At 60.7% G+C, this 46,450-nt stretch carries 50 protein-coding genes and 1 tRNA gene (1 of these 51 cut by a window edge); 23 read left to right on the top strand and 28 right to left on the bottom strand.

The features are described from left to right. The 3 genes from ACKVY0_RS07330 to secD form a co-directional block, all read left to right on the top strand. On the top strand, positions 1-617 hold a 617-nt coding region (locus ACKVY0_RS07330; protein ID WP_409214146.1), incomplete at its 5' end, for a tRNA-guanine transglycosylase. A gap of 3 nt (positions 618-620) precedes the next feature. Further along, positions 621-974: a preprotein translocase subunit YajC gene (gene yajC / locus ACKVY0_RS07325; RefSeq protein WP_409214145.1), complete on the top strand. Its 354-nt coding sequence runs from the start codon at positions 621-623 to the stop codon at positions 972-974. A gap of 42 nt (positions 975-1,016) precedes the next feature. Next, positions 1,017-3,437 (top strand): protein translocase subunit SecD, encoded by a 2,421-nt coding sequence (gene secD / locus ACKVY0_RS07320; RefSeq protein WP_409214144.1) that lies wholly within the window; start codon positions 1,017-1,019, stop codon positions 3,435-3,437. Positions 3,438-3,868: 431 nt separating this feature from the next. On the opposite strand, the gene ACKVY0_RS07315 is transcribed toward secD, so the two are convergent. After that, positions 3,869-4,726 (bottom strand): L,D-transpeptidase, encoded by an 858-nt coding sequence (locus ACKVY0_RS07315; protein WP_409214143.1) that lies wholly within the window; start codon positions 4,724-4,726, stop codon positions 3,869-3,871. An 80-nt stretch (positions 4,727-4,806) separates the two neighbouring features. Continuing rightward, positions 4,807-5,466, bottom strand: a complete 660-nt coding sequence (locus ACKVY0_RS07310; protein WP_409214142.1) for an HAD family hydrolase — start codon at positions 5,464-5,466, stop codon at positions 4,807-4,809. Positions 5,467-5,560: 94 nt separating this feature from the next. Between ACKVY0_RS07310 and ACKVY0_RS07305 the strand changes: the two genes are divergently transcribed. After that, positions 5,561-6,298 (top strand): Uma2 family endonuclease, encoded by a 738-nt coding sequence (locus ACKVY0_RS07305; protein ID WP_409214141.1) that lies wholly within the window; start codon positions 5,561-5,563, stop codon positions 6,296-6,298. Positions 6,299-6,549: 251 nt separating this feature from the next. On the opposite strand, the gene ACKVY0_RS07300 is transcribed toward ACKVY0_RS07305, so the two are convergent. The 3 genes from ACKVY0_RS07300 to ACKVY0_RS07290 are packed head-to-tail and all read right to left on the bottom strand — an operon-like array spanning position 6,550 to position 7,807. After that, positions 6,550-7,098, bottom strand: a complete 549-nt coding sequence (locus tag ACKVY0_RS07300) for a hypothetical protein (protein WP_409214140.1) — start codon at positions 7,096-7,098, stop codon at positions 6,550-6,552. Between the two features lie 33 nt (positions 7,099-7,131). Next, the gene (locus ACKVY0_RS07295) at positions 7,132-7,563 is read right to left on the bottom strand and encodes a hypothetical protein (protein WP_409214139.1); all 432 of its coding nucleotides are present in this window, start codon (positions 7,561-7,563) and stop codon (positions 7,132-7,134) included. Positions 7,564-7,567: 4 nt separating this feature from the next. Continuing rightward, positions 7,568-7,807, bottom strand: coding sequence for a hypothetical protein (locus ACKVY0_RS07290; RefSeq protein WP_409214138.1), 240 nt, complete (start codon positions 7,805-7,807; stop codon positions 7,568-7,570). A gap of 147 nt (positions 7,808-7,954) precedes the next feature. On the opposite strand from ACKVY0_RS07290, the gene ACKVY0_RS07285 reads away from it, so the two are divergent. The 5 genes from ACKVY0_RS07285 to folP are packed head-to-tail and all read left to right on the top strand — an operon-like array spanning position 7,955 to position 10,814. Further along, a complete protein-coding gene (locus ACKVY0_RS07285; RefSeq protein WP_409214137.1) occupies positions 7,955-8,680 on the top strand; it encodes a Uma2 family endonuclease in 726 nt (241 codons plus the stop codon). A 6-nt stretch (positions 8,681-8,686) separates the two neighbouring features. Continuing rightward, positions 8,687-9,529 carry a histidinol-phosphatase HisJ family protein gene (locus tag ACKVY0_RS07280; RefSeq protein ID WP_409214136.1) on the top strand — a complete coding sequence of 281 codons (843 nt, stop codon included), beginning with the start codon at positions 8,687-8,689 and terminating at the stop codon, positions 9,527-9,529. Positions 9,530-9,532: 3 nt separating this feature from the next. Next, positions 9,533-9,757: a four helix bundle protein gene (locus ACKVY0_RS07275; RefSeq protein WP_409214135.1), complete on the top strand. Its 225-nt coding sequence runs from the start codon at positions 9,533-9,535 to the stop codon at positions 9,755-9,757. Continuing rightward, on the top strand, positions 9,693-9,893 hold the full coding sequence (locus tag ACKVY0_RS07270; protein ID WP_409214134.1) for a four helix bundle protein: 201 nt from the start codon (positions 9,693-9,695) through the stop codon (positions 9,891-9,893). The genes ACKVY0_RS07275 and ACKVY0_RS07270 overlap by 65 nt, the downstream gene beginning before the upstream one ends. Before the next feature lie 36 nt (positions 9,894-9,929). Continuing rightward, positions 9,930-10,814, top strand: coding sequence for a dihydropteroate synthase (folP, locus tag ACKVY0_RS07265; protein ID WP_409214133.1), 885 nt, complete (start codon positions 9,930-9,932; stop codon positions 10,812-10,814). Here folP and ACKVY0_RS07260 read toward each other — a convergent pair. The 4 genes from ACKVY0_RS07260 to ACKVY0_RS07245 form a co-directional block, all read right to left on the bottom strand. Further along, a complete protein-coding gene (locus tag ACKVY0_RS07260; RefSeq protein WP_409214132.1) occupies positions 10,757-11,650 on the bottom strand; it encodes a PQQ-binding-like beta-propeller repeat protein in 894 nt (297 codons plus the stop codon). The genes folP and ACKVY0_RS07260 overlap by 58 nt on opposite strands. Before the next feature lie 66 nt (positions 11,651-11,716). Next, positions 11,717-11,932 (bottom strand): hypothetical protein, encoded by a 216-nt coding sequence (locus ACKVY0_RS07255; protein WP_409214131.1) that lies wholly within the window; start codon positions 11,930-11,932, stop codon positions 11,717-11,719. Next, positions 11,919-12,371 (bottom strand): DUF6932 family protein, encoded by a 453-nt coding sequence (locus ACKVY0_RS07250; RefSeq protein WP_409214130.1) that lies wholly within the window; start codon positions 12,369-12,371, stop codon positions 11,919-11,921. Before ACKVY0_RS07250 ends, ACKVY0_RS07255 begins: the two co-directional genes overlap by 14 nt. Positions 12,372-12,389: 18 nt before the next feature. Beyond that, positions 12,390-14,084, bottom strand: coding sequence for a hypothetical protein (locus ACKVY0_RS07245; protein ID WP_409214129.1), 1,695 nt, complete (start codon positions 14,082-14,084; stop codon positions 12,390-12,392). Positions 14,085-14,187: 103 nt separating this feature from the next. On the opposite strand from ACKVY0_RS07245, the gene ACKVY0_RS07240 reads away from it, so the two are divergent. From ACKVY0_RS07240 to ACKVY0_RS07230, 3 genes are all read left to right on the top strand, one after another. Then, a complete protein-coding gene (locus ACKVY0_RS07240) occupies positions 14,188-15,084 on the top strand; it encodes a phosphatidylserine decarboxylase (RefSeq protein ID WP_409214128.1) in 897 nt (298 codons plus the stop codon). 257 nt (positions 15,085-15,341) lie between these two features. Next, positions 15,342-15,512, top strand: coding sequence for a hypothetical protein (locus ACKVY0_RS07235; RefSeq protein WP_409214127.1), 171 nt, complete (start codon positions 15,342-15,344; stop codon positions 15,510-15,512). 29 nt (positions 15,513-15,541) lie between these two features. After that, positions 15,542-16,114, top strand: coding sequence for a hypothetical protein (locus tag ACKVY0_RS07230; protein ID WP_409214126.1), 573 nt, complete (start codon positions 15,542-15,544; stop codon positions 16,112-16,114). Between the two features lie 15 nt (positions 16,115-16,129). Here ACKVY0_RS07230 and ACKVY0_RS07225 read toward each other — a convergent pair whose 3' ends face one another. Next, positions 16,130-17,056 (bottom strand): site-specific tyrosine recombinase XerD, encoded by a 927-nt coding sequence (locus ACKVY0_RS07225; RefSeq protein ID WP_409214125.1) that lies wholly within the window; start codon positions 17,054-17,056, stop codon positions 16,130-16,132. 45 nt (positions 17,057-17,101) lie between these two features. On the opposite strand from ACKVY0_RS07225, the gene ACKVY0_RS07220 reads away from it, so the two are divergent. Next, the gene (locus ACKVY0_RS07220; RefSeq protein ID WP_409214124.1) at positions 17,102-17,650 is read left to right on the top strand and encodes a single-stranded DNA-binding protein; all 549 of its coding nucleotides are present in this window, start codon (positions 17,102-17,104) and stop codon (positions 17,648-17,650) included. 71 nt (positions 17,651-17,721) lie between these two features. Next, entirely contained in the window at positions 17,722-19,932 is a 2,211-nt protein-coding gene (locus tag ACKVY0_RS07215) for a DUF1549 and DUF1553 domain-containing protein (RefSeq protein ID WP_409214123.1), read from the top strand. An 86-nt stretch (positions 19,933-20,018) separates the two neighbouring features. Here ACKVY0_RS07215 and ACKVY0_RS07210 read toward each other — a convergent pair whose 3' ends face one another. Further along, entirely contained in the window at positions 20,019-20,426 is a 408-nt protein-coding gene (locus tag ACKVY0_RS07210) for a GxxExxY protein (RefSeq protein ID WP_409214122.1), read from the bottom strand. Between the two features lie 117 nt (positions 20,427-20,543). Between ACKVY0_RS07210 and ACKVY0_RS07205 the strand changes: the two genes are divergently transcribed. Continuing rightward, positions 20,544-21,659 carry an SGNH/GDSL hydrolase family protein gene (locus ACKVY0_RS07205; protein ID WP_409214121.1) on the top strand — a complete coding sequence of 372 codons (1,116 nt, stop codon included), beginning with the start codon at positions 20,544-20,546 and terminating at the stop codon, positions 21,657-21,659. A 129-nt stretch (positions 21,660-21,788) separates the two neighbouring features. Here ACKVY0_RS07205 and ACKVY0_RS07200 read toward each other — a convergent pair whose 3' ends face one another. Next, on the bottom strand, positions 21,789-23,087 hold the full coding sequence (locus ACKVY0_RS07200; protein ID WP_409214120.1) for a PQQ-binding-like beta-propeller repeat protein: 1,299 nt from the start codon (positions 23,085-23,087) through the stop codon (positions 21,789-21,791). Positions 23,088-23,140: 53 nt separating this feature from the next. Between ACKVY0_RS07200 and ACKVY0_RS07195 the strand changes: the two genes are divergently transcribed. Further along, entirely contained in the window at positions 23,141-24,007 is an 867-nt protein-coding gene (locus ACKVY0_RS07195) for a hypothetical protein (RefSeq protein WP_409214119.1), read from the top strand. Here the strand turns inward: ACKVY0_RS07195 and ACKVY0_RS07190 are convergent. From ACKVY0_RS07190 to ACKVY0_RS07155, 8 genes are all read right to left on the bottom strand, one after another. Further along, positions 23,960-25,468 (bottom strand): urea transporter, encoded by a 1,509-nt coding sequence (locus ACKVY0_RS07190; protein WP_409214118.1) that lies wholly within the window; start codon positions 25,466-25,468, stop codon positions 23,960-23,962. The two genes, ACKVY0_RS07195 and ACKVY0_RS07190, sit on opposite strands and share 48 nt — an antisense overlap. Next, positions 25,465-26,883 carry a phenylacetate--CoA ligase family protein gene (locus ACKVY0_RS07185; protein ID WP_409214117.1) on the bottom strand — a complete coding sequence of 473 codons (1,419 nt, stop codon included), beginning with the start codon at positions 26,881-26,883 and terminating at the stop codon, positions 25,465-25,467. Before ACKVY0_RS07185 ends, ACKVY0_RS07190 begins: the two co-directional genes overlap by 4 nt. Before the next feature lie 14 nt (positions 26,884-26,897). Further along, entirely contained in the window at positions 26,898-27,548 is a 651-nt protein-coding gene (locus ACKVY0_RS07180) for a tetratricopeptide repeat protein (protein ID WP_409214116.1), read from the bottom strand. A gap of 20 nt (positions 27,549-27,568) precedes the next feature. Further along, positions 27,569-29,827 carry an urea transporter gene (locus tag ACKVY0_RS07175; RefSeq protein WP_409214115.1) on the bottom strand — a complete coding sequence of 753 codons (2,259 nt, stop codon included), beginning with the start codon at positions 29,825-29,827 and terminating at the stop codon, positions 27,569-27,571. A gap of 149 nt (positions 29,828-29,976) precedes the next feature. Continuing rightward, a complete protein-coding gene (locus ACKVY0_RS07170) occupies positions 29,977-31,416 on the bottom strand; it encodes an alanine racemase (protein ID WP_409214114.1) in 1,440 nt (479 codons plus the stop codon). Positions 31,417-31,452: 36 nt separating this feature from the next. Then, positions 31,453-32,586: an ATP-grasp domain-containing protein gene (locus ACKVY0_RS07165; protein ID WP_409214113.1), complete on the bottom strand. Its 1,134-nt coding sequence runs from the start codon at positions 32,584-32,586 to the stop codon at positions 31,453-31,455. A 31-nt stretch (positions 32,587-32,617) separates the two neighbouring features. After that, positions 32,618-32,956: a PqqD family protein gene (locus tag ACKVY0_RS07160; RefSeq protein ID WP_409214112.1), complete on the bottom strand. Its 339-nt coding sequence runs from the start codon at positions 32,954-32,956 to the stop codon at positions 32,618-32,620. A gap of 108 nt (positions 32,957-33,064) precedes the next feature. Then, positions 33,065-33,397, bottom strand: a complete 333-nt coding sequence (locus tag ACKVY0_RS07155; RefSeq protein ID WP_409214111.1) for a hypothetical protein — start codon at positions 33,395-33,397, stop codon at positions 33,065-33,067. A 121-nt stretch (positions 33,398-33,518) separates the two neighbouring features. On the opposite strand from ACKVY0_RS07155, the gene ACKVY0_RS07150 reads away from it, so the two are divergent. Beyond that, positions 33,519-34,832: an APC family permease gene (locus tag ACKVY0_RS07150; RefSeq protein ID WP_409214110.1), complete on the top strand. Its 1,314-nt coding sequence runs from the start codon at positions 33,519-33,521 to the stop codon at positions 34,830-34,832. Continuing rightward, entirely contained in the window at positions 34,829-35,944 is a 1,116-nt protein-coding gene (locus tag ACKVY0_RS07145) for a hypothetical protein (RefSeq protein ID WP_409214109.1), read from the top strand. Before ACKVY0_RS07150 ends, ACKVY0_RS07145 begins: the two co-directional genes overlap by 4 nt. Positions 35,945-35,983: 39 nt before the next feature. Here the strand turns inward: ACKVY0_RS07145 and ACKVY0_RS07140 are convergent, their stop codons facing one another. Together ACKVY0_RS07140 and ACKVY0_RS07135 are read right to left on the bottom strand one after the other, a co-directional pair. After that, positions 35,984-36,574, bottom strand: a complete 591-nt coding sequence (locus ACKVY0_RS07140; RefSeq protein WP_409214108.1) for a hypothetical protein — start codon at positions 36,572-36,574, stop codon at positions 35,984-35,986. 45 nt (positions 36,575-36,619) lie between these two features. Further along, positions 36,620-37,618: a serine hydrolase domain-containing protein gene (locus ACKVY0_RS07135; protein ID WP_409214107.1), complete on the bottom strand. Its 999-nt coding sequence runs from the start codon at positions 37,616-37,618 to the stop codon at positions 36,620-36,622. Between the two features lie 318 nt (positions 37,619-37,936). Here ACKVY0_RS07135 and ACKVY0_RS07130 point away from each other — a divergent pair, with 318 nt between their 5' ends. The 4 genes from ACKVY0_RS07130 (at position 37,937) to ACKVY0_RS07115 (ending at position 42,854) form a co-directional block, all read left to right on the top strand. Beyond that, entirely contained in the window at positions 37,937-38,608 is a 672-nt protein-coding gene (locus tag ACKVY0_RS07130; protein ID WP_409214106.1) for a response regulator transcription factor, read from the top strand. 167 nt (positions 38,609-38,775) lie between these two features. Beyond that, entirely contained in the window at positions 38,776-40,635 is a 1,860-nt protein-coding gene (locus ACKVY0_RS07125) for a hypothetical protein (RefSeq protein ID WP_409214105.1), read from the top strand. Between the two features lie 156 nt (positions 40,636-40,791). Next, positions 40,792-41,049 carry a hypothetical protein gene (locus ACKVY0_RS07120; RefSeq protein WP_409214104.1) on the top strand — a complete coding sequence of 86 codons (258 nt, stop codon included), beginning with the start codon at positions 40,792-40,794 and terminating at the stop codon, positions 41,047-41,049. Continuing rightward, entirely contained in the window at positions 41,046-42,854 is a 1,809-nt protein-coding gene (locus ACKVY0_RS07115; protein ID WP_409214103.1) for a hypothetical protein, read from the top strand. Before ACKVY0_RS07120 ends, ACKVY0_RS07115 begins: the two co-directional genes overlap by 4 nt. Before the next feature lie 27 nt (positions 42,855-42,881). Here ACKVY0_RS07115 and ACKVY0_RS07110 read toward each other — a convergent pair whose 3' ends face one another. From ACKVY0_RS07110 to ACKVY0_RS07095, 4 genes are all read right to left on the bottom strand, one after another. After that, on the bottom strand, positions 42,882-43,919 hold the full coding sequence (locus ACKVY0_RS07110) for an exo-alpha-sialidase (RefSeq protein ID WP_409214102.1): 1,038 nt from the start codon (positions 43,917-43,919) through the stop codon (positions 42,882-42,884). 110 nt (positions 43,920-44,029) lie between these two features. Continuing rightward, the gene (locus tag ACKVY0_RS07105) at positions 44,030-44,227 is read right to left on the bottom strand and encodes a hypothetical protein (RefSeq protein WP_409214101.1); all 198 of its coding nucleotides are present in this window, start codon (positions 44,225-44,227) and stop codon (positions 44,030-44,032) included. 40 nt (positions 44,228-44,267) lie between these two features. Next, positions 44,268-44,738 (bottom strand): hypothetical protein, encoded by a 471-nt coding sequence (locus ACKVY0_RS07100; RefSeq protein ID WP_409214100.1) that lies wholly within the window; start codon positions 44,736-44,738, stop codon positions 44,268-44,270. Between the two features lie 119 nt (positions 44,739-44,857). Next, positions 44,858-44,947 (bottom strand) — tRNA-Ser (locus ACKVY0_RS07095). 116 nt (positions 44,948-45,063) lie between these two features. On the opposite strand from ACKVY0_RS07095, the gene ACKVY0_RS07090 reads away from it, so the two are divergent. Continuing rightward, positions 45,064-45,282 (top strand): hypothetical protein, encoded by a 219-nt coding sequence (locus tag ACKVY0_RS07090; protein WP_409214099.1) that lies wholly within the window; start codon positions 45,064-45,066, stop codon positions 45,280-45,282. Between the two features lie 248 nt (positions 45,283-45,530). Here the strand turns inward: ACKVY0_RS07090 and ACKVY0_RS07085 are convergent, their stop codons facing one another. Both ACKVY0_RS07085 and ACKVY0_RS07080 read right to left on the bottom strand, forming a co-directional pair. Next, complete coding sequence (locus ACKVY0_RS07085) at positions 45,531-46,289, bottom strand: Nif3-like dinuclear metal center hexameric protein (protein WP_409214098.1); 759 nt, start codon at positions 46,287-46,289, stop codon at positions 45,531-45,533. Continuing rightward, on the bottom strand, positions 46,286-46,450 hold the 3' portion of the coding sequence (locus tag ACKVY0_RS07080) for a hypothetical protein (protein ID WP_409214097.1). It continues 102 nt past the right edge of the window; the window shows 165 of its 267 coding nt (coding positions 103-267); its start codon lies beyond the right edge, outside the window; it ends in the stop codon at positions 46,286-46,288. Before ACKVY0_RS07080 ends, ACKVY0_RS07085 begins: the two co-directional genes overlap by 4 nt.

Raw genomic sequence — 46,450 nt, 5'->3', positions numbered from 1 at the left:
GGATTGATGAACACCGGCCGCAGACGGGCGGTGGAGCGCAGTTACACTTCGGGATCGTGCAGGGCAGTGTCTATAAAGAGCTGCGTGAAAAATCAGCGCGGGAGCTGGTGGCGATCGGCTTTGATGGCTACGCGATCGGCGGGTTGAGCGTGGGAGAGCCGGAGAAGGACATGATGCACATCGCGGAATGGACCTGCCCACTGCTGCCGGCGAATCAGGCACGCTACGCCATGGGTCTGGGCACGCCGCCGCAGATGATTGAGCTGATCGCACGCGGGATCGACATGTTTGACTGCGTTTTGCCCACGCGACTGGCCCGCAACGGCACCGCGTTCACCCATGAAGGCACGCTGAACCTGCGCAATGCCTGCCACGCGAAGGATTTCCGCGACATCGCTGAGGATACGCACCCGCTGTGCCGGGGCTTTTCCAGGGCCTACATCCGGCATTTGGTGCAGGCCCAGGAGATTCTGGGTTTGCGGTTGATTTCTCTCCATAACCTGCATTTCTACGCGTCCCTCGCGTCCAGGGCACGTCAAGCGATCGAACAAGGTTGTTTCGCCGAGTTCCGGGCAGAGGTCGTCGCCAAATACACGTCCCCACCCTGCCGCCCCTGAATCATGATCTCTCCATTCCTCGATAACACCCTTCTTCTGGCCCAAGCTGCTTCTGGTGGAGGCCAGGGCGGCTTCTTTGGCAATATGCCCGTCATGATGCTCCTCATGATGGTAGTGATGTATATGCTGATGATACGCCCGCAGCAGCTCAAGATGAAGGAGCATCAAAAGCTCATCGCCAGCGTCACCGTAAGCGACCATGTCATTATGGAAAGCGGTGTGCATGGCATCATCACCAGCGTGAAGGACCGTACGGTCATGGTCAAGATCGCCGACAACGTCAAAGTCGAGTACGAGCGCAGCAAGATCGCCGCTGTGACGAAAAAGTCCGATGTCGTCGATGCGACCGAGGCCTGAGTTGAATCCGCCTGATTTCCCCAACCCCCTGCCAACCTGTTCATGAATCCCTTCGCCACCTTCCTCGTCGGTGCCTCCATCCTGTTGATGCTGCTCGTCTATATTGGCACCGCCGTGCATAAGACCAAGCGCTGGATCGGCACGCTGCTCGTCGCGCTCACCGCCTTCTCGGCCATTTACACCGCGAACACGATGGGCCTCAAGCTCGGCATCGACCTGCAGGGCGGCAGCGAATTCATCGTGCAGCTCGCCCCCAGCAAGAATGACGACGGCACGCCCAAACTGGTCACCAGCAGCGATGTGCAGCAGGCCATCGCGATTCTCGAAAAGCGTCTGAATCCAGACGGCCAGAAGGATCTCAGCATGCAGCCGGAAGGCACGGACCGCATCGTGATCCAGATGCCCGGCATCACTGATGAGGAGATCAAGGGCGTGCGTGACACCATCCAGACGGTGGCGCACCTTGAGTTTCGTCGCGTGCATCCCGACAGCGCTTCGAAGCTGGAACAGATCAAGGCCCGTGGCGGCATCAAGGAGCCCGGCTGGATCGAAATGGAGTACAGCAATCCCATCACCGCCAAAGACGGCACCGTCCTCACCAAGTCTGAACTCGTCCGTGACGCGGCGGAAATCGAGGGCAAATACGTTTCCAAAGCCTTCCGCACCGTCGATGCCGAAGGCAACAAGGTGGCGCTCCAATTCGACAGCGAGGGTGCCAAGCTCTTCGACGATCTGGCTGCTGTTCATTACATGCACAGCATGGCCATCATTGTGGACAACCACATTCACTCCGCGCCGGTGTTGAAAACGAAAAATTTTGGCGGCACAGCGGAAATCTCCGGCGGTGGTGGCAAGGGTTTCAGCCAGCAGGAGGCCGACACGCTGGCCACGCTGCTGAGCAATCCCTTGCAGAACCCGATGAAAATCCTCGCGGAAAGCTCAGTGTCCTCCGCCTACGGCCAGTCCTCGATTGATCAGGGCAAGTGGATCGGCATCACCGCGCTCATCATCACCACCTGCTTCATGTTGTTCATCTACCGCCTCGCCGGCATCGTGGCGATCGTCGGTCTGGTCATCAACATCGCCATTCTGTTCGGCTCCATGGCCTTGTTTGGCTTCACGCTGACCATGCCGGGCATTGCCGGTGTCGTGCTGACCATCGGCATGGCCGTGGATGCAAACGTGCTCATCTACGAACGCTTGCGAGAAGAAATGGAGGCCGGGAAGACGCTCGGTGCCGCGTTGGAAGCCGCGTTTGAGAAAGCCTTCTCCGCCATCGCCGACTCGAACATCACCACGCTCATCTCCGCCGTCATCTTGTTCGTCATCTCCGGCGGCCTGGTCAAAGGCTTCGCCGTCACGCTCATGATCGGCCTGCTGTCCTCCATGGTCGGCGCCCTCATTGTCACCCGCGTGATCTTCATGTGGGTCGTGGACAAGAACCTCCTGCACAAAATCCACACCACGCGCATCATCCCCGACAAGGTCTTCGACATCCTGTCATCCGCGCCAAAGTTCATCATCGCCTCGCTCGTCGTCACCGCGATCTCCTTTGGCACCATCGCCTACAAGGGCGCTGCCAGTTTCGGCATCGACTTCCGTGGCGGCAGCCGCGTCGATGTGACCCTCAAACCGGGCAAAGACATCCCCGATGCTGAGTTCGACAAGTTGCTCAAGCCGCTCAAGCAGGCGGACGGCGGCGATCTCAAGACCTACTACATCCAGCGCAAAAGCGCCGGCGGTGCCGTCAACATCAGCATTCGCTGTGAAGAAAAGAGCGGCGTGGTGATCCAGAGCGCCATCAACAGCCATTGGAACAACGACACCGTTCTCGGCACCAGCATCGCCACCGTCGGCTCCGTCATCGGTGATGAACTGGCCAAACAATCGGTCTGGGCCATGTTCGCCGCCCTGATCGCGATCTTCCTCTATCTGATGATGCGCTACGAGTTCGCCTTCGCCCTCGGTGCCATCATCGCCCTGTTCCATGACGTGCTCATGGTTCCCGGCCTGTGCGTTTTGTTTGGCCAAGAACTCAGCATCATCCACGTCGGTGCGCTGCTCACCATCGCCGGTTATTCGATCAACGACACCATCGTCGTCTTCGACCGTATCCGCGAAACGATCCAGAAGGGCACCGGCGGCAGCATGCGTGAGATGATGAACGAGGCCATCTGCAAAACGCTCTCCCGCACGCTCCTCACCGGCCCCACGGCTCTTGCACCAATGATCGTGCTGCTGTTCCTCGGCAACCCGGCCATGCTCGAGTTCGCCATGCCGATCACCATCGGCGTGCTGCTCGGCACCTACTCCTCCATCTTCATCGCCTCTCCGCTTGTGCTGTGGTACGCGAAGAAGACCGGCACCAGCCTCAAGCGCCAGGTGCTCGACGCCCAGATCGAGCAGATGAAGGCACAGCAGGCCGTCGCTGCGGCGGCCGTCGCCAGTGGCAGCAAGGTGTAAACCGAAAGCTTCGAATCACGACGGCAAGCGATCTACCGGTCGCTTGCCGTTTTTGCTTCAAGCTCTTCACCTGTGGTCTGACCGGGTGATTATCACACACTCCAGCCAACGATGAGGCGAACTTCATCTTGAGGATTGCGTGGAAACGGATCGCTGACCGCCAGCGCGAATGACTCCGATGTCGCTCGACGACACCGCCGTGAACGCCGCAGAGCACCTGAACTCAAGGCGGCTTGATGGTGGGACGGAGAGTAACTTTCAAACGGCAGGCATATCGGCAAAAAGATGGGCGGTAAAAAATGAAATCTGGCTTCGCATTTTTTACCGCCCATCTTTTTGCCGATCAAAACCGCATCGAAACTCGCCAAGTTATTCGCGAGACGCAGGCATAAAAAAGGCGGGCATTACTGCCCGCCTTCGTGGTTGATGAATCAATTGTTCGCCGGAGGTGCATTTGCCGGTGCCGCTGGCTTCACTTCTTCCGGCGGTGCGGCTGGCGTTCCCGGAGGCGCACCGAGCGGTGGCGTCGTGGGCGCCGGGGCGGTGCCCGCAGGCGGCACTACGCCACCTTTTGGGCCGTTCGGATCATCAGGAGCGAGAGTCGTTGCCGCAGCGGCCTGCGCCGCGGCTTCCTCTGCTTTTTTCTTGGAGGCGGCCAGCTTCGCCGCGTTTGCTTTCGCCTTCTCAGCGGATTGCTTGAGGTAGGTCGCATACTCCGGGCCGCTGCCAGTGATCGTCACCGGCGTGCCGAGGGAAGTGTGCTCAAACAGGATCGGTGCCATCTTGGAAGGCAGGCGGATGCAGCCATGCGAGGCACGGCGGCCAGGCTTCGGGATCGGACCAATGTGCATACCCACACCATCGCCGGTCAGGCGCATGAAGTAGGTCATCTTCGCGGCTTCAAAACGTCCGCCCTCAGGCAGCAGATCGCGGCCCTGCTTGAAGTCCGAGTTCACCAGCTTGCCTTTGGCATCGTAGCCCTTGCCGTAGAGGTTGGAGACCTTGTCCTTGATCTTCTCCAGGATTTTGAAGCTGCCGGTTGGCGTTGGGAAACTCGGAATGCCGCTGGCCACGTAGGTCCAGCCGACGACATCATTGCCGTGGTACAGCATGGCACGTTGCGCATCCACATTGATCACCATGCTCGTGATGGGCTTGCTGCCGCCCGTCCATTCACCGGGGTATTTCCATTCGGCCTTCACCGGCTCCGGCGGCGGCGCTGGGGGTTTTTTTCGGAACAACTGGCAGGAGGCCAGTAACACCGTGCCGAGAACGAGAACGGCACGCATCAAGGTTTGGGGGGATTTGGATTTCACAGCGGGCCGATACTAATGGCCGTGCTTCCCTCGCTCAAGTCATCGGTGGAACATTATTTTCCCGCAAGATCGAACAATTCCACAGGGTGCGAGATGAGCACGTCCGCGCCGCACTCCAGCAGCTCCGCCTCGCTGCGAAATCCCCAGCGCACGCCGACCGGCTTCATGCCGCTGCTCTTGGCAAACTGCATGTCGATGCCCGAATCGCCCACATAGGCCATTTCATCCGTCTGCAGGCCCAGCAACGCCGCCATCTCATGCGCGCCATCGGGCGCTGGCTTCCGTGGCACCTCCACACGCTGGCCGAGGATGTGATCAAACACCGCCGTGCCAAAAAAATGCTCCGTCATCGGCACTGTGAAGCGATGCGCCTTGTTCGAGATCACGCCCAGCTTCAATCCTTGCGTCTTCAGCGACGCCAGCATCTCCACAATGCCGTCATACGGTCGCGTCTGCGCATTCCACAGCGTGTCGTAATGCGCCCGATACTCCTCCACGCAAATCTTGATCAGCTCATCACTCCTAGCGTGTTCTGGCAGCGCCCTCTCGACGAGCTTCTCCATCCCATCACCCACCATCTGCTTGAACACCTCCTGTTCGCAGCGCGGATACCCCCGCGCATCCAGCATCCGGTTGATCGACTCCGCGATGTCCGCGAGCGAGTCGATCAAGGTGCCGTCGAGGTCGAAGATGAAGGCTTTGAGAATGGGCATGCGGCCCTTTGGCGTCAAACCGGCGTGGAAGCAACTGCGCGTGAGCCTGGACTCCAGTCTTGCCGTGCGCCGCGCCGCCGTTTATGCTCCGCCCATGATCGCAGGCACCACTGACACAGCGAACACTGTTGATTGGGACGAGGACGCCATCCCCCGCCCAGACGTTTCCAACCTTATCACTGAGGACGACACCCCCGTGGACAATCAATTCTCCGAGAAGCAAATGCGCCTGCTCACCGAGTCCATCCACGCCTCCTGGCGGCCCGGGTTCCCCTTTGTCGCCATGGCCAATGTCGGCGTGTATGTCGCACTGAACCGCCCCGCCATCGTGCCAGACGTGCTGGTCACGACGCATGTCGAGCCCCTGCAAGACTTGATGAACAAGGAGCACAAAGCCTACTTCAGTTGGATATTCGACGGCAAGGTGCCCGACGTCGTCATCGAGATCGTCTCCAACACCAAGGGTGGAGAGCTCGACCACAAGCTGCGCAACTACCAGCAGATGGGCGTCACCTGGTATGCCGTGTTTGACCCCATGCATTATCTCTCCGAGCAGACGCTCACCTGCTTCACGCTGGCCGGTGGGAAATATCGACCTCATACCGAACCGGCCTTCGGTGAGCTGGGACTCGGACTGCTGGTGTGGGAGGGTGAGTATGAGGGAGTGTCCAGCGGCTGGCTGCGCTGGAGCGACCGCGATGGCAGCATGCTCAAGACCGGTCAAGAACGCGCCACCGCAGAGGCCGGCCGCGCCGCCGCAGAGGCAAAACGCGCCGCCGCCCTTGCCGCCAAACTGCGTGAACTCGGCGTTGACCCCGACAGTATCGCCTGATGCCCCGGTGACTCCCGCCAGTCCGCGAGCGAGTCGATCAAGGTGCCGTCGAGATCGAAGATGAAGGCTTTCAGGGTGGGCATTCGCTCCTCTGGCGTCAGACCGATGCCGAATCAACCTCGCAGGCTGCATCGTGCTGGAGCCCGAGGACATGCAGGACGGCATCGTGATCGAAGGAACGCTCACGATTCGGAATCCATTCAAAGTGTGAGTGCTCCCTGACCGCACGGCGGAGTGTGCGGACCACACTTTCAGGGAACGGCACGCGGATACAGTGGCCGTAGCGTCGTCTCCTGCACCGGGCCGGTGATGCCGGGCGGCGCGGGTGATAAGGGCGGCGGCAGATGCCATAGCATGCCGAGGGCGGTGAACTCGGCGGCGAGGGTGCTCAGATCCCAGATTTCCAGCACGCCGGCATCACGCAGCAGCATGAGCTTCAAGGTGCAAAAAGGCACGCCATCCGACTCGCCAAACTGAAACACCGGCAGGATCGCCGGATGCTCCAGCCCCGCCATAGCCGCCGCCTCATTGCGGAAGCGCTCCAGCGCATCTGGCGAGTCCAGCGAGGCCCCGCGCAGTGTCTTCAGCGCCACCTCGCGCCCCGGTTTGAGCCGTCGCGCGCGATACACCACGCCCATGCCACCGCGCGCCAGTTCCTCGATCAACTCATGCCCGCCGAAGCTCTCGCCCGCTGTTTTTTCCAGCGCATCGCCGAACAGACAGATCGCGCACACGCCCTCGCTGCGCGTAGTATCCATGGCGGCGCCGCAGGTTTGGCAGGCGGTGTGGGATTCAGTCATTCCAGAGTTCTTCCAAAAATTCGCTCTCAGGTTTCATGCGGCTTCAGACAGCAGCGCGCGCAGATTGGCCAGCTCCTCATCCACTTCATCCACCTCATACGGCGCGCTCACCGTGCGCGCCACCGCCAGGCGCAGCAGTTTTCGGAAGCGCTGCCGCATGCGGTGCACCCTCGTCTTCAAAGCAGCGGCTGGCTGCCCCAGTCGCGCGGATAGCTCCTCATACGACGGTGCCACCTCCACGCCTGGCAAAAAGCAGCGCAGCACCGCAAACTCCGCCTCCAGCGCATGTAGCGTGTTTTTTATCAGGCCAAAGGCCCAGTCGTTATCGAACCGCCGCCCGATCTCCACCGGTACCGCGCACGGCTCAAAACCCTCCTCCGCCAGCGCGTCGAGACTGTCATGCTCGATCTCGCTGCCACGCTTTACCGCGTCCGCCTTTTCCCGCGCATGAGCGGTCACATGCATCAGCTCACCGAGCAAAAAAGTGCGGAAGCGCCCGCGCTCCCGGTCCGCCCGCTTCCAGCAGCTTCAAAAAAAACTCCTGTACCAGATCCTCGCTGTCACGCGCATCATGACCGCGTGCGCTGAGAAAGCTCACCAGCGGCTCACGGTAGTCCGCGCACATCTGCGCCAGCGCAACGCGACTTCGCGTGTCGCCATTCAGCGTGGCCATCGCGACCTGCATCCAGTTCGTCTGCGGAAAAGACATGGCCGCCTATCACCCAGCGCACGGGAGAGCGTCAAGTTTCGTGCTCGTTTCATTTTAGCTGACATTCTACTACACCACTGAGCCGAGCTGCCATCCAACTCCGACTCCTTTCTTGCAGCCTTGGCGGCGAACGCTTATGATCCGCCCATGATCGCAGGGACTGAAATCACAACCGAGGGCACAGAGTGGGAGTTCGCCCCGCCGCCGGATGTCTCCAACCTTATCACCGAGGACGAAACGCCTGTGGACAATCAATTCTCCGAGAAGCAGATGCGCCTACTTACCGAGTCGCTGCACGCCTCCTGGAACCCCGGCTTCCCCTTTGTGGCGATGGCGAACGTCGGTGTCTATGTGGCGCTGAACCGCGCCGCGATCGTGCCCGACGTGCTGGTGACGACGCATGTGGAGCCGCTCCAGGAAATCATGAGCAAGGACCACCGCGCCTACTTTAGCTGGCAATACGACGGGAAGGTTCCGGAGGTGGTCATCGAGATCGTCTCCAACAAAAAGGGCGGTGAGCTCGACACCAAAAAGCGCCATTACGAGCACATGGGCGTCGCTTGGTATGCGGTATTCGATCCAGCACACTATCTCACAGCGGAATCGCTGACTCTCTTTGCCCTAGATATACGCAATGGTCAGCGCGAGTACCGCCAGCAAGCATCCAGTGGCACCTTGGACGGCATCGGCCTCGGTTTGACGATCTGGGAGGGTGAATTTGAAGGCATCACCTGCCCCTGGCTGCGCTGGTGTGATCCAGACGGCAAACTGATCTCTACGGGTAAAGAAGGCCGCATCGCCGAAACCGCGCGCGCCGACAAACTCGCCGCGAAGCTGCGTGAACTCGGCGTGGACCCAGACAGCATCGGCTAACGCCTCATGCTCACCGACTACCACACGCACACGCCGCTTTGCCTGCATGCCGAGGGCAATCCGGTCGATTACGCACGACATGCGCAGAGCATCGGCCTCGCGGAGATCGGGCTGTCAGATCACAACCCGATGCCGCAGCATTTTGACGACTGGCGTATGCCGCTCTCTGACCTGCCGCGCTACTTTGAGCTGGTGAACGAGGCCCGCGAGGCGCTGCCAGACTTTCCGATTCGTCTCGCGCTGGAGTGTGATCACCTCGAAGGCCGTGAGAAGTGGATCGACGAGACAGCGGGCATGGCGGAGTGGGATTACCTGATCGGCAGCGTGCATTACATCCATGACGGCGTCGCGGTGGATGATCCGAAGCATGTGTCGCGCTGGAAGACGGCCACGGACATCGAGCACATGTGGGGCATGTATTGGAAGCTCTACGAGCAGATGATCCGCACGCGGCAGTTTGATTTCCATGCGCACCCCGATCTCGCTAAGCGCTTCGGTCTGCGCCCTGCTGGCGATCTGCGGCACTACTACGCTCCCGTGATCCAGGCGCTGGTCGATACCAACGGCATCCTCGAAGTCAGCACCGCCGGCCTGCGCAAAGATGTGCGCGAGATCTATCCCGCTCGCGAGATGCTGGAGATGGCCTTCAGCGCCCATGTGCCCATCGTGATCAACTCCGACGCCCATGTGCCCACCGATGTCGGCGTGGACTTTGACAAGGCGCTCGAACTGGTGCGCAGCGTTGGTTACACGACGACGGTGCGGTTTGAGAAGCGCCAGCGTAAAATCGTGCCGCTGCCGGAGAGTTGGGGAGGCAAAAGGCAGGAGGCAGGAGGCAACAGGGACTAACGCATGGACTCTTTTCGCGATCTCATCGTGTGGCAGAAGGGCATGCTTATCGTCGAGGCAGCCTACCGCTGGACACGCACCTTTCCACGAGAAGAGCTTTACGGCCTGTCGGATCAGATGCGCCGTGCGGCTATTTCTGTCCCTTCCAACATAGCGGAGGGTTATGGCCGGCAGTCCACTCCAGATTACATTCGCTTCCTTCTCATCGCCCGTGGTTCTCTTTTATGAACTGCGAACTCAAGCCGAGATTGCCCGGCGACTCGCTTTCGTCAGCCAGGAGGCTTTTCAAGCTGGGGAATCGCTGATCATCGAGATCGAACGCATGCTAACTTCTCTGATCACCAAACTCCGCTCCCATGTCTGACCTTTTGCCTCCTGCCTCCTGCCTCCTGCCTTCATCATGATCTGGCACGCCCGACAGCACCGCATCGAGTTCCCACGCCGCCCGCTGGTCATGGGCATTGTGAACATCAACGACGACTCGTTCTGTGGCGACGGCACACTTGATCCGACGCAGGCGCTGGCTCAGGCGAAACAACAGCTCCTGGATGGAGCCGACATCATCGACATCGGTGCTGAAAGTGCGCGCACGAATCGCGGGGCAATCAGCGTGGAGGAGGAAATTGCCCGGCTGCTGCCCTTCATCGCACAATGGCCGGTGCTGCATGCGAATTTCAATGCGCCGCTGCTTTCCATCAACACCTGGCGCAGCGAAGTCATCGCCGCCGTCTTGCCGCATGGCGGGGACATCATCAACGACCTCAGCGCGCTGCCCGATGCGACGAATGCGCGACTGTGCGCCGAGTTTGGGGCGAGTTTGCTCATCATGCACAGCGTCGGCCAGCCGAAGGTGCCGCACACGCATGTGCAGTATCCGAACATCATCGAAACGCTGGTCGATTTCTTCACGCAGAAGCTCGAACTCGCCGAAAGCGCCGGGTTGCCGTACAAAAACATCCTGATCGACCCCGGTATCGACTTCGCGAAGCAGCGTGACGACAATCTGGCGATCTATCGGCATCTGCGTGCGTTGCATCGCTTCGACCGGCCAATTTTACTGCCCGTCTCACGCAAAACGGTCATCGGCGATGTGCTGGGCATTCCCGCACTCGAACGCGATCCCGGCACCGTTGCCTGCATCGCCGCTGGCATGACACGCGGCGCGCACCTTTTTCGCGTCCACCACGTCAAAGCGGCCGTGCAGACGGTGAAGATGCTGTGGGCCGTTCAGCGCAGCACTTCGCCCTTGGTCACGTCGCCTTTGTCATCCAGCGCCATGACTTGATTGATCGTCTTGAAGCGGCCTTTGTCCTCAAAGGCCCAGACGACCTTCTTGTCAGGTGTGAGTTCAAAAAACTGCGCTTGTTCACCCATGTGGCCGTGGCCGAGGTAGTTGGCGAAGATCGTGTTGCCATTCGGCAGGCGATGACAACCGGCCATAAGCCGCAGCGTGTTGCCAGGAAGGTCGTTTTCATTGAGTTCCCACACGGTTTTGCCCGCAGGATCGACCTCGACGACCTTATGGCCGTCGCCGCAGGTGATGAGGAGGTTTTTGTTCGCCAGTTGCACCACTTCATGCGGATCACCGGGGACGGGCACTTCGCGCAGCACTTTGCCTTCGCCGTCGAGTTCCACGATTTTGCTCTCGCCCTTGAAGCAGACGAGAAAGTGACCGTCAGCGGTCTTGCGCGTGCCACGGAACTGGTTGTGGAGCTTCACCTCGGGCTTCGTGACGAGTTTGATCTCCTTGGCGATCTTGCCCGCGCGATCGACCTCGATGATCCGGCTGGTGCCGCATTCGACGACGAGCACGTTGCCGTCCGGCAGCGGCTGGCAGGCGTGGCACTCGACTTTTTCAGGAGCCTGGTATTCCCAGACGACTTTCTGATCTCGCGTCACTTCTTTGGCACCAGCCACATAAGCGAAGAGGATGTTTCCATTCGGCAACTGCCAGCAGTCCTGCGGATTTTTAGCCTCCACCTGCCATTCGATCTCGCCCGTGGCAGAGAGAATGGTGACACGACCGCTGTAGTCACAGCAGAGGATGGGACGCGCAGCAAACAGGCTGGTGGCGGACCAAGCGCTAAAAATGACGGCGAAAACGATGAATGGAAGTTTCATGAGGATATAAGTGCAGCATAACGGCCCAAGCCGTCGCATCTTCCGCCGCGTTCCCCGAGGCAGCCATCAAGCCGTGGCAAGCTGACGTGCGGTGGCAGCGGGCGGTGCCCACAGATACTCACGCACATCGAGCATCATGCGGTCGATCTCCGCGAGAAAACCACCCGCAGCGGCGCGAAAGCCGGCTTCTGAAACAGATGAATCGCGCAAGGCGACCACCTGCCGCTGAAAGCGTCCGATGCGCTCCATGGTGGATTCGAGTTCGGTGTTATTCTTGATCATACTGGGTAACCTCCACGATGCCACGGTGAGTTTTGTCCCGCTTGATCGTCCAGTAAAGCACAGATTCTTCCTCGCCGTCGAGGCAGGCGGCGAGCGGAATCCAGAAGATGGAAGCGCCCAGCAAGTTGTGCGCCGCCATGTGATCAAACACATGTTTTGCCTCGCCCACGACGGCTTCGATGTCGAAATGGTTCTCCATGACCAGGAACACATCGGCATCATTCGGAGCCACCTTGTCGGTGACAAAAGAGCCGAAAATGATGAATCGACGCACCGCATTCGTCTGCATGGCGAGATGATAGATGCGCCGCAGCCGTTCGGCGACCAGCCGCCGCTGGGCGCTGCCATCGTCAAAATGAGCCATGACCTGCTGTAGCGACGCCTGGTGCAATCCGTGAGGCAGATCGCCGTTGGCATCAAATGGCGGCCACTGCTTCATGCTCAGAATAATACCAGCTCAGTCTTCGCCTTCTTCATCAGCCGTGGCGACGACTGGCGTTTCCTCGGCAACATCCGCGACCGGTTCTTCTTCAACGATTTCTTCCACAGACTCCTCAACGACAGGTGCTTCTTCAGCAGCAGCTTCAACAGGTTCCGCCCCTGCTTCGGCGGCAGGTGCGGCGGCTTCAGCGGAAGGCTTGCCCGCAGGAGCTTCTTTCTTCACTGCGGCTTCACCTTGCACGCCGAGGAAGACCATGCCGTCGCTGTATTCGATGACGTAGCCTTCATTCGCGAGCCAGCGGATGTCCTTGATGACGGCGATCTGCTCGTCGGTCGGATGCTTCGGCGCATCGGGCGCGGCGGTTTCATCCTTGGGAGGAGAAGGGACGATGGCTTCCACGAGCTTTTGCAGCGGCAGGCCGTGGTTGGCTTTGAGCAGCTCCACCACACGGGTGAGGCGGTCGGAGAAGATGAGACCTGCATCAATCGCCTTCGGCTTCACGCGGCAGACGAACTGCTTGCCGGCACGACGCTTGAACAGCTTCATGCCACGGCGCTCCAGGCCTGCGCCGAGCTTCTGCGAGATCTCAAACAGATGTTTCCGCGCCGCATCCACCGACTGGCGCAGCATGAGGAACAGCACATGCGCAAGCTTCTGCTTGTCGATGTTGCCATGAATCACGGCCTCGCGCACCTCGACGACGGCGTCGTTGCCGAAGGTGCGGCGGAAGTGCGCCTCCATGTCGGCACGGGAGTTGAGCGCGAGCGGTTCGCCACCTTCCGGCACTTCGCCCTTCAGGCACACCCAGCGGCGGCCTTTGCTCATGGTTTCCTTCCACTTCGCGACGAGTTCGGGATTCGCTTCGACGCGGATGCGGCGTTTGAAGTCCTCCATCGCCATGTTCGAGAAACGCTCGCGATGCAGCCGGATGACGCCGGTTTGATAGCTGTGATGGCTCGGCGGGGCGATGAGCTCACCGCTCATGCCGCACACGGCCACGGAGGTGAACTCACCCTTTGGTGCTTCGAGTTCGATCTCTTCGACGCGATAAAACTCATCCTGCGCCGCACTGTGCAGCACATGCGAGAGGGCTTCATCGCGGGTGAGGAACAAACTGCCGTCCGCCGGCACGTTGAACAGGCCTGTGGCACGTTCATCGGCGCAGCGGAAGCGCACCATGAAGCGGTCGCCACCTGCGAGCACGAGACGGGCGGCATCGAACATACTGAAGGCATGGCCGGTCTGGCGCACATGCGCGGCGAGGGCATCGACGGCCTTGTCCTCGGGGAAAATCGTGATCTGCACGTCCCGTGGCATCTCCACCCACTCGCGTTGCGGTGGGCCGTTGTTGTCTCGATCACCAAAACGACGCGGCGGGCCACGGCGATCATCGCCATCACGGCGCGGGCCGCCTTCACGCGGACGGAAGCCTCCAGGGCCATCGCGACGCGGTGGTGCGCCACCGCCAGGACCATCACGACGCGGTGGCGGGCCGCCACTGCGACCACGATCACCAAAACCGACACCGCCACGGCGATCATCACGACCTCCGCGTTGTGGGCGGTCTTCAGCATCGGCATAGCGCTGCTTGATCTTTTCTTCCTTGCCGAATTCGCCCACCCAGGCTGGCATCAGTTTCAGATCGGAAAGGTCCACCAGTCCGCTGTGTGTCTGCGGCTGGTTGTCGGTGCTGGCTTCAGGTTCGGTCATACGGTCGGTCGGGAAAGGGGCCGCGACTATGCCTCGAAACGCCGTTGTCGCCAGCTTTGTTCGTGTGGCGTTTTCTTGGCACGACGCTATGTGAATAACTGCCATGCCTGCCGCCCCCATCACCTTTTTCAACCGCCTCACCCAGCGCATCGAGACCGAAGCGGTGTACGGCGAGGGCTTTTTGTGCTTCACCTATGAGAGCAACCTCGGTGCGCTGCCGCTGCATGCGCTGGTCAAAAAAACCGCCTTCTCACGCTGGTATGGCCGCCGCATGGACGCTCCGGCCAGTCGGGCCAAGATCGCTCCGTTCCTCGAAACGTATGGCGTGGACGTCAGTGAATTCGCTGACACGCCCGACTCCTTCCGCACCTTCAACGAGTTCTTCTACCGCAAACTCAAGCCGCAGGCACGACCGATTGCCGCCGGCGAAAACGAAATCGCCTTTCCCGCGGACGGCCGGCATCTCGTGCTGCCCGACATCGCCGCGTGCGACGATTTTTTCATCAAAGGCACCTGTTTTGACCTCGCCGCACTGCTGCGTGATGCCGCGCTCGCCGAACGCTTCGCTCACGGCAGCATGCTCATCTCCCGCCTCTGCCCCGTGGATTACCATCGCTTTCATTTTCCCTGCACCGGCACTCCGGGGCCTGCCCGACAGATCAACGGCCCGCTTTACTCCGTGAGTCCCATCGCTCTGCGCCGTCGTGCTAGCATTCACTGGGAAAACAAGCGCGAGATCACCCTGCTGCGCACCGCGAAGCTCGGCAACGTGCTCCTGCTCGAAGTCGGTGCCACCTGCGTCGGCTCCATCGTGCAAACTTACACGCCTGATGCTGCGATCGCGAAAGGCGACGAGAAAGGCTACTTCCGCTTCGGCGGTTCCTGCTTCATCACCATCTTCGAGCCGGACAAAATCCGCTTCGCCGATGATTTGATCGAGCACAGCCGCGCAGGTCGCGAAGTCTATGCCCGCATGGGCGACGTCGCAGCACGTTCGTAGTTCGGGCTTTAGTCCGTGCATGGAAGCTTGCAGAACGGGCACAAGCCCGAGTATCAGATGCTTCTTTGTAGCTCGGTATTCCGATACCGAGTCGGTGCCGTCGCGGAATCGGAATTCCGCGCTACAACGCCGCCTCGTCGCCAACGAAGTGTGAGAATTGCGGAGAAGCTTGATCTCAGTTTCGTGCCGACAAACTTCGCCGCAGAGCTTGAGAAATTGCGGCTTGGAAAAACGCCGCCGGTGGTTAACATCGCCGCATGACAACGACCTACCCACGCAGCAAAAAGGAGATCGACGACGAGATCAGGGCGATGCGCAAACGCCACAAGGAGATCATCAAATCGAAGGAGAGCGCCCTGGCGTTTCTCGTGCGTGCCGGGCTGGTGACCAAGAGCGGCAAGCCCACGAAGCCCTATCGCGATGACTGATGAACATTGTCTCCACGAGCAACGGTTCTGTGCTGATCGGCTACCACGGCTGTGACCGTGAGACCGGGGAGCGCGTGCTGGCTGGAGAAACGGAGCTGATCGCGAGCACCAATGATTACGACTGGTTGGGTCACGGCATTTACTTCTGGGAAAACGACCCGGAACGCGCCCTGAGTTGGGCACGATCCGTGTGGAAGCATGGCAAGAAGAGCCGTTCCACCGTGGCCGAGCCATTCGTCATCGGGGCGGTGATTCAGACGGGCAACTGCATGGACCTCATGCAGGCGCACTCGATCCGGCTGGTGCGCGATGCCTATGAACGGCTGCGAACCGTGTATGCGGAAGCCGGGACCAAGCTGCCGCAAAATCGCATGATTGCAGGTGAGCTGATGCTTCGGCGGCTGGACTGCGCCGTGGTGCAGTCCCTGCATCGTGATCGCGAAGAGGGTGGCTATGCCGCCTTCGACACCGTGCGGGCGGCGTTTCCGGAAGGGACGCCGCTGTATGAGACGGCGGGGTTTCTGGAGCGCACGCACATCCAGATTTGCGTGCGCCATCCGGTGAGCGTGCTGGGGTATTTCCGCATCAAGGGACGGCGGTGAGTTGAGGTGTGCCCCTCACGCCCGCGGATGAAACCGCCGATGCACGTCCTTCAGCCGCGCCTGATCGACGTGCGTGTAGATCTGCGTCGTCGAGATGTCCGCGTGGCCCAGCATTTCCTGGATCACCCGCAGATCAGCGCCGTTGTTCAGCAGATGCGTGGCAAAGCTGTGCCGCAGCAGGTGCGGATGCATCCTTGCCGGATCAATGCCGCACAACGCCGCACGTTCCTTGACGATCTGCTGGATGCGTGAGGTCGCGAGCAGCGTGCCACGCTTGGAAATGAAGATGTAACTCTGCGTTTTCGGCTTTACCAGCGCTGGGCGGCCATGTTCGAGCCAGGCGGCGATGGCTTCACGCGCGGCGACACCCACGGGCGCGAGGCGGGTCTTCGATCCTTTGCCCGTCACACGAATCCAGCCCTCTTCGAGACTCAGATTCTCCAGCTTCGCGTTCATCAGCTCGGATAAGCGCACGCCGCTGGCATAAAACAGCTCCAGGATCGCGCGATCTCGACGATCCAGCGGCTTCGTGCCGTTCACGGACTCGATCAGCTTCTGCACGTCTTGTTCATTCAACGAGTCCGGCAGATGCTTCTCCTGACGTGGCGGCAGAATCGGGTCCGCAGGATCGAAGGCGATGTGTTTGCGTGCGGTGAGCCAGCGAAAGAAGATTTTAAGCGCGATCAACTCAATGCGTGCCGAGGACGCAGCGATGCCGTCTTTTTTCCGTTGGGCGAGAAACCCGCTCAGGTGATCTGTCGTCACCGCGGCAACGCTTTCCGACTGATGCTTCATTTTGAACCACGACGCGAAAGCCTCCAGAAACCGGCGCACGAGGAGCTGGTAGTTCACGGACAGGCCGCGCTCCGTGGCGAGGTGTTGAATGAAGCCGTCGATGAGTTCCAGCACGCCGCAGCATGCCACGGCATCGGTTGATGACAAAAAATCATTGCCCTCAGGCACCGTGGGCGGCAAAGATGCCCCATTATGGCCTCCTACAACAAAGTCATGCTCATCGGCAATCTCACCCGCGACCCGGAAGTGCGTTACACGCCCAAGGGCAGCGCCGTCTGCGACATCGGTCTCGCGATCAACCGCGTGTACACCTCCGACAGCGGCGAGAAGGTGGAGGAAGTGACCTTTGTGGATGTGGTGCTGTGGGGGAAGACCGCCGAGCTGGCCGGCAAATATCTGCACAAGGGCCGTCCGGTGCATATCGAAGGGCGGTTGCAGATGGAATCCTGGGAGGACAAGGCCACCGGCCAGAAGCGCACGAAACTGAAAGTGGTGGGCGAGCAGATGCAGTTCCTCGGCAGCCCGCAGGGCGGCGACCGCGCACCTGCTGGCGGCGGTGGCGATGAAGAAGGCGGTTCCGGTGGTGGCGGCGGCTACAACCGCCCCGCTGCACGTCCCGCCCAGCGCCCCGCTCCGGTGCAGCAGCGCAGCGCCCCGCCGGCCCAAGCCAAGCCGCAGAACGACGACTTCGGCGAAGGCCCGATCACCGAAGGCATGGAAGAGGACGACATTCCGTTTTGAGATCGACCAGTAGGCGTTCTTGCCTGCTTGATTGGAAGACATTCTGCTACACAGCCGTTATCTGCGGCCCCGTGTTTCGTCCTGTTTTCATCTGCATTCTCACGCTTTCCACCGCTATGGCCGGATTCGCCGAGCCTGCGTCCTTTCGCAACGATGTAATGGTCGCCATTTCAAAAGCAGGCTGCAATCTCGGCACCTGCCACGGCAATGCGACGGGCAAAGGCGGCTTCAAGCTCTCGCTGCGCGGCCAGGATGCGGATCTCGACTTCAAGGCGCTCGCGCGTGAAGCCTCGGGCCGTCGCGTGAACCTGTTCGCGCCGGAGCAGAGCCTCCTGCTGGTCAAGGCGTCGAACAAGATCGCTCACGAAGGCGGCAAGAAGATCGATCCGCAGGGCTGGGAGTATCGGGTGCTGCGGGATTGGATCGCCGCCGGCATGCCGCGTGACGATGCGACCGCGCCGAAAGTCACGAAGCTCATTGTGACGCCCACCGAGGCCGTGTTGGACGAACCCACGGACAAAATTCAAATCACCGTGCAGGCGACCTTTGCTGACGGCACGCAGCGCGATGTGACGCCGCGTGCGATTTACGAGCCGCTGCAAAACGGGATCGTCGAAGTCAGCAAGAGCGGCCTGGTGAAGCGCCTGCAATTCGGCGAGCCATCGGTGCTCGTGCGTTTTCTGAATCAATCGGTGCCGGTGCGGCTGACGTTCGTGAAGGCGAATCCATCCTTCGCCTGGAGCAAGCCACGCCGTGAGAGCTACATCGACGCGCATGTCTTCAACAAGCTCAAGACCCTGCGCCTGAACCCCAGCGGCGTGTGCAGCGATGAAATCTTCGCGAGGCGTGCCTGGCTCGATCTCTGCGGCATGATTCCTCCGGCGGATGAAGCGCGCGCCTTTGCCGCCGACCCGTCGCGCGACAAACGCGCACGTTTGATCGACCGCCTCATGGTGCGGCCCGAGTTCGCGGATTTTTGGACGATGAAATGGTCCGACGTGCTCAAGGTCGAGTCCCGCACGCTCGACAAGACCGGCGTGCAGGCCTTCCACGACTGGATTCGCACGGCGATAACGCAAAACCGCCCGGTGAATGAACTCGTGCGCGACATGCTCGCCTCACGCGGCAGCACCTATCATGAGCCGCAGACGAATTTCTACCGCGCCAACCGCACGCCCGAAGCGCGGGCCACGTCGGCGGCGCAGGTGTTTCTCGGCACGCGGTTGCAGTGCGCGCAGTGCCACAATCATCCCTTCGACCGTTGGACACAGGACGATTACTACAACTGGTCCGCCGTCTTCGCCCAGGTCGATTACAAGATCATCGGCAACCTCAAGCCCCGCGATAAAAACGACAAACACGAGTTCAACGGCGAGCAGGTCGTCTTCCTCAATACCAAGCTGAACATCGAAAACCCGCGCACCGGCGACACGGCGAAGGCCAGATTCCTCGGTGCTGAAATGCCCAAGCTCGCTGACAAAGAAGATGAACTCCAAGCCGCTGCGAACTGGCTCACCAGTGCGCAGCATCCGCTGTTCGCCAAAGCGCAGGCGAACCGCATCTGGTATCACCTCATGGGCCGCGGTCTCGTCGATCCCGTCGATGACATGCGCCTCACCAATCCCGCCAGTCATCCAAAGCTGCTCGAAGAACTCGCGCAGGACTTCATCCGCAGCGGCTTTGATCTGCGCCATCTCATCCGCACCATCATGCTGAGCCGCACCTACCAGCTCGACAGCACGCCGAACGACACGAATGCCGCCGATCTCATCAACTACTCGCATCACCTGCCACGCCGCCTCAGCGCCGAGCAGCTCATCGATTCGCTTTATTCTTCATTGCGCGTCACGCCCGATTTCAACGGCTGGAATCGCGGCACTCGCGCCAGCCAGATCCCCGGACCTGCGAATGGACGCGGCAGCCCCGATCCCATGTCCCCCGAGGCTTTCCTCGCGCAGTTTGGCCGCCCGAAGCGCGAACTGAGCTGTGAATGCGAACGTGCCAGCGACACCTCCATCGGTCAGATCTTCCAGTTCATCAGCGGCCCCATCGTCAGCGGCGTCGTTTCGCAGAAATACAACCGCCTCGGCTCCTTGCTGAAGAACCCCGACCACGGTGCCGTCATTCGCGATCTCTACTGGGCCCTCCTCACCCGCGCCCCAACCGCCAACGAAGCCAAAGTCATGGCAGCCCTCCTCGCCTCCGCTAAAGACCGCCGCCTCGCGCTCGAAGACATCGCCTGGAGCCTCGTGAATGCGAAGGAGTTTTTGCTGTGTCGGTGAGGAATGAATCTTGAACAGAAGATAAGGAAGAGAACGAAGGTTCCAGATTCTGGAATCTTTGTTATCTCCGCTATCTTCTGTTCAAATCATTCCGGTTGATTGGCCCCAGGCAGCATCAGTCGATGAACACCCTGCTTGAGCATCTGCACATTGAAGTTGATGACGAAGCCCAATGGCAGATCGAGCAATTTCATGTAGCTCAGCCCTTGAGCCTTGTGAATGGGCAGCACATCCACAACGGATTTCAGCTCCACCAGCACGCAGCGGTTCACGATCACGTCGCAGCGCAACGAATCCTCAAACACGAGGTCTTTGTAGCGGATTTGCACCTGCCGCTGCTGTTCCACACTCAGACCACGCAATTTGAGCTCATGGATGAAACAGCGCTCGTAGATGCTTTCCAACAATCCCGGCCCCTTGTCACGGTGAACTTCCATTGCCGCACCAATGACAGTTTGGGTGATGGCTTCGGCTTGAAGATAAAGCGGGTGCATGCGGATAAGATTTGGAACAGAAGATAACGAAGAAAACAAAGTCCAAACCTCATTTCTTCGTTCTCTTTGTTATCTTCTGTAAAAATCAAACCAGCAGACTGCGTTCATTACAACCTCATGAAAGCAGCCATCCTCCTCACCTTCTTCGTCAGCGCCTCGCTGCTTGCTCAAACCGCCGCCCCTCAGCCTCCAGCGAAACCCAAAGGCCCGGCGATCCCGGCAGATGCACAATGGCATGATGTCACGACCTGGGGCGTGGAAGGCCGTGGCTGGGGAGATCAGGAGCGGAAGCGCTGGTATGATCGTCTGCCAGCAAAGGCGGAGAAGACCGTCACTCCGGCGGTGTGGGGATTGAGCCGTGACAGCGCGGGCATGATGGTGCGCTTCAAGTCGGACGCGAAGGCGATCTACACGCGCTATCAGTTGTCGAAGGCGAATCTGGCTCTGCCGGCGATGCCAGCGACGGGTGCGAGCGGTCTGGATCTGTATGCGCGTGATGACAAAGGCCAGTGGAAGTGGGTCAACTGCACGAAGCCGAGCCAGCAGAATGTCGAAGCCGTGGTGATCAGCGATCTGGCTCCTGGCGAGCATGAATTCGCCGCCTACCTGCCGCTCTACAATGGCATCGAGAAACTCGAGATCGGCGTGCCTGCGGGTGCGAAGTTTGAAGGATTGAAGCCGCGTGAGAAGCCTATCGTGTTCTACGGCACCTCCATCACGCATGGCGCGAATGCCTCGCGGCCCGGCATGGTTCACACAGCCATTCTGGGCCGCCATTTGGATCGCCCGGTCATCAACATCGGTTTCTCCGGCAATGGCCGCATGGATGCCGCCGTCGGCGATCTCATCAACGAACTCGATGCCGCCGCCATCGTCATCGACTGCCTGCCCAACATGGGTCCGGCAGATGTCACAGCCAAATGCGTCCCGCTAGTGAAGCAACTGCGCTCCAAACACGCCACCACACCGATCATCCTCGTCGAAGACCGTCGCTACACGAACTCCTGGATCACGCCCGCGAAGGCGAAATTCCACGACGACAATCACGCCGCGTTGAAAGCCGCCTATGAGCAGCTCAAGGCCGAGAAAGTCGCCAATCTGCACTACATCGGCGGTGATGCGCTCTACGGCACCGATGCCGAAGGCGCGAACGATGCCTCTCACGCGACCGATCTCGGCTTCCTGCGCCAAGCAGAAATCTTCGAGCCAGTGCTACGTGCGGTGTTGAAGTAGCGGAGCGCGAGTATTCTACTCGCCTCACTTTCCTGCCGCTCCGCACCACCAAGCGACAACGGCAAGCTCCATCGCCACCTCTCCGTGCCATCAAGTGGCGAGTAGGCTGCGCCATACTCGCGCTCCAGCTCACTTTCCGATCTTATACAGCGCCTTGTCCGTGCGGAGGAACAGGGCGCTGCCGTCGACGATGGGGCTGGCCATGAGGGAGCCGTCGAGGGTGTTTTGAGAGAGGATTTTGAATTCCTTGGCCGCAGCAACAACGGTGACGACGCCTTCGCGGCTGGCGAAGTAGAGTTTGCCGTCGGCGAGGATCGGCGAGGCACTGAACTTGCCGCCGATGCGTTCGCGGTAGAAGGCTTCGCCGGTTTTCACGTCCACACAGCTCACGATGCCGCCGTCATCGACGTAGAAGAGCAAACCGTGGTGCAACACAGGCGAGCACATCTTCGGCGCGTTCTTGTTGTTCCGCCACGCGACCTCGGGCGTCTTCAATCCGGCGAATTTGAGGGCGATGACGGCTGATTTGCCGAAGGCGGTGCTGAAATAAATCTGCTGGTCGTCAGCGACGGGCACGGTGGACATGGAGAAGCCGAGTTCGCCATAGTGGAGCTTCCACAGCTCTTTGCCGGTCTGCGGATCGTAGCCATAGATGTTGTTGGCGGCGGAACTGACGACGACGGGCTGACCGTTGATCGTGACGACGAGCGGCGTGCCATAAGCTTTGCGCTGCTGCGGACGCGGGTCCATCTCGCCGCTGCGGGGGGTCTTCCACGCGAGCTTGCCGGTGTTCTTGTCGAAGGCGGCGATGAACTGCTGATCGCTGCCGTCGAAGTGGGCGATCAAGCGGTCGCCATGCAGCACGGCGGTGGAGCCTGGGCCGTTTTCGTGCATGACGTTCAACTCCTCATTCTTCCACAGTACGTTCAGCGATTTCGTATCGAGAGCGACGGTGCCAAAGGAGCCGAAGTGCGCGTAAAGGCGGCCTGCTTCGAGCACCGGCGTCGGCGAGGCATAGCTGTTGAGCTGATGCGCCCACTGCGGGTCTTTGACGTTCAGCAGTTCGATGTCGTGAAGGATTTTGCCGCTGCTGCGATCCACGCACACTGCACGCAGGCTCACGGAGCCGAGAACGGTGAGCGGCTGGTCGCCCGTGTTCGATGCGAGGCGGTGTTTGGCTTCATCCGGCGTCGCAGCTTTCTCGATGGCGGTGGTGAGCCAGATCTGATCGCCCCACATCACGGGCGTGGAGTGACCACGACCCGGCAGCGGTGTCTTCCAGGCCACGTTGCTCGTCTCGCTCCAGGTTTCGGGCAGGCCGGAGGCGTTGGCCTGACCTTGAGCGGAAGGTCCGCGCCATTCGGGCCAGTTGCCGGCGTTAGAGACGGATGTCAGGACAAGAAGCGGGAGAAGAAAGCGGTGGATCATGGGCGAGAAAAACGTGGCAGGCAGCGACGAACTGTCTTTCACTGCGAATGACCATGCGCACGCTGTTTTTTCATCTCTTTCTGGCCGCATCGCTGCACGCGCAGACGCCCGCTCTCGAACAACTCATTGAGGTGCGTTCCGGCACGCTGCCGATCATCCTCACCGTGCCGCACGGTGGCACGTTGAAGCCGGACAACGTGCTGGCACGCCGCTACGGCGTCACGGGCATGGATGCCAACACGGTGCCGCTCTCTGAAATGATCATCGAGGAGTTGCAGGTGCTCTATGGCGGCAAACCACACGCGATTTTCTCCCGCCTGCACCGCACGCGGCTGGACCCGAACCGCGAGATCAAGGAGGCGGCTCAAGGTGAACCGACGGCTGAGGCGGCCTGGCATCGTTTTCACGACAGCGCTCAGAACGCGCGCGATGTGGTGATGAAAAAACACGGCCACGGCCTGCTGCTGGACATTCACGGCCACCGCCACCTCGACCAGCGGGTGGAGCTGGGTTATTTGATCAAGGGCGAGCTGCTGAAGGCCGGTGACGCGGAATTGAACGCCAACGCGGCGCTGATCGCGACGACGAGCATCCGCGAACTCGACCAGCGCTCGCCACAGAGCTTTGCGGCGCTGCTGCGTGGCCCGCAGAGTCTCGGCGGCTTGCTGGAGTTTCGCGGGTTTCGCTGCCTGCCGAGTCCGACGAAGGACAATCCTAGCCTGCTGGCAGGCTACTTCAGCGGTGCTTACGACGTGCTGGCGCATGGTTCGCGCGATGGCGGCACAGTGAGTGCGATTCAGGTGGAGTGCCCATGGAACAACGTGCGTGACCGGCCAGAAAACCAACGCCGCTTTGCACGTGCGCTGGCAGATTCACTCGGCGTGTACTTTGAGGTCCACTTTGGCCGGAAGCTGAAGTGATCCGGTCTTGGGTTGTGGCGTTCCAGGATCGGCTGGCTGCAATTTTTCCCAGCACACGTCGGCGACTTCTTTCTGCGCGAGGAAAACGCGAATTTGCGCGGGCGTGCTCGCGGCCCAGTCGATGGGGATGCGTTCGTCGCGCAGGCCTTTGCGATGCAACCAGCCGAAGAAGGCGATGCTGCCAAGGAGGGCGAGATTGAAGGGCAGACAGAGCGGCAACAAAGCGAGACGGAGCAGAGCTTCGCTAAGTGGTTCCCACAGGAGCGCGAGAGCGAAGGTGACGAACAGCGTCCACAAGAATGTTTTGAGGTTGAGGCGCAGGTAATGGCCGCCGAGGGCGAGGAAGATGACGACAATGTTCAGCGCGAAGGCGGTATCACCAAACACCGGCAGCCAGAGCGAGCCAAGCATGCAAACAGCCACAGCAGCGATGGCAATGAGTGCGCTGGTGCGTGAATGCCAGACGATGCCGATGAAGAACCACAGCCAGCAGAGCAAGACACGCGATGAGGTGAACTGAGCGGTGAGGCTGAGGTTGTTGGCGAGGAACTGACTCCACGACTTGGCGTAGTCCTGCGCGGCACCTGCGGGAAGAGTTTCGGCGAGGCCGGTGAAGGCATCGGCAAACAGCGGCGCGCACAAAGCGGCGGTGGTGAAGTGGCGGCGGGCTTCCTCGGGGTTGCCAGTCTGCATGGCGCACCAGCCGAGGCCGTCCCACGAGTCGGCGAAGAAGGAATCGAGTGCGACGGCGCGGCGGAAGGCGAGCGCGGCATCGTCGTAACGTCCTTGGCGGAAGCGGCTCCAGCCAAGGCCGTCGTAAGCATCGGCGACGCCGGTTTTGAGCGAGAGGACGCGGGAGAAGGCTGTTTGCGCGCCGGTTTGATCGCCACGGCGGTACAAGCTCCAGCCGAGACCGGCGCAGCGATAGGCCTCGGCCATGTCGCTGCTGACTTCGGTGTTGAGGAAGTGCTTTTCGGCTTTTTCGAAGCGATTCGTGAGCAGCGCGCGCCAGCCGCGCGTGAGTTCGGCATCGTGAACACCGAAGAAAATCAGCGCCATGATCGCGGTCCAGGCTGCGGCGACGTATGGCAGACTGAAGAGCACATAAGGCGATTTTTTCTCATGCATGCGCTCGGCGAGCGGCACAAAGAAGAACGCCATGCCTGTGCAGCCGATCGCGGTGGTGAGTGCCTGTGCCCAAAGGGGCACCTGCGGGAACAGCAGCCACAAAGCGCCGAGCAATGCGCCATTCACGCTGAAGAGACCGGTCTTGAGCACGGTGTCATCCTGCGCACGCCATGAAGCGAGCGCGGAGATGAGCAGCGCGCCGCCGAGGCTCATGAGCGCGGCTTCGACGGAAAGAATGAACAGGCCGATGAGCACGCACACGCCGGTGATGCGGTTGTTCGCCACGAGCATCTGCCCGTAACCACGCAGGGTGTGGTCGAGGAGGCGTTTCATGCGGCGAGGGGCAGTTCGGAGATCACGAGCGGCACCTTATGCGATCCTGCGGGTGCGGCAATGTTGGAGACGAAGGTGACCTGCAAATCGGCGTCGTTGGCGAGGGCCGCTTCAAGCGCACGTTTGACGCCGGTTTTGATGCGCTGGCGCGGCGCGTTGGTTTCGGCGACGACGCGGACTTCGAGCATGCCGGGCTGCTTTTGCACGACCTGATACTGCGCGAGGCCAGGGACTTCCTCGATGGCGTTGGTGATGATGTAAGGCGAGAGCAGCGTGCCGCTGCGAGCGCGGAGCATGGCGGCGCTGCGGCCTTCGATTTGACGAATGCTGCGCAAACTGGTGCCGCAGGGGCAGGGCGTGGTGTCCCAACGAGCGAGATCGCCGAGACCGCGATAACGGATGATCGGCGTGGCGGTGTTGGTGAGGTCGGTGATGACGAGGTGGCCGAGTTCATCGGTGGGGAGCCCGCTTTCATCGACGATCTCGCAGATAACGTTCGTTTCCGCGATGTGCCAGCGTGCATCGTGCGGACATTGGAAGGCCACGAGTCCGCCCTCGGTGCTGGTGTAGGTCTCGATGAGCCGGGCATTCGGGAAAATCTGGCCGAGCAGGTGACGTGTGTGGGCGTCGAGCATCTCGGAGGTGAGATGGATGAGCCGCGTTTTTTTCATGACGCGGTTTTGCACCTTCAAATCGAGCGCGATGGCTCGCAGCGTCGATGGATACGATGAAATGAACTCGGGAACGATGCTGAGGAGTTCACGTGTGAGTTTGGCAACCGGATCGTGGACAGAGAAGATTCGTGAATCCGGCACGGTGGTGCGCAGGAGATCAGCAGTTGCGAAGTCGATGCTGTCGGGAGCCATATCGACGAGGTAGAGGCCATTCGAGATCGGCTGTCCGCCGCACCAGTCGTAGAACAGCGCGGTGTTGCAGGCCATGTAGTGCCAGAGCGACGATTCGGTGCGCGCGATGCGTGCGGGAATGCCGGTGGAGCCGGAAGACGCAAGCCAGCGGACATCGTCGCGTGAGCGTTCTGGAGTGCGCCGGTCCTCCGGCGCTTTCGAACGTGCTACGGCCTGCGAAAAGCTCCAGAGGGCTGGAGCACTCCAGGACGCTGTCGCGCTAATCGGAAGCAATTCGTCTGCCGCAGCGGTGCGCAGGTCTTGTTTGGTGAGGATGGGAATCTTTTGAAGATCGTCCCAATCGTCGAGCATGCGCGGCTCAAATCCGGCGTTGGCAAAGAGGCGTTGATAGAGCGGGATGTGATCGCAAGCATGCTGGACAAGCGATTTGAGCGTGCGCCATTGATGCGCCCGCCGCTTGGGCATGCTCCAGCCGCGTTGCTCGATGACTTGATCGAGCGCGGCGTGGAGCTGATTGCCGCGGCTGCGGATCTGAGCGGGCGTGAGCATGGGAACCACCATGATCAACGCCGCCCCGGAGGTGCGGGCGGCGGGCCGGGATGGGTGATGGCGTAGCCATCGCGTACGAAGTAGCCTTCGGGATTGATCTGCATGAGCTTCTCAAAGGCCGGCGCGGCGAGTTTGGCCTGGCCCTGGCTGATATGAGACCAGCCGAACCAGCTCATGGCGATGGGGTCTTCGGGTTGCAGCTTGTGCGCACGCTCGAAGTACACCTCGGCCTTGCGGTAGTCTTTTTGGTTGTAGAGGATTTCACCGGCGATGAGGAGCAGCGGGCGGTTGAACTGGTCGAGGTTGAGTCCGGCGCGCGCGGCACGGAGGATGTCGTCCGTTTTGTTCTGTGCCTGATATACGCTCACCAGGCCGAGATGCGGCGTCAGGGCGCGCGGCTCCTGCTTGGCGGCGGTGGTGTAGAACTGGACGGCCTTGTCGTAGTCTTTGTTGAGATACGAGAGCCAGCCGGCGCGCACTGCGGCGAGGTAGGTTTCGCCGCCGGCGCTTTTGAAGGCGAGGACGCTTTCGAGTGCGCCGGGATAATCACCGCTGGCTTCAGCGGTGATGGATTTCTGCCATGCTTCGGCGCTGGCGGCGAGTTTGTCGGCGGCATGCGCGGTCGTGATGAACGCGAGGGCGAGGATGAGGAGGTGTGGTTTCATGGTTGGGAGGGAGAGTGGTTTCAATCGCCGTTGGGCAGCGTGGGAGTGAAACTGGATTGCGTGAAGGTGAGGGTGTGTGATTTGAAATGCGCGATGAGGGAGGTGATGCCGTAAATGGGTTCGAGGGTGAACTCGATTTCATGCGGCAGATCAGCCGCAGCATCCGGCAAGGTGGTGCTGAGATGCAAACGCTGCGGGGTGGGATGCAACGCGTGGCGGGTGATGATGCGCTGCGTCTTGTGGCTGAGATAAGGTGAAACAGCGCCCGCCCATGCCCAGCCGTGCGACGCAGCATTCAGTGCGACACAATCCTCCCAGTTCATGCCGCTTTGATACGCGAACGGCACGGTGGGCATGGCGAACGAAAGGAGACGCAGGAACTGCGAATGGCCGCTGAGACTGCTCTGCGTGATTTGCAGGGCGTGGAGACCGAGGATGGCGGTGAGGCGGTCCTGGCCGCTTTGGAAAATGTAGCGGCCATTCTCGTCGAGCGTCGTTGTCAGACTCGTCAGGCTCGTCTGACCTGTCAGACGATAGGTGGCCACACCCGGCGCCAAATGGGCCAGCGTGCCCAGCACGGTGGTGGAGACCGTCGCGGGGGCGATGCGGGCTCCAACTTTGGGCACGCTGGCAAAGTTCCAGCGCACACCGGTTTCGGTGCGCGTGAAGTAGTTTGTGAGGCAGAAGGGCGTGGTGGGTGCGCCGGTCTCGGTGCTGGCCTGGGTGTGCAGATGAATGTGTGGCACGGGACTGCGGCCGGAGTTGCCGCAGTAGCCGAGCAAATCGCCCGCACCCACGCGTTGACCGGCTTTGACGACGATGCCGTGCTTCATGAAATGCGCGAGCTTCACGGTGCCGCCGTAATCAAGGCGCAGGATGAGATGATTGCCCCAGTTCTGCGCGAAGTTGCAGCCGCCAGGGGCGTTGTCGGCCACGCCGTCGATGACGCGAAGGATTTCACCGGTGCCAGGAGCACGGATTTCAAGGCCCTGCGTGTAGTAGCGCGTGAGATCGTCATCGCAGCCGGGCGGGCAGGCGTTGTCGGCGGCGTCATGCACTTCAAAGTCGAGCGCGTGCTGCCATTCGCCACGATGGCTGAGTTTGTCGTCGAAGCCCTGCGTGACAGTGACTTCGCGGGCGGTGGGCAGCAGGACATGCGTGTCATGGCGATGCGGGAAGCGTTCGTTCGCGAGAGCGAGTGCTGCGGCGGCAGCTTCAGGATTATCAAATGTGCCGACGGTGGGCAGCAGCGAGCCGCTTTTCTCACGCAGGCGTAGGCAGCAAAGCATGCTCCAGATGGTGAGCAGATACGGTAGCGGCAGGTATTCCCATCCGGAGCCACGCAGGAAGTGCTGCACGGCGGCGACGTGCAAGGCGGCGACGGCACCGGCGACAACAGCGAGGGCGAGACTGCTCCATGACGGCACAAAATACACCGCGCCGAGCGCCATGCCGGCGAGCAGGTAGTTGTGACCGGCAAACCAGCCGAGCCACTCGAGGCCGCAGGCTTCGAGCAGTCTGACGATGATGATGCCGCCCGCATAACCGGCGACGGCATTGATCATGGCAACGCGTGACCAAACGAGAATCGCCAGCGTGACGGCAATGCCGGCCCACACGTTTGGCAGAAACAAAATCGTGCCCATGCTGCGCAGAAACGCGGCGATGATGAATGGCAACGCCGGTTCATCCGGCAATCCCATGTCGAGCAGCGACGAAGCGGCGGCCCAGTGAGGAAAAAACGTGAGCAGCGTGCCGAAGGCGACGACAAACGCGATGCTGAGCGGCGGCAGACCCGCACGCAGCGGAAACCAGTGCCACAACGCCGCAGAAAGCAGCAGCGTGTAAACAGTGACGACGCCGAGCATGCCCCAGACCGCCGGAGCGGCGAGATCGGAGCCGCGCGTGATCCAGGCGACTGCGAGTGCGCTGAGGAAGACGTTGTAGAGCAGGGTGCCGTCTTTGCGCATCGTCGCGGGAAGATGCAGGAGTTTCGAGATCAAACTGCCGAGCAAGCATGCGCTGATCGCAAGGGCGAAGTAGCGCGGCATGAACAGCAGCGATGCACACAGCAGTGCTCCCGCTTTCCAACTACCGCAGAGGAAGATGGCGCTGGCGGCACGGGCGACTTCGAGCAGTGGCGTGGTGAGTGGCGTGAGTTTGGTGAGAAGATGACGCACCGCCGTTGATACGACGGTGAATCGTTGTCTCAACGGGATTGAGACGGGTTCTTCAAGAATGGCCATCTCTAGGAGGGGGGATGGGGCTTCTGGGTTCACGGTGGTGGGTGGGATCGTCCTCGAACTCGTCCTCGATCAAATCGGGTTGAGAGGAGATGAAATGAACGAGTTAGGGGTGGCTTGTGAGACAGTCGTGATTGCGAAGCGGAAGAATCGAGGACGAGTTCGAGTAGGAGGACGAGGACGAGTTAATTGCGCGGTGCGGTGAGGAGATGATCCGGCACTCGCTCCAGGCGCTGCACGTAATCGAGGTCTTCTTTTTCGCGGATGACATCGACACGACCGTCGAGGCCGATCATGACGACGGCCGGGCGGTAGGTGATGAACTGCATGCTCTGGGTGATGTTGTAAGCGCCGACGGGATGCATGACGAGAAGATCGCCCGTGGTCATGGCGGGCAGGGAGACTTGCTCGCGGATGACATCAATGTTCATGCAGAGACAGCCGTAAAGTTTGATGGGCTGCGGCGCGGCTTCGCGGATGGCTTTGGCCGGCTTCACGTTGAAACGATACCAGTTGCCGCTGTAGAGCAGGTTGATGCCCGCATCGACGACGTAGGCCGCGCTGTTGGTTTCATGCACGTAAGCAGGTGCTTTGGCGGCCTTGCCAGCGAGCGTGATCGGACCTGATGCGGTGGTTTGCTTCACGGCGACGATGCTGGTGATGAGATAACCGGCTTCATCGACGAGGGCGCGGCCGCTTTCGAGATAGAGACGCGGACGTCGGTCGCGTGGCAGCGTGTTGAGCACGCCGGTGATGGCTTCGGCGTATTTTTCGATGGGCGGAACGATCTGCTCAGCGGGTTGATACGCGTAATGCAGCGTGCTGAGCGATGGAAAGCCGCCGCCGAGATTGAGGTAGCGCAAGCTCCAGCCGTAGCTCTCGCGGCAGCGTTCCATGAGCGTGACGAGCTTCTCAGCGGCGACTTTGTAGGCGTTCGGTTCGAGGATGTAGGTGCCGATGTGGGTGTGCAGACCTTGCAGGCGCAGGCGGCCTTTGCTTTCGGCGATGCGGCGGATGGCACGCCAGGCTTCACCGTTTTCGACGCCGAAGCCGAACTTGCTCCACACCGGCTGAATTCCGGCATCGAGCCAGCAGCGGATGGCGATGTCGATGCTGCGGTTTTGTTCTTTGGCAATGGTGTCGAGCAGCAGGAGTTCATCCCAGTGATCGACTTGGATCATCGCGCCTTCAGTGGCGGCAAGCTCGAGCCCGGCGCGGGATTTGTGCGGGCCGTTGAAGATGATGTCACGGCCGGCGACGCCGTTGCGGCGGGCTTTTTCATATTCGAACTCGCTCACAACCTCAGCGATGCTGCCTTCGCTGTGGAAGACGCGGCAGATGGCGTTGAGGTAGTTCGTCTTGTAGCTCCAGGCGAAGCGGGTGTTCGGGTAACGGCTCTCGAAGGCTTCACGAGCACGGCGGATTTTTTCACGCAGCGTGCGTTCGGAGAAGACGAACAGCGGCGAACCGAAACGAGCGGCGAGATCGGCCACAGGCACGCCGTCGATGCGCTCGCAGACGTTGTGGTTGAGACCATGCGCGTTGCGATTGCGGTTGGCCGCGCTGTTTTGACCGCTGAGGTGGCGGGTGATCGTCGGCGGAGAGTAGGGGAGGAGCGTTTGCATGGGAGGATGCGAGGTGAAGTGCTCAGTCAGGAGTGCTTAGTGCTCAGAGCTGGCCTGCGAGTGCCGTGGTGCCTGAGGTGCGACTGAGCACTGAACACTGAGCACTTCGGTCTGCCGGATAAGTTGGCCGGTGGTGGTCAATGCGGCGAGATCGCGGATATCGCCGGTCATGTCGATGGCATGGCGGATGAAGAACTTGCCGGGGGTGGCGCGGCGCAGCGGCTCACGAGGCTGCCAGCCGAGGGCGAGTTCGAGCGCGGCAGCGGGCAGGTTGCAGCTCAGCGTGGAGGGGAAGTCGCACCAGGCGGGGAAGCGCGGGTTGATCTCGATGAGGCAGTATTCGCCGCGTGGGCCGTCGGGTTTGACGAATTCGAGTTCAAACGGGCCGTTCCAGCGCAGTTCGGCGATGAGTGATTGCGCGATGGCGTCGAGCTGCGGATCACGCACGACCATGCCGCCGAAACCTTTGCCGCTGGCGGTGCGCAGCATCTTGCGCATGGAGCAGGAGCCGAGGATGTGGCCGCGGCCGTCGCCGAGACCGATGACGTTGTATTCCTCGCCCTCGATGCGCTCCTGTACGAGCACGGGAGCACCCCATTGCTCGATCATGTGCCAGTAAGCGGCTTCGCGGGCTGCGGGAGTGCTTGCGAGCTGCGCTTCATAGTAACGCCCTTTGACGAAAACATTGCCGCCGAGGGTCGCAGCGGCCTGATGCAGCGAGTTCACATCGTTCACGGCGATGGTTTGCGGCGTGCGGCAGTGCGTGCGCTCGCACAGCTCCGAGAGCTTCGATTTGTCACGGCACTGAAAGCTCTGCGCAGAAGGCAAACAGGCGTGGATACCACGCTCGCGGAGTTTTTCAGGCGCTTCAACCAGCGGACCCATCTCGGCATCGAGGCAGGGAATCAGCACGTCAAAGCGCTCGATCTCGCGGATGGCATCGAGGCGCTGCCAAAATGCCTCCACGCCCGCGCCGGGGTAGGCCATGGTGAAAGCGGCATCAGGCGCGTCTTCCTCGCTGAAGAGGCCGCTTTCGAGCGAATCATAGACGAGGCCGATGATACGCAGCTCAGGATACACACGGCGCAGGCTGCGGATGACCGCAGAGCCGGGCTGGGGGTTCTCACCGCGATGCAGACCGGTGACGGCGATGATTGGGGTGGAGTTCATGGTTCAATGTTCAAAATTGAATGTTCAGAGTTCAATGTTCCGAAGTCAGGCCGAGATGCGCGAGTTCGGCGAGGAAGGACTCGAGATCGCGCTCGGCGGTGCTGCGGGCGACCTCGAAGGTCGCGGTGATGCGGTCGAGGATCTGCTGGCGATTAAGTTTCTCGCTCAGCGACTGCATGACGAGCAGCGCCGTAGGACTGGCGGTGAAAAATTCGCCGGTAGTGGCATCGAAGCCGAAACCGTCGGCCTGCCAGGTGACGGTGTGGAAGGTGAAGCCGGAGGTGCTGGGAGTGACGGGAAGAATGGGAATGATGGCCGGCGACTGGTGGCCATTGTGGCGCGGCAGAGCCGGAGGAGGAGCGGGGTTCATGGATGCGGTTGGTTGAATCACACCGCATAGAATCCCGGCCGGTTAACACCAGCGTGGGGGCAAAGATGAATAAGCGTTTATTTTTGGCCTCCCGCAGATGCGGAGTGCCTATTTGTCGAGCGCAGGCAGGTCAGATCGGATCAGCAGTTCGCTGGCCCGCTGGCGTTGCTGATGCCAGACCTCGTCAGGATCGGTGGGATCCTTCCACGGGTTGTGGGGTCGCTGCCACCTGCTGCCGAACTCGAGGGAGTCCTTGAGAGGAGCATAAGACTGGAGCACGGGGTGTGTCGGCCTGGGCGGAGCTTGTTCCGGCTCAGCGATGATCGATGAGGATTCTGGCTGGAGTTCGGACCGTTGGCCGACTCTCCATGCCTGGGCGAGAACCAGCAGGCTGACCGCGATGATCACCCCCCTGGTTAAATGTGAGGATGTCGTTTTCATGGGGAAAAGGAAGGCTCATTTTCGTGCTCTGCAAGCCCTCCTTTGGCCGCATCTGCAAGGTTGAAGCACCAGGTTGAAGCAGGGTTGACGCCCCGCCGCCTTGCGCGTAGCCATCGCGCCCATGAGCACGACACGCACGCAGGGCATTTCACTGATCACGGCCACGGCGGTGGTGGTGGCGAACATGATCGGCACCGGGGTCTTCACCTCCCTAGGCTTTCAAGTGGGCGATCTGCCGTCCGGCTTCACGATCATGATGCTCTGGCTGGTCGGCGGCGTGTGCGCGTTCTGCGGCGCGGTGTGCTATGGCGAGCTGGCGGCGGCGCTGCCGCGTTCCGGGGGCGAGTATCACTTTCTCTCGCGCATTTTTCATCCAGCGGTCGGGTTTCTCTCCGGCTGGCTGTCGATCACCGTCGGCTTCGCGGCGCCCATCGCGCTGGCAGCGATGGCCTTCGGCAAATACTTCTCCACCATCTTTCCGCATGCCCCGGTGACGACGTGGTCGCTGGTGATGGTGTGGGTCATCACGCTGGTGCATGTCGGCGGCATCCATGTGGCTGCGCGCTTTCAAAATCTGGCCACCTGGCTCAAGGTGGCGCTCATCGGCGTGTTCATCGGCGCGGGCTACTGGCTGGCGACGGGGCAGCCGGTGCGGTTCACGCCGGCGGCGGATGATTTGCAACTGATCGGCAGCAGGCCCTTTGCGGTGAGCCTCGTGTACGTCATGTACTCGTATGCGGGCTGGAACGCGGCCACTTACATCGTCGGCGAGATTCGCAATCCGCAGCGCAACGTGCCGCGTGCCATCGCGCTGGGCACGCTGCTCGTCACCGTGCTCTATCTGGCGCTGAACGCGGTGTTTCTGCATGCCGCGCCGATGAGCGAACTGGCTGGCAAGCTGGACGTGGGCCACGTCGCCGCCGAGCACATCTTTGGCATCACCGGCGGCAAGATCATGTCCGGGCTCATCTGCCTGGGCCTCGCCTCCAGCATCAGCGCGATGACGTGGCTGGGGCCGCGCGTGCTGCACACGATGGGCGAGGACATGAAAATTCTCGGTCCCCTGGCCGAGTGTGATCAGCGCGGTGTGCCCGTCACCGGGCTGTTTGTGCAGCTTGCCATCGTCATCACGCTGCTGCTCACCGCCAGCTTCAACACCGTGCTCACGGCGGTGCAGTTCAGCATTCAGCTCGGTTCGTTTGCCACGGTGGTGGGTCTCATCGTGCTGCGGTTCAAGCAGCCCGATCTGCCGCGTCCGTATCGTTGCTGGGGCTATCCGTTCACGCCGCTGCTGTTTCTCGCCATCAGCCTGTGGATGATGGTGTTCCTCATGCTCGACACCGTGACGCGCGAGGCCTCGCTCTATGGTCTGGGCTTGATTTTGCTCGGCTGGATCATTTACCTCGTCTCGCCGCGTACTCCACGTGCCGCATGAAAAAATCCCTCATTGCCCTGCTCGTTCTCGTTCAATCCGCCGTCGCGGAGCCACCCACGCCGAATGATCAGGCCCGCTTCCTCGCCGGACTGCCGCAGGAAGGCTCGCCGCTGGCGCAACTGGCCATGCGGGGCGAGTTTAACTCGCACGCGAAGGAACTCGATGCCGCCTGGGCCGATGCGGAGGAGCGTCAGCTCACGCCAATCCGCGCATGGGCACCGCTGGGCCTGCCAGAAGCCGTCAGCGACACCGCACCGCTGCTCTATGTCTTCAGCGGGCCGGATTTCCTGCACGCGCACACGTTCTTTCCGAACGCCTCCACCTATGTGCTGGCCGCTGTCGAGCCCGTGGGCCTGCCGCCGGATGTGACGAAGCTCAGCGAGGGCGAACTCGGCGCCTCACTGCGCAATTTGCGCCACTCGATCAACGCCTCGCTCAGCTTCAGCTTCTTCATCACCGCCGACATGAAGAAGGATCTGCAGGCCACGAAGCTCACCGGCACGCTGCCCGTGCTCTATGTCTTCCTCGCCCGCTGCGGCTGTCACATTCAAAACGTCGAAAACATCTGGCTCGATGCCGAGGGCAAGGTCTTGACCGACAAGGAAACCAAGACACCCGGCGCACGCATCACCTTCCTCGGCACCAAAGGCCAGCCGCAAACGCTCTACTACTTCGCCACCAACATCGCGAGCTGGTCCCTCAAGCAGGACGCCTCCTTCCTGCGCTTCTGCGATGGACTCGGCATGATGAACGGCTTCACCAAGTCCGCGTCGTATCTCATGCACCTCAGCGAGTTCACCACGATCCGCGATTACCTTCTCACCCACTGCCACACGATGACCCAGGACGACTCCGGCATCCCCTGGCGCGATTTCCCGCGCGACACCTGGGATGTGAGGGCCTTCGGCTGGTATCCAGGGCCGATCGCCTTGTTCAAGCAGCACTACCAGCCCGAACTTGCCGAGTACTATCGCAATAACGAAGTCCCCGCGATCCCCTTCGGCATCGGCTACCAATGGCGGCCCAAGCAGAGCACGCTGATCTACGGCGTTTCGAAGACGATGGTGCGCAAGGCGATTCCGGTGGTGGAGGAACCAGCGGCTCAGCGCTGAATTGATTGAACCGACTGATAAACTTCAGGGCTGTCAGGATCACCTCCCTGATCTGAGCTTGCTAATAACGTCTCGCTCCCGGTCTTTGGCTTCTTGGTCTTTGGCATTCATACGCGCGACGATTGCCTCCAATTCTTTTTTCGAGCCGAGCGACAGGGCGTCACAAATCCGAGCATCCACTGCCCCTCTCGGTATTTCCTTGTTCATGTCGTGTTTGTTCACAAGCTTGAGGCACTGGTTTAACCGCTGCCCGAGTTCTGTTTCGGGAATGACTCGAAGCGCGTAGCTAAAACCATCAAACGGGCTGATCCAAACGGTGGGATCCCCGTTAACCGTCAAACCGGAAGGAGGAGTCGCCAAGAAAATGGTCATGCGAATGTTTTCACCCATCAACAACACAATGCTTTCGATCCGAGGAGACATAGAGACAGGAGAATTCTTGACCTCGACCGGCTTGCCGTGAGACAGGCTATCTCGAACAGTTTGCGTCAACTTGGCAAGCAGGGCGTCTTCAAACCGTCCATGCTGAACTGGTGCCTCTTCGGCGGAAGCAGAATTGACGGCTCCTGGAATGACGATCATCCCCCACATCGCCATCAATCCACATAACTTTTGAAAAGCAGTTTTCATGGCTAAACAGAGTGGCCGCACTCTGGCGGGTTGGAGAACAGTATCTTATTGAGGCTTCGCAAACAACAGCCGCAGCATCTCAGCATCATTCGGCTTTGAGTCCTTCGCCAGTCGCACGATGATGAGTTTCCGCGACGGCACGATGTAGATGCGCTGACCGTAAGAGCCGATGCAGGCGATGAGATCGGCGGGGGCGGCGCGGCAGAGGCAGGCGTTGCGCCAGGACTGTTCGTGCCATTTTTTGTCGAGTAGAGACTCCACATCGACCTCGCGGGCGGACTTGGATTCGCCGGCGTGGTTGTTCCAGAAGCCGAAGCCGAAGGCGCGGTTGGCGTCGCTGGGTTTGAGCGCGGCGACGATTTCCTCGTGCTTGAGCAGCCAAGAGCCGAGTTCCGACCACTGGCGGGCGGTCTGCATGAAGCCGGCGGCGAGCAGCGGTGCGCCGTGCTGGTCCGGCAGGTAACGCTGCGTGCCGAGTCCGAGCGGACCGAGCACCTTGCGCTCCAGATAGCGGGTGGGTGACTGCTTTTTCTCCCGCAGCTTCCGGGCAAGCAGCTCGTGATACACCTGCAAGGCCGCCGGACCGTAGATGAAGGACTTGCCGGTCGTGCCGACGAGCGCGGCCTTCAGCGCTGAGGCGGTGCGGTCGTTGTAACTGTTCTCATGCAGACCAAAGAGCGGCTCCATGCCGCTGCTGAAGTCGAGAAGCTGCCGCACGGTGATTTTGCTGCGACGCTTGTCGTCCTGCCACTCGGTGATCGTGTCGCTCACGCGGTCATCCAGTTTGAACAGCCCGTCTTTCTCAGCAGCGAAGGCTGTGAGGCACCAGAAGGCCTTGGTGCCGCTGTAGATGCGGTGCGGCTCGCGTTTCGTGTGCCCGTTCGTGTAGGACTCGTGCAAGATCTTGCCGTTTTGCTTGATCAGCAGCGCATGACCGCTGTGCGCGGCGGAATACGCTGCTGCGGCCTGAATGCGATCCGCAGGCAGCGGCTCGACAGCGGGCGCGTGCGTGAAAAAAGAAAGGAATGCCAGGATGCGAACCATGCGCGGGAGATTAGCCGCAATTCTGCCGTGAGGGCAAGCACGGCTGACAAATGACCAACCGACCAACAGATTTGCCGCAGAGGGGCAAAGCGGCAGAGATGGCAGAGTGAGAATACTGCTGCTTCACCACCGAGGTCACAGAGAAGCACCGAGGTTTCATGACAATGACTCTGGTCATCCTCTGTGTCTCTCTGTGGTTGATTCAAAACTCTGCCTCCTCTGCTCCTTTGCCTCTCTGCGGCAAATCCTAACGGCCTCGGCTTCCTGTTCCGCAGGTGCCGGTGGACAATCCGCCTTTGCATCGCATCATCCGCACGCATGCGCATCCTCCTCGTCGAAGACCAGGCCAAACTGCTGTCCTTTGCCAAAAAGGGGCTGGAGGAGCAGGGCATCCAGGTGGACGCGGTCAGCGATGGCGATGAGGCCTGGGAAATGGCCACCACGGTGCCGTATGACGCGCTGGTGCTGGACATCATGGTGCCGGGCCGCGATGGCCTGAGCATCCTGCGCGGCCTGCGGGAGAAGCGCAACACGGTGCCGGTCATCCTGCTCACCGCACGCACGACCCTGCCGGAAAAAATCGAGGGCTTGAATCTCGGCGCGGATGATTACATGACGAAGCCGTTCTTCGTCGAGGAACTGGCCGCACGCCTGCGCACCGTCGTGCGCCGCAAGGCCGGTGAGACCAGCCATCTGCTGCGTGTCGAGGATCTCTGCATGAACCTGCTCGAACGCAAAGTGAGCCGCGACAGCGTGGACATCGAGCTGAGCACGCGCGAGTTTGAACTGCTGGAGCATCTGATGCGCAGCCCCGGCCGTGTGTTTGGCCGCATGCAGATCTATGAGCACGTCTGGGGCTACAACATGGACCCCGAAACGAATCTTGTGGAGGTGTACATCCAGCGCCTGCGCTCGAAGATCGACAAGGACCACGACAAGAAGCTCATCCGCACCGTGAGAGGTGTGGGTTATGCGCTGGGTGGTGCGTGAGGAAGTGAAAGCCGCTGTGGATCGCAGCGTAGTGATCAGCGCTTATGATGACTCCCGAAAACCAATTTCTCCCGCAGATTCAGACAACCCGCAGATTATTTCCCCTCTGGCAATCTGCGGGTTCCCTGAATCTGTGGGAATACTTTCTGGTTTCCGGATGTGCCCTTATGAGATGCTCCAACTTTGTTCTCGCCCAGTTGTTGCTCGGGGCAGTCGTTCACGCCCAAACCCCGCCAGAACCTCTCGCGTGGCCGCCGGGTTACTTCAATGCACGCACGGCCACGGATGCAGCGAAGCCGCAGCCTGCGGCGACGGTGAAGGATCTGAAGCTCGCACGCACGCATCACAGCATCAGCATCGAGTGGCACATTGATGGCGACACGGATCACGACGCGGCCTGCAAAGTGAGCTACAAGCGCGATGACGAGTCCGCATGGCATGAAGCGATGCCGCTGATGCGCGTGGATTACTTCGGCTGGTATGACACCAAGCCCGCCGCGAAGCCTTTCAACATGCTCGCCGGCAGTATTCTGTTTCTGCGGCCCGGTGCGGTGTATCAGGTGCGGCTTACGCTCAGCGATCCTGACAGCGCGGCACCGGTGGAGGAGACGAAACGCATCCAGACGAAGCCGTGGCCGAATTTCGCCAAACCTGCGCGCACGCTGCATGTCATGCCGCTGGATCAAAGCGGCAGCAGTGGCGATGGCTCGGCGGAAAAGCCGTTTCGCGGCCTGAAACCGGCCTTGGCTGCCGCGAAGCCGGGCGATTTGTTCCTGCTGCATGCCGGTGGCTACGGCGAGACAGAAATCAATATCAGTGGTGTGCAGGGCACAGTCGAAGCGAGCACCGATCAGACACGCTACATCGGCTTCAAGGCCGCTGGCGATGGTGACGCGGTGTTTCATCAACTCCGTGCCAGCGGCAGCCATCTGTGGTTCGAAGGTCTCACGTTCAAGCGTGGCGACTCGCCCAATGGCCTGAAAGGCGGCGAAGGTTGTGAAAACGTGGTCGTGAGCGGCTGCACGTTTCGCGACTTCCACTACTCAGTGTTTCTCTCGAAGGGCTGCGCTGGCTGGCACATCGCCAACAACGACATCCTCGGCGACACGGTGAAAGGCATTTCGGGCGAAGGCGTGGAGCTGAACAAATCCTCGGGCCACACCGTGTGCTACAATCGCATCGGGCGCAGTGCGGACGGCATTTCGTATCCAAACACGAACTGCGATCTGTTCGGCAACGACATCTTCGACATGTCGGACGATCCCATCGAGCCGGACTACGGTTACGCGAACATCCGCATCTGGGGCAATCGCCTGCACGGCCACACCGGCATCACCTTCCAGCCGATGTATTGCGGCCCGTGGTACATCGTTCGCAATCATTGCATCTCCAAAGGCAACGTCTTCAAGCTGCGCGTGCAGGATCGCTTCGTCTGCGTGAACAACACCTTCGCCGCCTGGAGCGTGCCTGTGCCACATGCTCATGGACTGCTCACTTCATTCTCCCGGAACAACATCTGGATGCACCTCGGCGGCTCCGAGTTTCTGTGGCAATCGAACGCGCAGACTGACGACAAAAAGCGCAGCTACAGCATCAAGTATGTGCTCTACGACTCCCCCGTCGCAAATTGGAAGACCGATGTCGATCACGACGGCTTCGAGTTCAGCGCGGCGAAGCCAATGAAGGGCAAAATGAATCCGTGGATGCTGCACAACCAGCGCTACTACGACCTGCCATCGCTCAACGCAGCCATCGGCATCGAGGCCCATGGACGCGTGCTGGATCGTGCAAAGGACTTCGTCGCATTCACTGTGAGCCAGGAGATGCCGGGCAAAGATGCGCCGCTGATCAAACTCAGCGCGCAAAGCCAAGGCAAAGACGCTGGCGTCACGCTGCCGAACATCGCCGAGGAATTCGACGGCCAGTCACCTGACTTGGGAGCATTCGAATCAACGGTGCCGCATTTCGGCCCTCGTGACGATCCCGCTGCGGTGCCGCTGCAGTGGGTGCTCAAACACCAGCGCTGAATGGAGCCTTGCCTTGGCAACATGGTACGGTGAGGATACGAAATGACCTATGAAACTCCGCCTCGATCTGCTCAAGCACCTGACCACGGAAGACGTGATGGAGGAGGTGTTGACGACGGTTCACCGTTTCAAACCCGAGCTGCTTTTCTCCACAACTTGAACTGGCAATCTGTTGTCGGCCTCAATCGAGGAGCGTGTGAGCGAGGAAGCTCGCAACACGGCTTTAATTCAGAAGCTCACGCATTGTGCGCAGTAGGCTGGGAAGCCATCCGCAGCCAAGAAATGACGCTGGTGGAGGCACTGAATTTCCTGCGCGGCAGCCACCGCAAAGCGTCTTTCCTGTTCTTCAATGGCAACTCGTTCGCGGACAGCGGTCGTCGTCTAATGGAACCCACCCACCATCTTCCGCTATGAACCGCCGCACCTTGAAAGACAACCTGCTGAATCTTCACGGTGACGCGCTGGCATGTTTGACGAAACAAATCGTCCCACTGGCGCAGCGTTCAGGCACCACGAAGTCTGATCGTGCGCGCACGCTGGAGCGCCACCTGTGTCGTGACTGGCGAGGCTTCGTCGCGGGTCTCGGTGATGCAGAGCGGGCGTTCCTGGCGTGCTCCGTCCACCAGGAGCGGGTGCCGAAAAACAGCGTGTTCGCGGCACTTACCGGTTTGGCCGCGCCATCACTGCGCAGTGACGGCTATGGTGCGCGCACGACCATCAGTAAATTGAACGCGGTGATCGTGTGGCCCGATTATCGCGAGCGTGATTCCATGACTGTCCATGTCGTCGCCGAGGCGGTGGAGCCGTTGCGCCAGATTTTGCCGCCGCCTGCGCGGCCCGTGGCGAAGGTGACGGAGGAAGCTCAGTGGGCGCGGGAGACGACGGTGGATGGCGCGCCATGCAGACGCTTCGAGACAGCGGAGGTGGCACCGCGTGAGATGGTGCGCGTGCTGCGGCTCATTCAGGGCGGCAAAATCAAGGTGACGCCCAGTTCACGAAGGCCCACCGAGTCGAGTGTGCGACTGCTGGCTGCCGCGCTGCTGGTTCCTGACTTCGCGCTGGAGACTGAGGTCACGCATTTCTTGCGGTGGGAAAAGCAACCGCCCGGCGCGGTGCGCGCTCATGCCTGGGCAGTGATCGCACAACAGGCGGGATGGGCGAAGATCAGATCCGGCGCGCTCGAACTCACGGCGCGTGGTAAGGCTCTGGCGATGCAGTTTGATCCCACCGCGCTGCGCGATGCCGTGTCGTGCATCGCGAGTGATGATACTTTTGACGAACTCAACCGCATCCCGGCCATCCTCGGACAGGGCGGCAAACAGGCCTCGCGTTTTCTCAGTGCTGTGAGCGGGCGCAAGGCGGCTCTGTTGAAAGCGATGGCGGAGAGCTTCCCCACGGGTGAGTGGATCAGCTTCGATGAAGCCTTCCGTCTCACGCTCTGCACGGGCGGATATGAGATCGTGAAAGGTGGCGTGTATGATGTGCTCTATCTTGGGGATAAGCAGTACGGAATGATTCAGGATGACATCGGCCTTCAGCGGCAGTTTGCGCGGGCATTCATGATGGAGACGCTGGCCACCCTCGGCATCATCGATGTGATCTACTGCGCGCCGCATGGCTGCTGGCCGGAGCTGGGGGATGAAGCGGGCGCGGAAAGAAACACCTATCTTAGCCGCTATGACGGCCTGCTCCAGGTGCGGCTCAATCCCGCAGGTGCCTATGCGCTGGGTCGCATCGAAACCTTCGCTGCACCCGCGCCCGCAGCCCCGAGCCTGCAGGTGTTGTCGAATCTGGAGATCGTGCGCGGCGATTCCAGCGGTGGTCCTGGGGATGATGCGATGCTGGAGCAAATGGCCGTGTGTGTCGGCGAGAACCACTGGCGGTTGGATGCCGCCGCGCTGTTGCACTCGATCGAGTCCGGCGCACGCGCTGTCGAGATGCGCGAGTGGCTGGAAAAAGCGTCCGGCCAGGCACTGCCGTTCGCCGCCGCGCAATTCATCGAAGACGTTGCGAGCAAGGCCGCCGCTTGCATGAAGGCCACCGAGGGCATCATCTTTGAATGGCGTGATGAGGATCACGCGCAGTACATCGCCAGCAGCACCAGTGGAAAACGGAGTTGCCTGTACCTTGGCGGCAACCGCCTGCTTGTGCTCAAGTCCCACATGGCGGAGTTCCGTCGTACCGTGCGCGCGCTGGGCCACTTGCTGCCCGAGCCGTGACCAGCCGGAGATGATGAGGCATCAGAGCTACAGCCGATCAAATGCCCGCAACTCCTCCGCCCACTCAAACAACCAGCGATCTTCGGGAGCGATGACGGGCTGCTGATTTCGCGGTGGACCCGTCACTGCAATGATCCAGCCGCCGTCTTTGGCCGCCACCGCGCCGGGATCGGCTCCCATGACTCGCATTGAATCACCGAGCTGCCAGTTTGAGCCATCAGTGCTCGTGGCGGTGAAGACGCCTTCACCGGTGCCGAAGAAAGTCATCGTTTTGCCATCCGACTGCGCATTGCCGAGCCAGCGGCGGCGGCCTTCGACTTTCACGTCATCGGCGCGGGTGAAGTTAAGTCCGTCGGTGCTCGTGGCGTGATAGCCGATGCCGTCGGTAGGCTGCATCTGTGGGCCGTTGTTGGGGCGCTGGCCGGGCTCGGGTTGTTTACCGTTATCGGGTGAGTAGAGATGAAACACGCCCTGATGCAGAGCCATGGCGCAGTCGATCACCGAACGGCCTTCGATGGTGAAGCGCACGCCGGGTTCGAAGGTGTACTCAATGCCATCGCCTGAAATCGCCGAATGAATGCGCGGCAGATCTTCATCGAACTGACGTCCGCGCAGCGAGGTGAAATACATGCGCACACGACCATCCGGCAGCGGCACGAGCGTGGGGTCAAACGGGAAGCGCATGCCTGCGGGCAGGCCTTCGAGCTTCATCACCACCGCAGGCGTCCACGTTTTGCCTTCATCAGAGGAGAAATGAATGGCCACCTTGTCGAATGAAGCGGGATCGTTCTCCGGGAAGTGCTGATGTGCGGCGATAAGCCGACCATCCTGCATGCGATTGAGCGTGGGAACACCGGCACGCTCGAACTTCGCGAGTTTTCCGATGCTGCCGTCTGCTTTGGCGTGATACACGAGCACGTCGTTGTTCCAGGGGCCGTTTTGCGGCAGCGGCTGGTTCAGCGGCGGAAACGGCACGAGCGGGTTGAACAACTCGGAGAAAAAATCCTGCGCCGATGCGGTCGTGAGACCGCACAGCGCGAACAGCAGGGAGCGCGTGGCATTCATGAGAGCGGGAGGTGGTTACAGCCATGCGGGAGCCACCAAAGCGCCGCCCGCGGCGGTACTAACGGCGCCGCCACCGTTTGTGTGTCACGCTGCTGTGCGTGTGATAGCGGTCACCGCATCGGCATGCCCAGCGGTCCCATGCCAGGCATCTCGGGGCGCGGATCACTCACGTTGTCAGGAATTTTGCCCGCCCGGGCGTCCGCTTCGAGCTGCTGCCGGGTTTTGGGTGGAGGTGTGGTGGGTGCCGCACATGCGGATAACAAGACTGCGACGAGCAAGGTGGCGATGCCGGGATTCAATGGTTTCATGAGGTGCTGAGTTTGGGTGGTATTGATACGATGCGGGAAATCACTTGGGTAGTCTGGCGTTCAAATCTTCGACGTACTTGCGGTCGTCGTCGCTGAGCAGATCGAGCGCCACTTCCACGGGCTTCTTGTTCACCATCAGGCGCACTTTGCCATCGCGGATGAGCGTGGGTTTGGCAGGCAATTGGGCCGGCGGGGCTTTTTCGACGGCTTCACGGGCGGCGGCGGGATTGGCGGCATCGAATTCGATCACCGACTCCTCGAAAGTGATGATGGCGCCCAGCAGCGATCTGCCGTCCTTGCTCTTCCATTGTCGCGGCTCGCCGAGGATGAAGTAGGAGGTGAGTTTGGTCTTGGTGGGCGGGGCGGGTTTGGTGGCGGCATTGATGCTGACCCCGCCGCTGCCACCGCTGCCGTTGAGGTCGCGCGTTTCAAATTTCTTGCCGGTGGTGGGATTGATCACCTGCGCGCTGAGCGGCATCGTCACCAGGAAGATGAGGAGAAATGCTTTCATGCTGAACAAGCTAACATGACTGCCGCACGGACTGCAATCCTCAAGTTATAACCCCGCGATTGCCGTCTAAATCAAAAAAGCAAATGAGCGGGCAAGTCTGCCTGCGCCGTTAAATGCGCTGGCGGAGAGGGTGGGATTCGAACCCACGGTTGCCTTTCGACAACGTCTGATTTCGAGTCAGGTGCCTTCAACCACTCAGCCACCTCTCCTTTGCATTCAGCGGGGCGGAGAGTACCGCGACCAAGCGTGAATGCAAGGCGGGCTTGCAAAACAGGGAGGGAATTTCATTTGCACCTTGAGTGGTTCGGCTGTCAGTCGCGGCACTATGCAAATCCTCTCTGTTCTCATCGGACTCGTCTGCGCCGTGCTGCTGGTTCCAGGTCTCATTCCGTTGCTTGGCTGGCTGCAATGGGCCGTGCTGGCGGGGTGCGTGGTCGGCATCATCTTTGGTTCCTTCTGCCAGCGAAAAATTGGCCTGACGATCAATGTCGCTGTCGCCATCGTTGCGGCGCTGCGGTTGTTTCTGGGCGGCGGTTTCCTTTAAGCCTTCGCCGGCTTCACCCTGCCGTGCTTCACACTCCATAGGCCGTGCCGGGGGGCTTGGAGCGCACCAAACTCACGGGCGCTGGGGCGTGTGGCCGTGTGGCAGGCCGGATCGTCCTCGACCGCGTAGGCCTATGTTTCGACGATGATGCCGGAGCAACGGCGCCAGACGAGTTCGACGCCGATCAGATCACGGGCGACGGTGAGCACATCACGCTCGAAGAAATCGCGCTTCAACCAGCTCATGGCTCACAAACCCGTCGGATGATCGACGAATTCCCATGGAATGCCGAACTTCGTTTTGATGTGCGCCGCCAGCGCCTTCACGCCGAAGGTCTCCGTGGCGTAATGGCCGCCGTAGAGCAGGTTGATGCCGAGTTCTTCCGCGAGCGTGTAGCTCCAGTGCGGACCTTCGCCGGTGATGAAGGTGTCGATGCCGGCCTTGGCGGCGGCGGCAACCTCCGAGCCGGACCCACCGGATGAAATGCCGATTTTTTTCGTCGTTTTCGGTCCGCCGGCACACACATGCACTGGATTGCCGCCGAGTGCGGTTTTGAATCGCGTTGTGAGTTCCTCCAATGACATCGCCTGTTCCGCTGTCACACCGACAGCGTTGCCTTTGTATTCGAGAAAGCCACCGGTGGGCGTCAAACCGAGCGCCTGGGCGATTAGGGCGTTGTTGCCGAGCACCGGATGCACATCCAGCGGTAAGTGAGCGCTGTAAACCGCGAGGCCGCTGTCCGTGCAGAGCTTCAACTTCTGAAACACCGGTCCTGTCCATGTTTGCAGCCCCGTCCAGAACATGCCGTGATGCACGAGGAGCAAATCCGCGCCTGCCGCGACCGCTTTGCGCATCACCGGCAACGTCGCATCGACGGCGGCGACGATCTTGGTGACCTTGCCGTGATGATTTTCGAGCTGGAGGCCGTTGAGCGCGTTCGAGTAGTCCGCGATCTCTGCGATGCGCAGTTCGGTGTCGATATAGGAGACGAGTTCGGTGAGGTTCATGATGACTGTGGTTTGCCTGCTTCGATCTTCACGACTTTGATTTCATTAACAACATGGTCGCCCCAGAAGACGACGCGGAATCGGCCGATGAAAGCGACTTCGTTACGTCTGTCAGTGCTGTCACGGACAAATTCGGTTCCCTCTTGAAATGGATCGTCAGT

The sequence above is a fragment of the Prosthecobacter sp. genome (genome assembly GCF_046154365.1).
GTDB lineage: Bacteria > Verrucomicrobiota > Verrucomicrobiia > Verrucomicrobiales > Verrucomicrobiaceae > Prosthecobacter.
This window is presented reverse-complemented; position numbering and strand designations above follow the sequence as displayed.

Excerpts from the sequence above, each read along its gene's own strand:
- yajC (WP_409214145.1), top strand. The coding sequence starts at position 621 with ATGATCTCTCCATTCCTCGATAACACCCTTCTTCTGGCCCAAGCTGCT.
- secD (WP_409214144.1), top strand. The coding sequence starts at position 1,017 with ATGAATCCCTTCGCCACCTTCCTCGTCGGTGCCTCCATCCTGTTGATG.
- ACKVY0_RS07315 (WP_409214143.1), bottom strand. The coding sequence starts at position 4,726 with ATGCGTGCCGTTCTCGTTCTCGGCACGGTGTTACTGGCCTCCTGCCAG.
- ACKVY0_RS07310 (WP_409214142.1), bottom strand. The coding sequence starts at position 5,466 with ATGCCCATTCTCAAAGCCTTCATCTTCGACCTCGACGGCACCTTGATC.
- ACKVY0_RS07305 (WP_409214141.1), top strand. The coding sequence starts at position 5,561 with ATGATCGCAGGCACCACTGACACAGCGAACACTGTTGATTGGGACGAG.
- ACKVY0_RS07300 (WP_409214140.1), bottom strand. The coding sequence starts at position 7,098 with ATGACTGAATCCCACACCGCCTGCCAAACCTGCGGCGCCGCCATGGAT.
- ACKVY0_RS07295 (WP_409214139.1), bottom strand. The coding sequence starts at position 7,563 with ATGCATGTGACCGCTCATGCGCGGGAAAAGGCGGACGCGGTAAAGCGT.
- ACKVY0_RS07290 (WP_409214138.1), bottom strand. The coding sequence starts at position 7,807 with ATGTCTTTTCCGCAGACGAACTGGATGCAGGTCGCGATGGCCACGCTG.
- ACKVY0_RS07285 (WP_409214137.1), top strand. The coding sequence starts at position 7,955 with ATGATCGCAGGGACTGAAATCACAACCGAGGGCACAGAGTGGGAGTTC.
- ACKVY0_RS07280 (WP_409214136.1), top strand. The coding sequence starts at position 8,687 with ATGCTCACCGACTACCACACGCACACGCCGCTTTGCCTGCATGCCGAG.
- ACKVY0_RS07275 (WP_409214135.1), top strand. The coding sequence starts at position 9,533 with ATGGACTCTTTTCGCGATCTCATCGTGTGGCAGAAGGGCATGCTTATC.
- ACKVY0_RS07270 (WP_409214134.1), top strand. The coding sequence starts at position 9,693 with ATGGCCGGCAGTCCACTCCAGATTACATTCGCTTCCTTCTCATCGCCC.
- folP (WP_409214133.1), top strand. The coding sequence starts at position 9,930 with ATGATCTGGCACGCCCGACAGCACCGCATCGAGTTCCCACGCCGCCCG.
- ACKVY0_RS07260 (WP_409214132.1), bottom strand. The coding sequence starts at position 11,650 with ATGAAACTTCCATTCATCGTTTTCGCCGTCATTTTTAGCGCTTGGTCC.
- ACKVY0_RS07255 (WP_409214131.1), bottom strand. The coding sequence starts at position 11,932 with ATGATCAAGAATAACACCGAACTCGAATCCACCATGGAGCGCATCGGA.
- ACKVY0_RS07250 (WP_409214130.1), bottom strand. The coding sequence starts at position 12,371 with ATGAAGCAGTGGCCGCCATTTGATGCCAACGGCGATCTGCCTCACGGA.
- ACKVY0_RS07245 (WP_409214129.1), bottom strand. The coding sequence starts at position 14,084 with ATGACCGAACCTGAAGCCAGCACCGACAACCAGCCGCAGACACACAGC.
- ACKVY0_RS07240 (WP_409214128.1), top strand. The coding sequence starts at position 14,188 with ATGCCTGCCGCCCCCATCACCTTTTTCAACCGCCTCACCCAGCGCATC.
- ACKVY0_RS07235 (WP_409214127.1), top strand. The coding sequence starts at position 15,342 with ATGACAACGACCTACCCACGCAGCAAAAAGGAGATCGACGACGAGATC.
- ACKVY0_RS07220 (WP_409214124.1), top strand. The coding sequence starts at position 17,102 with ATGGCCTCCTACAACAAAGTCATGCTCATCGGCAATCTCACCCGCGAC.
- ACKVY0_RS07210 (WP_409214122.1), bottom strand. The coding sequence starts at position 20,426 with ATGCACCCGCTTTATCTTCAAGCCGAAGCCATCACCCAAACTGTCATT.
- ACKVY0_RS07205 (WP_409214121.1), top strand. The coding sequence starts at position 20,544 with ATGAAAGCAGCCATCCTCCTCACCTTCTTCGTCAGCGCCTCGCTGCTT.
- ACKVY0_RS07200 (WP_409214120.1), bottom strand. The coding sequence starts at position 23,087 with ATGATCCACCGCTTTCTTCTCCCGCTTCTTGTCCTGACATCCGTCTCT.
- ACKVY0_RS07195 (WP_409214119.1), top strand. The coding sequence starts at position 23,141 with ATGCGCACGCTGTTTTTTCATCTCTTTCTGGCCGCATCGCTGCACGCG.
- ACKVY0_RS07190 (WP_409214118.1), bottom strand. The coding sequence starts at position 25,468 with ATGAAACGCCTCCTCGACCACACCCTGCGTGGTTACGGGCAGATGCTC.
- ACKVY0_RS07185 (WP_409214117.1), bottom strand. The coding sequence starts at position 26,883 with ATGCTCACGCCCGCTCAGATCCGCAGCCGCGGCAATCAGCTCCACGCC.
- ACKVY0_RS07180 (WP_409214116.1), bottom strand. The coding sequence starts at position 27,548 with ATGAAACCACACCTCCTCATCCTCGCCCTCGCGTTCATCACGACCGCG.
- ACKVY0_RS07170 (WP_409214114.1), bottom strand. The coding sequence starts at position 31,416 with ATGCAAACGCTCCTCCCCTACTCTCCGCCGACGATCACCCGCCACCTC.
- ACKVY0_RS07165 (WP_409214113.1), bottom strand. The coding sequence starts at position 32,586 with ATGAACTCCACCCCAATCATCGCCGTCACCGGTCTGCATCGCGGTGAG.
- ACKVY0_RS07160 (WP_409214112.1), bottom strand. The coding sequence starts at position 32,956 with ATGAACCCCGCTCCTCCTCCGGCTCTGCCGCGCCACAATGGCCACCAG.
- ACKVY0_RS07155 (WP_409214111.1), bottom strand. The coding sequence starts at position 33,397 with ATGAAAACGACATCCTCACATTTAACCAGGGGGGTGATCATCGCGGTC.
- ACKVY0_RS07150 (WP_409214110.1), top strand. The coding sequence starts at position 33,519 with ATGAGCACGACACGCACGCAGGGCATTTCACTGATCACGGCCACGGCG.
- ACKVY0_RS07145 (WP_409214109.1), top strand. The coding sequence starts at position 34,829 with ATGAAAAAATCCCTCATTGCCCTGCTCGTTCTCGTTCAATCCGCCGTC.
- ACKVY0_RS07140 (WP_409214108.1), bottom strand. The coding sequence starts at position 36,574 with ATGAAAACTGCTTTTCAAAAGTTATGTGGATTGATGGCGATGTGGGGG.
- ACKVY0_RS07135 (WP_409214107.1), bottom strand. The coding sequence starts at position 37,618 with ATGGTTCGCATCCTGGCATTCCTTTCTTTTTTCACGCACGCGCCCGCT.
- ACKVY0_RS07130 (WP_409214106.1), top strand. The coding sequence starts at position 37,937 with ATGCGCATCCTCCTCGTCGAAGACCAGGCCAAACTGCTGTCCTTTGCC.
- ACKVY0_RS07125 (WP_409214105.1), top strand. The coding sequence starts at position 38,776 with ATGAGATGCTCCAACTTTGTTCTCGCCCAGTTGTTGCTCGGGGCAGTC.
- ACKVY0_RS07115 (WP_409214103.1), top strand. The coding sequence starts at position 41,046 with ATGAACCGCCGCACCTTGAAAGACAACCTGCTGAATCTTCACGGTGAC.
- ACKVY0_RS07110 (WP_409214102.1), bottom strand. The coding sequence starts at position 43,919 with ATGAATGCCACGCGCTCCCTGCTGTTCGCGCTGTGCGGTCTCACGACC.
- ACKVY0_RS07105 (WP_409214101.1), bottom strand. The coding sequence starts at position 44,227 with ATGAAACCATTGAATCCCGGCATCGCCACCTTGCTCGTCGCAGTCTTG.
- ACKVY0_RS07100 (WP_409214100.1), bottom strand. The coding sequence starts at position 44,738 with ATGAAAGCATTTCTCCTCATCTTCCTGGTGACGATGCCGCTCAGCGCG.
- ACKVY0_RS07090 (WP_409214099.1), top strand. The coding sequence starts at position 45,064 with ATGCAAATCCTCTCTGTTCTCATCGGACTCGTCTGCGCCGTGCTGCTG.
- ACKVY0_RS07085 (WP_409214098.1), bottom strand. The coding sequence starts at position 46,289 with ATGAACCTCACCGAACTCGTCTCCTATATCGACACCGAACTGCGCATC.